At 42.2% G+C, this 57,671-nt stretch carries 47 protein-coding genes and 1 other RNA gene (1 of these 48 running past the window's edge); 15 read left to right on the plus strand and 33 right to left on the minus strand.

What is annotated here, in order from left to right; translation table 11 throughout:
- Nucleotides 1-233: 233 nt before the first annotated feature.
- Together JMX75_RS09030 and msrB are read right to left on the minus strand one after the other, a co-directional pair.
- On the minus strand, nt 234-719 hold the full coding sequence (locus tag JMX75_RS09030; protein ID WP_201532076.1) for a glutathione peroxidase: 486 nt from the start codon (nt 717-719) through the stop codon (nt 234-236).
- A 145-nt stretch (nt 720-864) separates the two neighbouring features.
- Nucleotides 865-1,290: a peptide-methionine (R)-S-oxide reductase MsrB gene (gene msrB / locus JMX75_RS09035; RefSeq protein ID WP_201532077.1), complete on the minus strand. Its 426-nt coding sequence runs from the start codon at nt 1,288-1,290 to the stop codon at nt 865-867.
- 451 nt (nt 1,291-1,741) lie between these two features.
- Here msrB and JMX75_RS09040 point away from each other — a divergent pair, with 451 nt between their 5' ends.
- Complete coding sequence (locus tag JMX75_RS09040; RefSeq protein WP_201532078.1) at nt 1,742-3,379, plus strand: aminotransferase class I/II-fold pyridoxal phosphate-dependent enzyme; 1,638 nt, start codon at nt 1,742-1,744, stop codon at nt 3,377-3,379.
- Nucleotides 3,380-3,488: 109 nt separating this feature from the next.
- Here JMX75_RS09040 and JMX75_RS09045 read toward each other — a convergent pair whose 3' ends face one another.
- Both JMX75_RS09045 and JMX75_RS09050 read right to left on the minus strand, forming a co-directional pair.
- On the minus strand, nt 3,489-5,096 hold the full coding sequence (locus JMX75_RS09045; RefSeq protein WP_011513041.1) for an inorganic phosphate transporter: 1,608 nt from the start codon (nt 5,094-5,096) through the stop codon (nt 3,489-3,491).
- 747 nt (nt 5,097-5,843) lie between these two features.
- Entirely contained in the window at nt 5,844-7,514 is a 1,671-nt protein-coding gene (locus JMX75_RS09050; protein WP_201532079.1) for an ATPase, read from the minus strand.
- A 342-nt stretch (nt 7,515-7,856) separates the two neighbouring features.
- Between JMX75_RS09050 and JMX75_RS09055 the strand changes: the two genes are divergently transcribed.
- From JMX75_RS09055 to JMX75_RS09070, 4 genes are all read left to right on the plus strand, one after another.
- The gene (locus tag JMX75_RS09055; RefSeq protein WP_201532080.1) at nt 7,857-8,567 is read left to right on the plus strand and encodes an FFLEELY motif protein; all 711 of its coding nucleotides are present in this window, start codon (nt 7,857-7,859) and stop codon (nt 8,565-8,567) included.
- 78 nt (nt 8,568-8,645) lie between these two features.
- Nucleotides 8,646-9,725 carry a bifunctional demethylmenaquinone methyltransferase/2-methoxy-6-polyprenyl-1,4-benzoquinol methylase UbiE gene (ubiE, locus tag JMX75_RS09060; protein WP_201532081.1) on the plus strand — a complete coding sequence of 360 codons (1,080 nt, stop codon included), beginning with the start codon at nt 8,646-8,648 and terminating at the stop codon, nt 9,723-9,725.
- A gap of 118 nt (nt 9,726-9,843) precedes the next feature.
- Complete coding sequence (locus JMX75_RS09065) at nt 9,844-10,539, plus strand: SCP2 domain-containing protein (RefSeq protein ID WP_201532082.1); 696 nt, start codon at nt 9,844-9,846, stop codon at nt 10,537-10,539.
- Nucleotides 10,540-10,596: 57 nt separating this feature from the next.
- Nucleotides 10,597-12,258: an ABC1 kinase family protein gene (locus JMX75_RS09070; protein ID WP_201532083.1), complete on the plus strand. Its 1,662-nt coding sequence runs from the start codon at nt 10,597-10,599 to the stop codon at nt 12,256-12,258.
- Nucleotides 12,259-12,442: 184 nt separating this feature from the next.
- On the opposite strand, the gene ruvB is transcribed toward JMX75_RS09070, so the two are convergent.
- The 5 genes from ruvB to JMX75_RS09095 all read right to left on the minus strand — a co-directional run bounded on the left by ruvB (nt 12,443) and on the right by JMX75_RS09095 (nt 17,606).
- A complete protein-coding gene (gene ruvB, locus JMX75_RS09075; protein ID WP_041772439.1) occupies nt 12,443-13,423 on the minus strand; it encodes a Holliday junction branch migration DNA helicase RuvB in 981 nt (326 codons plus the stop codon).
- Nucleotides 13,424-13,610: 187 nt separating this feature from the next.
- Nucleotides 13,611-14,234, minus strand: a complete 624-nt coding sequence (gene ruvA, locus JMX75_RS09080) for a Holliday junction branch migration protein RuvA (RefSeq protein ID WP_201532084.1) — start codon at nt 14,232-14,234, stop codon at nt 13,611-13,613.
- 87 nt (nt 14,235-14,321) lie between these two features.
- Complete coding sequence (gene fba / locus JMX75_RS09085) at nt 14,322-15,356, minus strand: class II fructose-bisphosphate aldolase (RefSeq protein ID WP_020442949.1); 1,035 nt, start codon at nt 15,354-15,356, stop codon at nt 14,322-14,324.
- Between the two features lie 421 nt (nt 15,357-15,777).
- Nucleotides 15,778-16,143: a hypothetical protein gene (locus JMX75_RS09090; RefSeq protein WP_201532085.1), complete on the minus strand. Its 366-nt coding sequence runs from the start codon at nt 16,141-16,143 to the stop codon at nt 15,778-15,780.
- Between the two features lie 260 nt (nt 16,144-16,403).
- On the minus strand, nt 16,404-17,606 hold the full coding sequence (locus JMX75_RS09095) for a phosphoglycerate kinase (protein ID WP_201532086.1): 1,203 nt from the start codon (nt 17,604-17,606) through the stop codon (nt 16,404-16,406).
- 322 nt (nt 17,607-17,928) lie between these two features.
- Between JMX75_RS09095 and JMX75_RS09100 the strand changes: the two genes are divergently transcribed.
- Complete coding sequence (locus JMX75_RS09100; RefSeq protein ID WP_133105227.1) at nt 17,929-18,258, plus strand: TraR/DksA family transcriptional regulator; 330 nt, start codon at nt 17,929-17,931, stop codon at nt 18,256-18,258.
- A gap of 27 nt (nt 18,259-18,285) precedes the next feature.
- Here JMX75_RS09100 and JMX75_RS09105 read toward each other — a convergent pair whose 3' ends face one another.
- Together JMX75_RS09105 and JMX75_RS09110 are read right to left on the minus strand one after the other, a co-directional pair.
- Nucleotides 18,286-18,966: a thiamine phosphate synthase gene (locus JMX75_RS09105; protein WP_133105228.1), complete on the minus strand. Its 681-nt coding sequence runs from the start codon at nt 18,964-18,966 to the stop codon at nt 18,286-18,288.
- Nucleotides 18,967-19,077: 111 nt separating this feature from the next.
- Entirely contained in the window at nt 19,078-20,172 is a 1,095-nt protein-coding gene (locus tag JMX75_RS09110; RefSeq protein ID WP_011513028.1) for a serine hydrolase, read from the minus strand.
- Between the two features lie 406 nt (nt 20,173-20,578).
- Here JMX75_RS09110 and JMX75_RS09115 point away from each other — a divergent pair, with 406 nt between their 5' ends.
- From JMX75_RS09115 to JMX75_RS13090, 3 genes are all read left to right on the plus strand, one after another.
- Nucleotides 20,579-21,214 carry a response regulator gene (locus tag JMX75_RS09115; protein WP_011513027.1) on the plus strand — a complete coding sequence of 212 codons (636 nt, stop codon included), beginning with the start codon at nt 20,579-20,581 and terminating at the stop codon, nt 21,212-21,214.
- Between the two features lie 40 nt (nt 21,215-21,254).
- A complete protein-coding gene (locus tag JMX75_RS09120; RefSeq protein WP_011513026.1) occupies nt 21,255-22,985 on the plus strand; it encodes a sensor histidine kinase in 1,731 nt (576 codons plus the stop codon).
- A gap of 164 nt (nt 22,986-23,149) precedes the next feature.
- Entirely contained in the window at nt 23,150-24,889 is a 1,740-nt protein-coding gene (locus JMX75_RS13090; RefSeq protein WP_201532087.1) for a sigma 54-interacting transcriptional regulator, read from the plus strand.
- Between the two features lie 28 nt (nt 24,890-24,917).
- On the opposite strand, the gene JMX75_RS09130 is transcribed toward JMX75_RS13090, so the two are convergent.
- On the minus strand, nt 24,918-26,480 hold the full coding sequence (locus JMX75_RS09130) for a S41 family peptidase (RefSeq protein WP_201532088.1): 1,563 nt from the start codon (nt 26,478-26,480) through the stop codon (nt 24,918-24,920).
- 266 nt (nt 26,481-26,746) lie between these two features.
- Nucleotides 26,747-28,405, minus strand: a complete 1,659-nt coding sequence (gene gpmI, locus JMX75_RS09135; RefSeq protein WP_201532089.1) for a 2,3-bisphosphoglycerate-independent phosphoglycerate mutase — start codon at nt 28,403-28,405, stop codon at nt 26,747-26,749.
- Nucleotides 28,406-28,642: 237 nt separating this feature from the next.
- On the opposite strand from gpmI, the gene ssrS reads away from it, so the two are divergent.
- Nucleotides 28,643-28,838, plus strand: a non-coding RNA gene (gene ssrS, locus JMX75_RS09140) — 6S RNA.
- Between the two features lie 121 nt (nt 28,839-28,959).
- Here ssrS and JMX75_RS09145 read toward each other — a convergent pair.
- Nucleotides 28,960-29,589 carry an FxsA family protein gene (locus JMX75_RS09145; protein ID WP_020442939.1) on the minus strand — a complete coding sequence of 210 codons (630 nt, stop codon included), beginning with the start codon at nt 29,587-29,589 and terminating at the stop codon, nt 28,960-28,962.
- Between the two features lie 153 nt (nt 29,590-29,742).
- Between JMX75_RS09145 and ruvC the strand changes: the two genes are divergently transcribed.
- Nucleotides 29,743-30,327: a crossover junction endodeoxyribonuclease RuvC gene (gene ruvC / locus JMX75_RS09150; protein ID WP_011513021.1), complete on the plus strand. Its 585-nt coding sequence runs from the start codon at nt 29,743-29,745 to the stop codon at nt 30,325-30,327.
- A 109-nt stretch (nt 30,328-30,436) separates the two neighbouring features.
- Here ruvC and JMX75_RS09155 read toward each other — a convergent pair whose 3' ends face one another.
- The 5 genes from JMX75_RS09155 to JMX75_RS09175 all read right to left on the minus strand — a co-directional run bounded on the left by JMX75_RS09155 (nt 30,437) and on the right by JMX75_RS09175 (nt 36,153).
- Nucleotides 30,437-31,324, minus strand: coding sequence for an META domain-containing protein (locus JMX75_RS09155; protein ID WP_201532090.1), 888 nt, complete (start codon nt 31,322-31,324; stop codon nt 30,437-30,439).
- A 339-nt stretch (nt 31,325-31,663) separates the two neighbouring features.
- Nucleotides 31,664-32,326 (minus strand): glutathione S-transferase family protein, encoded by a 663-nt coding sequence (locus JMX75_RS09160; RefSeq protein WP_201532091.1) that lies wholly within the window; start codon nt 32,324-32,326, stop codon nt 31,664-31,666.
- Nucleotides 32,327-32,614: 288 nt separating this feature from the next.
- Nucleotides 32,615-33,253: a peroxiredoxin gene (locus tag JMX75_RS09165; RefSeq protein WP_011513017.1), complete on the minus strand. Its 639-nt coding sequence runs from the start codon at nt 33,251-33,253 to the stop codon at nt 32,615-32,617.
- A 262-nt stretch (nt 33,254-33,515) separates the two neighbouring features.
- Entirely contained in the window at nt 33,516-34,271 is a 756-nt protein-coding gene (locus JMX75_RS09170; protein ID WP_201532092.1) for a phospholipase D family protein, read from the minus strand.
- 142 nt (nt 34,272-34,413) lie between these two features.
- Nucleotides 34,414-36,153 carry a glutamine--tRNA ligase/YqeY domain fusion protein gene (locus JMX75_RS09175; protein ID WP_201532093.1) on the minus strand — a complete coding sequence of 580 codons (1,740 nt, stop codon included), beginning with the start codon at nt 36,151-36,153 and terminating at the stop codon, nt 34,414-34,416.
- Between the two features lie 371 nt (nt 36,154-36,524).
- Between JMX75_RS09175 and JMX75_RS09180 the strand changes: the two genes are divergently transcribed.
- Both JMX75_RS09180 and JMX75_RS09185 read left to right on the plus strand, forming a co-directional pair.
- Nucleotides 36,525-37,040 carry a peptidylprolyl isomerase gene (locus JMX75_RS09180; RefSeq protein ID WP_020442935.1) on the plus strand — a complete coding sequence of 172 codons (516 nt, stop codon included), beginning with the start codon at nt 36,525-36,527 and terminating at the stop codon, nt 37,038-37,040.
- A gap of 87 nt (nt 37,041-37,127) precedes the next feature.
- Nucleotides 37,128-37,976 carry a UDP-2,3-diacylglucosamine diphosphatase gene (locus JMX75_RS09185; protein ID WP_201532094.1) on the plus strand — a complete coding sequence of 283 codons (849 nt, stop codon included), beginning with the start codon at nt 37,128-37,130 and terminating at the stop codon, nt 37,974-37,976.
- Between the two features lie 146 nt (nt 37,977-38,122).
- Here the strand turns inward: JMX75_RS09185 and JMX75_RS09190 are convergent, their stop codons facing one another.
- The 3 genes from JMX75_RS09190 to surE form a co-directional block, all read right to left on the minus strand.
- Nucleotides 38,123-39,424 carry a lytic murein transglycosylase gene (locus JMX75_RS09190; protein WP_011513012.1) on the minus strand — a complete coding sequence of 434 codons (1,302 nt, stop codon included), beginning with the start codon at nt 39,422-39,424 and terminating at the stop codon, nt 38,123-38,125.
- A gap of 76 nt (nt 39,425-39,500) precedes the next feature.
- On the minus strand, nt 39,501-40,313 hold the full coding sequence (locus JMX75_RS09195; protein ID WP_201532095.1) for a M23 family metallopeptidase: 813 nt from the start codon (nt 40,311-40,313) through the stop codon (nt 39,501-39,503).
- 231 nt (nt 40,314-40,544) lie between these two features.
- Entirely contained in the window at nt 40,545-41,354 is an 810-nt protein-coding gene (gene surE / locus JMX75_RS09200; protein ID WP_133105240.1) for a 5'/3'-nucleotidase SurE, read from the minus strand.
- A gap of 517 nt (nt 41,355-41,871) precedes the next feature.
- Between surE and JMX75_RS09205 the strand changes: the two genes are divergently transcribed.
- Together JMX75_RS09205 and JMX75_RS09210 are read left to right on the plus strand one after the other, a co-directional pair.
- Nucleotides 41,872-42,309 carry an MCR_0457 family protein gene (locus JMX75_RS09205; protein WP_201532096.1) on the plus strand — a complete coding sequence of 146 codons (438 nt, stop codon included), beginning with the start codon at nt 41,872-41,874 and terminating at the stop codon, nt 42,307-42,309.
- A gap of 496 nt (nt 42,310-42,805) precedes the next feature.
- On the plus strand, nt 42,806-43,972 hold the full coding sequence (locus JMX75_RS09210) for a D-alanyl-D-alanine carboxypeptidase family protein (protein WP_201532097.1): 1,167 nt from the start codon (nt 42,806-42,808) through the stop codon (nt 43,970-43,972).
- Nucleotides 43,973-44,084: 112 nt separating this feature from the next.
- Here JMX75_RS09210 and JMX75_RS09215 read toward each other — a convergent pair whose 3' ends face one another.
- The 11 genes from JMX75_RS09215 to JMX75_RS09265 all read right to left on the minus strand — a co-directional run.
- Nucleotides 44,085-45,941, minus strand: coding sequence for a sensor histidine kinase (locus JMX75_RS09215; RefSeq protein WP_201532098.1), 1,857 nt, complete (start codon nt 45,939-45,941; stop codon nt 44,085-44,087).
- A gap of 228 nt (nt 45,942-46,169) precedes the next feature.
- Nucleotides 46,170-47,612 carry a ribosome biogenesis GTPase Der gene (gene der / locus JMX75_RS09220; RefSeq protein WP_011513006.1) on the minus strand — a complete coding sequence of 481 codons (1,443 nt, stop codon included), beginning with the start codon at nt 47,610-47,612 and terminating at the stop codon, nt 46,170-46,172.
- 431 nt (nt 47,613-48,043) lie between these two features.
- On the minus strand, nt 48,044-49,252 hold the full coding sequence (bamB, locus tag JMX75_RS09225) for an outer membrane protein assembly factor BamB (protein ID WP_133105242.1): 1,209 nt from the start codon (nt 49,250-49,252) through the stop codon (nt 48,044-48,046).
- 226 nt (nt 49,253-49,478) lie between these two features.
- The gene (locus JMX75_RS09230) at nt 49,479-50,273 is read right to left on the minus strand and encodes a YfgM family protein (RefSeq protein WP_133105243.1); all 795 of its coding nucleotides are present in this window, start codon (nt 50,271-50,273) and stop codon (nt 49,479-49,481) included.
- A 50-nt stretch (nt 50,274-50,323) separates the two neighbouring features.
- Nucleotides 50,324-51,628: a histidine--tRNA ligase gene (gene hisS, locus JMX75_RS09235; RefSeq protein ID WP_133105244.1), complete on the minus strand. Its 1,305-nt coding sequence runs from the start codon at nt 51,626-51,628 to the stop codon at nt 50,324-50,326.
- A gap of 64 nt (nt 51,629-51,692) precedes the next feature.
- Nucleotides 51,693-52,808 carry a flavodoxin-dependent (E)-4-hydroxy-3-methylbut-2-enyl-diphosphate synthase gene (ispG, locus tag JMX75_RS09240; RefSeq protein ID WP_011279968.1) on the minus strand — a complete coding sequence of 372 codons (1,116 nt, stop codon included), beginning with the start codon at nt 52,806-52,808 and terminating at the stop codon, nt 51,693-51,695.
- A 91-nt stretch (nt 52,809-52,899) separates the two neighbouring features.
- Nucleotides 52,900-53,715, minus strand: coding sequence for a helix-turn-helix domain-containing protein (locus tag JMX75_RS09245; RefSeq protein ID WP_133105245.1), 816 nt, complete (start codon nt 53,713-53,715; stop codon nt 52,900-52,902).
- The gene (gene pilW / locus JMX75_RS09250) at nt 53,712-54,644 is read right to left on the minus strand and encodes a type IV pilus biogenesis/stability protein PilW (protein ID WP_227673154.1); all 933 of its coding nucleotides are present in this window, start codon (nt 54,642-54,644) and stop codon (nt 53,712-53,714) included. The genes JMX75_RS09245 and pilW overlap by 4 nt, the downstream gene beginning before the upstream one ends.
- Before the next feature lie 230 nt (nt 54,645-54,874).
- Nucleotides 54,875-56,116, minus strand: a complete 1,242-nt coding sequence (gene rlmN / locus JMX75_RS09255) for a 23S rRNA (adenine(2503)-C(2))-methyltransferase RlmN (RefSeq protein WP_227673155.1) — start codon at nt 56,114-56,116, stop codon at nt 54,875-54,877.
- A gap of 337 nt (nt 56,117-56,453) precedes the next feature.
- Nucleotides 56,454-56,885, minus strand: a complete 432-nt coding sequence (gene ndk, locus JMX75_RS09260) for a nucleoside-diphosphate kinase (RefSeq protein ID WP_011512998.1) — start codon at nt 56,883-56,885, stop codon at nt 56,454-56,456.
- 299 nt (nt 56,886-57,184) lie between these two features.
- Nucleotides 57,185-57,671, minus strand: partial view of an adenylosuccinate synthase gene (locus tag JMX75_RS09265; RefSeq protein WP_201532099.1) — the 3' end only. Its footprint extends 803 nt past the window's final position; the window shows 487 of its 1,290 coding nt (coding positions 804-1,290); its start codon lies off the right edge, out of view; it ends in the stop codon at nt 57,185-57,187.

Raw genomic sequence — 57,671 nt, forward strand, 5'->3', positions numbered from 1 at the left:
CTAATCACCCTTCGAACAATTGCTAAGCAATTTATTCAACATCAACTGAGCTCTAAGTTTGTCACTAAGCTCTGCTGCTGTGGGTGTGTATTATATAGATTTACACATGGCTGTCAAACACTATTTTGATATTTATCACAGATTTTTGCTTATTTTGGTGATTAAATTTATAAGCATCTGTTTTAATTGATTTTATAATTTCGCAGAATAGTTAATCTTTTTCACTCTAGTACTTACTTTGCCGCCAGCGCTTGTTCTATATCAGCCTTGAGCGCTTCAGGTTTGGTCGTTGGTGCATAACGAGCAATTACCTGCCCTTTACTATCAATTAAAAACTTGGAGAAATTCCATTTGATACTGTCTGTGAGCAGCCCGCCTTTTTGATTTTTTAGCCATTCAAACACACGATGAGCATCACTGCCATTGACGTCGACTTTTGCCATCATTGGAAAGCTCACACCATAGTTCTTTTGGCAAAATGCGCCAATTTCATCATTATTAGCAGGATCTTGATTGGCGAATTGATTACAGGGAAAACCGATAATTACCAAACCTTGATCTTTATATTGCTGATACAGCGCTTCTAAGCCTTCAAACTGCGGCGTAAAGCCACACTTGCTTGCGGTATTAACGATTAGCAACACTTGATCTTTATAGTCAGAGAAATTTTGCGTCGTGCCATCGATACGCTCAGCACTAAAATCATAAATAGTAGTCATTATTCATCCTTAAATGAGTTATTTGTTTGCTATCAAAGGTTAGACACTGTGGTTAATAAGCTTAGTGATATTAATAATAAGTAGGGAGATATCAATACTCCCTACTCTTTTTACTACTACCTCATTAGCTTACACGCCGCTGTCACTATTCTTCAGACTTATCTAAATCGATAGACAACGAGTTGATGCAATAGCGCATGCCAGTGGTCTCACTTGGACCGTCAGGGAATACATGGCCCAAATGCGCGCCGCAATTGCTGCAAGTCACTTCAGTACGGCGCATGCCTAGCGAATCATCGATATGCTCATCGATGGCGCTATTATCGATACCTTGATCAAAGCTTGGCCAACCGCACCCTGCATCAAACTTATTGTCTGATTCAAACAAGTTAGCACCGCAGCCTTTACAGCGATAAATACCCTTATCATTAATATCATTGTAAACGCCCGTAAATGGTCGCTCTGTGCCCTTCTCGCGCAACACATGATACTCCTCAGCACTTAAGCGCTCTTTCCAGTCAGCCTCGGTCAATTGGCTGATTTTTTCTTTGCTCAGTTGATTGTCTTGCATAACGTATCCTTATGGAATGACTGATTGTCTACTCTATTGTGAGTAATGGTTTATCGAGGCTTTATCGCTATTTTTTATAAAAACGATAGGCTTTATCTGTTGGCGAGCGTCTTATTATTCAAGATGTTTATAACAAGAATACTCACTGCATGGAATGGCAGTGCCAGATACTGTAGGCAATTTGATATCGAAAAATCACAAGTTAGATCGTTTATTATTGAGCTGAAGTCTCTTAATGCATTATAAATCTCTGCAATGCAAGATTTTCTTACATTTTAAAAATCTATAATATACAAAGAACTTGCATTTAATTTCTATATGCAATAATATCTTGCATTGACAGTTAATTAAAAGTAGTTCTCTTTTAAAGCATTAGCTTAATACTTATCCAAGAGAGTTGGTTTCGTTACCTGATTAATGACAGATTCATAAAATAAAAAAGGCTTACATAATGACGGCTGATGACAAGACTAAAAGCACACAGGCTGAACGACTGGTACAGCTGCGCCGTGACAAAGGCATGACGGCAGAGCAGCTGGCACAAGCGATGACTGCTGCTGGCGCTAAAGTCAGCCGCGGTGCTATCTCTAATTGGGAGCGTGGGACCAATGGGATTGTCTCATCTAAGCTACCTACCCTTGCACGACTCTTAGGTTGTAGCGAAGGGTATTTGTTGCGCGGTGAGCTTGAAAGTGATAGCAAATCAGATGACGATTCTGACAGTATATCGTCTGATAATGATAAAGCTGTCGATGCAGGTGAGCAACCTCATAGCACTAGTCAAAATACACCAACAACAACTACCTCTTCTACTCCCCACAAAAATTCACCAAATAACCTGATGAGTGGTCACTCTATGAACTCAATAAAAAAATCTGATAAATTACAAAACGTCTGCTACGACATTCGCGGTCCTCTGCTGCAAACTGCCAATAAAATGGAAGCCGAAGGCAAGCGTATCTTAAAGCTAAATATCGGCAACCCTGCTCCTTTTGGTTTAGAAGCACCGCATGAGATTTTGCGTGATGTGGCGATGAATCTGCCGGAAGCGACGGGCTACTCAGACTCGCAAGGGATTTTTTCAGCGCGTAAAGCCGTATTGCAATATTACCAATCAAAGGGACTGCTATCGGCAGTTGATGTTCGTGATGTCTATCTAGGTAATGGCGTCTCTGAGCTGATTGTCATGACCCTGCAAGCGCTGATGAATGATGGCGATGAAGTGCTGGTTCCGATGCCAGACTACCCACTGTGGACGGCAGCTGCCAATCTCGCAGGCGGTACGGCGGTACATTATCGCTGTAATGAAGAAGATAACTGGCATCCTGATATTGAAGACATCAAATCTAAAATCACCAGCAAAACCAAAGGCATCGTAGTTATTAATCCCAATAATCCGACAGGCGCGCTGTACAGTGATGAAGTACTGCTGCAAATCGTCGAGGTCGCAAAAGAGCATGATTTAATCATCATGGCGGATGAGATTTATGACCGTATTCTCTATGATGATATGGAACATACGCCGATGAGCACTTTGACCGATGAAGTATTGGTGTTGTCCTATAATGGTTTATCAAAATCACATCGTATCGCAGGCTTTCGTGCCGGTTGGATGATGGTTTCAGGTCGTAAAGAACATGCGGCTGACTTTATCGAAGGTTTAGATATGCTTGCATCTATGCGTCTGTGTTCTAACGTTCAAGGACAATATGCGATTCAGACAGCGATGGGTGGCTATCAAAGCATGAAGGACCTAACGTCTAAAAAAGGGCGCTTGTACAAGCAGCGCGAGTTGGCAGTGACCCGTCTTAATGCGATAAAAGGTATCTCTTGTACCATGCCACAAGGCGCGTTTTACTGCTTTCCAAAGATGGATCCTGAGATTTACCCTATCAAAGATGATATGCAGTTTATGATGGATTTATTGTTAGAAGAAAACGTCTTGATGGTACAAGGCACAGGATTTAACTGGGATAAAAATGACCATTTCCGCTTGGTGTTTTTACCCAACTTACACGACTTAGAAGACGCTATGGATCGCTTAGACCGCTTTTTTGCTAAGAAGCGTAAGCAGTTTGGTACTGACTAATATATAGATGACACCTATATTTTTCTATAAAAAAACGCTTACCGATATGATATCGATAAGCGTTTTTTATTTGTATTAATCAAAAATTAAATGACTTTGATTTCAACTTTTAAAAGATATTTATCAGCACTATATAACTGATTGCAGACATACTTGCTGCTGCAGGAAGGGTAATAATCCATGCCAAACCAATTGGTTTCATCAGCGCCCAGTTGGTATCTCTATTGACGATACCAATGCCAAGTACAGCACCGACCAAGGTATGCGTGCTCGATACTGGTAGGCCCATCGTCGACGCACCCATCACAACCGCAGCTGCAGCCAACTCAGCTGAGAAACCAGAAGCAGGATGCATTTTTGCCAAATTGGTACCGACAGTCTGAATCACTTCTTTACCGATGAACCAAAGACCGACAATCAATGCCACACCAAAGGTTAACATCACAGCAGGTGGTACTGCTGCTTCTGTTGAGATACTATTGGTACGGATAACATCCATAATCGCTGCAAATGGACCAACAGCGTTGGCAATATCGTTAGAACCATGACTAAAAGCAAACGCTGATGCAGTAAAGACTTGCATCCAGCTAAACATAATAAACGTGGCTTTGGTCAAATCTTCTTTGTGCTTACCGCGGATACTCTTAGTATAAATATAAGTCGCAAGCCATACTAATGCTGCGATCATCCCCATAATTAAAAAGCCTTGCAACGTCGTCATACCATTATTGACGTTTTTTAAACCTTTGAAGATGACCAAAGAGGCCATGACTGCGCCGCCTGCAGCCGCAATAATAGGCACCCATTGCTTGAGTGCTTTTAAGGTATCGAGGTTGCTGCGCTCGTTTTCAATCTCATAAAGTTCTTTGTAATAGTTCGTCTCTAAATCTTCAACGACGCAATCATCATCTTTATAGATTTCTTGGTCACGCAACATCGCTGACGTATAAGACAACTGCTCAGACTCGGTTAAACCATCCAAGTACTCTTTGTGCGTCAGCTTTAACGTCTTTTTACTGTCTTTCAGAGTAGCAATATGCGCCTCTGTTTTATCATTATATTCAATGATGTTTTTCTTAATCTGTCCATATAGCAGATAAGACAAAACGCCGCCTAGTAGCGGTGACAAAACCCAAGAGATGGCGATCGTGCCAATCTTGCCCCAATTCACTGTCGACAATGCCATTTCAGTACCACCTAAGGTGATACCCAATACAATAGAGCTACCAACTACGCCGCCAATAATCGCGTGTGTAGTCGAAACCGGCAGGCCTTTTTTGGTGGCAAACAACAGCCAAAATGCAGCAGCAATGAGCGCTGAAAGCATGACATAAATGAACTGGTTGGGCGTTACTGAAAGACCATCTAAATCGACAATGCCGCTTCGAATCGTATCGGTCACTTCACCGCCTGCCAGCACGGCGCCTGATACTTCAAATATCGCCGCGATACCTAGCGCTTGCGGGATGGTTAAGGTCCCTGCACCGACTGAGGTACCAAAAGAGTTGGCGACATCATTACCGCCGATATTGAATGCCATAAAAACACCAAAAGCAGTAGCGACAATAAATAGCGTCGTCTGCTGGTGCATGGTGTAATCTAGACCCCACCACAAAAAGTAGGCGGTCATTCCAATCATTAAAATGGCAAAAAATAGATTGATTCTCATAGAGCCGACTGATTTTGTTGGTTCTGTAGAGCTGCTGCTAATACCCATACGTTGATACGTCCTGCGTAAGCTGATTGAAATTATTGACAAATGATGACATTACGCGGCTATTAATGATGTGATTATTACTACCCAAAAATACAATAACATGCGCGCAACGTGGTTATTTGAAATACAATTTTAGAATACTGTGTTGAGACAGCTGCCTCAATGCTTTGACACCCTCCTTATTATCTTATCTTAGCGGTTATAGCCATTTGCAAATAAGCAATTGAGCTTAACGACAATCAGAAACTAAGATAAAACGCCTAAGTAAAATGTCATAAAGCCGCAAGTGGTATTGCCAAATCGTCTGATTAAAGCATCTTGCGGCTTACGTTTTTATGATAATAGCGTTCTTCTATACAAGCTATTTATCGTGAATAATACATTGATATTAAAGACAAATAAACAGAAGACCAAGCTATTTTAATAGATAGCAACGCTCATTACGCGCCTATTATATTAAATATAGACGCATAATGCATGATGATATTACAAGATTTGTAACTGTGAATATAAGATTTAAGAAATATACACTTTAGATCAGACGTTATAGGGTTATTTTTAGCCAACACACACTTGAATTGCCATAGTCAATTCAAGTGATAACAGCGGAAATTAATAGCTATAAATGAATAGGTAGCTGCTTAAGAATAGGCTTAAAAGTGCTTCTATAAGATAAATAATTTCCGCTTAGCATTTGCTACGCATTCCAAGGCTTTAAGAAAACTTATCTATGTAGCACTTTATGACTTAGCTGGCAGCAAGCAACGCGGATAGCTGCTCGATAGCGTGGTCTAACACCTCTAAACGCGCTTGGCGCTTGTCATTATTAGCGATCACACACCAAGGGGCGTTCTTAGTATCCGTACGTGCCAGCATATCAGCCGCCGATTGTACATAATCTGACCATTTATCACGGTTACGCCAATCGTCGTCGGTCAATTTAAATTGTTTGTATGCAGTTTCTTCACGTTCCTCAAAACGCTTAAGCTGCTCTTTTTTATCGATTGCCAGCCAGTACTTGATGACCAGAGTACCTGACGCTGCCAAGGCAGCTTCAAAGCGATTGATTTCATCATAAGCGCGCTGCCACTCATCATCCGTCGCAAAGACTTCAATACGTTCTACCAAGACACGCCCATACCAAGTACGATCAAAAATACCAATACGGCTGATGCGGTCTGTCTGCTCGTTCGGAAGCTTTTGCCAAAAACGCCACAAATAAGGATGCTGTAGCTCATATAACATGGGCGCGCCAATATTATAAATTTGATATTCACGTGGATCAAGTGGCGCCACCAGTCTTTTAATAGCGCCGCCCTTTCCTGCTGCATCCATACCTTCAAAGGCAAACACCACATGTTGACCTTGACGCGCACGTAACAGTTCTGCCAAGCGTGCCTGCTTCTTAGCCAATGCGTCATTGTAGTCAGATTTATCAATATCTGAATCTTCGATATCAGTAAGTACCTTAGGTATTTTTACTCGCTCAAACTTTATTGACTGATACTCTATTTGATTATTATGAGTACCCTTTGAATCTTGTGCTTGATCTGATTCTGCACTGTTTTCTCCTCGGCTGCTAAACAACGCTTTTTGCATCGCATGTAAGACTTCATGACAAAAATGTATGGCTGCTTGCGATTTATCTGTGCCATCGATGATAATCCAATCGCCTTGCTGGCGTAATAATTCGGCAGCAACTTCATTGAACTTAGCCACTATCGTCATATCATGCCAATCAATTTGGTATAGAAATTTCGGATCTGGCTCGTCATCATTAAGCCTCGCCTGCAAAGTCTCGATATCGACATGAAACCAGCACTTTAGTAGCTGCGTTTGATTTGCCACAAGGTCTTGCTCAAAAGCTTGCAATTCCGTTAGCTGCTGGCGTAAATAGTCTTGCCATTGACCAATTGGTAACGCTTCAATATCCCTATTCTTCTTATTTTTTTCTGACTTTTCGCTCTCTGTGCTTGCCATGCGCATCACGTTATAAAGTAAATCTGCATACCAGTTGCCAAAATATACCATCACATCACCGTGGCGCGGCATGGCTTTGGTATGCGTCTGCCAAATCGGTTGGTGTGCTAAAGGACAATAACCAATGGTTGCTTCGACCTTAAGCAGGCGCGGATCGACCCACTGGCGCAATTGCGTTACCGCCGTCCCCTTACCTGCCTGCTCCATACCATTGACTAATACTAATAACCCAATGGCTTTATCAGTACTCGGTGATTCTGGCTGGCGCGTCGCACGCAGAGCGAACTGGGCTGTAACCAATGCCAATCGCAGCGCATCTTCATCCATTGAAAACTTGCTCAAAGGATTGGGCATAAGACGCTGCTCAACGACTTGCTCGTTAAATGGCGCGCTCACATCTTCTGCTGACTTGTCTGTTTTATTCTTTTTTTTGCTCATGTTTATGCTCGCTATAGTCTTATCAAATAATTGGTTTAAAATAATCGTCTAAAATAGCTAAGTTGTTTTATCATAGCACTACGCTCTTTTAGTAAATAACGTGGCTATGTAATTTGTGTTATAAAGTCTTATAAATTGACTATCTGAAAGCGCTGAGCAATCTTTATATGTAACAGTTTGGCATTTGTATTCTGTCTTATTTTCTTTTAAGGTGAACAACATCTTAAGAGCATGGTTTAATAGCTGCCTATAAGTAGAAAACTTAGCGCTAACCAGCCCCCTTATTATCCAGCTTTTATTATCAACTTGATGACTATTATTATTTTTATAGGATGACCTGCCATGTCTGCTTTAGCCAACTTACAACAGCACCTTGACCGCTTTTGGGCGCTGCCACATCATGAAGACGCTGCATTGAATAAGAAGCTTAATGAAGTGCAATCATGGCAACAAGCCCGTATCAAGCGTACGCATAGCACGCTGTTTGAGCAACCGAAAAACCAGCTAATGGCAGATTATTTTTTAACGCAGCTGTATGGTGGTGATGAATTTAAAGTACTGGCAGAACAATTAGGACGCATTCTCCCTAAAGCCAAGAAACTTGAGCGTCTTGCCAAAGAGTCATCTTTAGAAGCTGGCAGTATGGGCATTCAAGCGTCTATATTGGCGATTGAGCTCGACTTGCATTTGGCGCAGTGGCTACTCGAACAAGAGCTAACGGTCAATGAAGAAAATATGCTGCTCGCTTACCGTACGGTCGATGAAGCTGATGAGCGCCGCGTACAGATCAATAATTTAAAAGACGTTTGCTATCGTACCGATAAAGACCTGAATTCATTTATGCTCAAAAAAGCCTTTGCGATGGCTAAAGGTGCCGCCTATCGCTATAACTTCCAGCCGCTTTACGACTTTATCGACTCAGGCTTTAAAGCCATGAAACCCTTAAAAAGTGTGAGCAGCTTTATTGAACCGTTTTGCGCGCGCGAGCTTGAAGTTATTGATGAAGTGCATGCCACGGATAAGGGCGGTAAGCCCGCTACGTTTGGTGTATGATAAGAGCCATTGTCTCAACAACTCTTAGTATTTTATCTGACAAAAAACAAGCATAAAAATAAATCATAGGACACCGCGATGACTGATCATGTAAATAATAAAACGACGACTAATGGCCATATACAAGATAAATTGGTTCAAGACAGTATCACTCATAACCAAAATATTACCGCTCAAGTAAAAGCACGTCAAAATACCGCTACAAGTGTTATTAACAATGACTTTACTCATGTTGAAGATTTACCCATAGGAACGCCACAAGGGCAACAAACCACTATGCCAAATGCCAATACTGAAAACCACGCCCAAAATAGCACTGTAAATGACGCTGCACAGACAAATACTCAAGCCACTAAGCAAACGCTTTTTAACCAGCGTGACGATATCAATAATCCACATACGTCTGATACTGATGGTCATGAAGAAACCCATTTTGGCTATAAGACCGTTAATAAAGCAGAAAAACAAGCACGTGTGGCTGACGTATTTACCTCTGTCGCCAAAAAATACGACATCATGAATGACTTGATGTCATTTGGTATTCATCGCTTGTGGAAGCGTTATGCCATCAGCTTATCTGGCGTGCGTGCTGGTCAACATGTATTAGATATCGCTGGCGGTACGGGTGATTTAGCCAAAGTCTTTAGCCGTGAAGTCGGTCGCAACGGTAAAGTCGTGTTGTCTGATATCAATGCGGCAATGCTAGAAGTTGGTCGTGAGCGCTTGATTAATGCTGGCTGTAATAATGTCGATTTTGTTTTGGCGAACGCTGAAACCCTAGCGCCATTTGATGATAATAGCTTTGATCTGCTGACCATCAGCTTTGGTCTACGTAACGTCACAGATAAAGATGCTGCGTTAAAATCGATGTACCGTGTGCTTAAGCCAGGTGGTCGCTTATTAATACTAGAATTCTCAAAACCTATCTTTGAGCCATTATCAAAAGCCTATGATTTATATTCATTCACAGCGCTACCGATGATGGGTAAGCTGGTTGCTAACGATTCAGAAAGCTATAAATACTTAGCTGAATCGATTCGTATGCACCCTGATCAGCAGACACTAAAGCAGATGATGGAGCAAGCAGGCTTTGAAAATTGTGATTATCATAATCTGACAGCTGGTATCGTCGCGGTACATCGCGGCTTTAAAGCATAAGATTAAGTTTTAAATTACAATACATAGCGATAAAAGTGCCATTATGTAAAATGATGGCAACTTATATTTATAAATAATGCGCTCTTTTAAGGCGCTCAACTGACTATGCGAGAGCCTTATGCTGACTGTTCTACTTTTGGCCGGTGCTGAAAAGCTAATTAATATGGCTATTGCCAGTGATGAAATTACCAAAGCGGGTTTAGCGCCACTTGCTGGCAAAGTACTGCGTCTCAACATGGGCACGCCTGAGGTGAATTTAGATGTGCTATTCACCCAAGAGCGCTTGCGTTTTGAGCCAGTGACGACTGAAAGTGTGTTTGAGCAAAGTGGCGCTATGAATGAGCGTCAAAAAGCCAGTATGGATCGTGCGCGTCTTGGTCATAGCCGCCCAGATTGTATTATTACCGTTGATAATCCTGCCCAGCTACTGAATCTCATGCGCGGTACAGAAGGCAACTTGCCTATTGAGGGCGATTACAAAGTACTTATGCAACTCAATCAATTGGTTGCAGGCTTTGATCCTGATGTTGCGGGACAACTTGAACCATTTATTGGTAAATCGATGGCGAGCCAGTTGCACCTCCTGATATCGCAGCTCAAAGGCAGCTGGCGTCATAGTGCCAAGCGTGCTTTTAACGATGTTAGCGATTGGGCAAACGATGTTGCAGGTAATAGTGCACCTGACCCAATAGATGTAACTGAAGTAAATGCGCTTAAGCAGCAACTACTGAAACTGCGCGCCGATGTTGAACGTGAAGAAGCCAAACTAGCCGCTATTAAAGATGAGCAAGCACGTTTAACTCATAGTAGATAATTGTCTTTTCTACAACGCCTACCTTATTTTTGACTTTATCTAGAGTATTTATATCTCATGCTATTATCCCATCGCGCCCGTTTACTTGAGCTATGGCGCATTGCCGCCACCTATCGTATTGACACTCATTTTTCTGTCGAAGAGGCGCCGCAACTACAGCCTTTGGTGCGTTTAATCCGTATGCATCCAGCTGCGTGGGGTAAAAAGCATCAGCCTAATGCGATTAAATACGCGCTTGAAGATATGGGCACACTGTTTTTAAAGCTTGGACAATTACTCTCGACCCGCCGTGACCTCGTGCCACCTGAGATTATTGCGCAACTTATTCAACTGCAAGATAAAGTTAAATCTTTCGATTCTGATATTGCGATTGCGCAAATCCAAGACCCTAGACACGGTCTCGGTCAATCTATTGGCTCTTTATTTGCGCGTTTTGACGTCAAGCCTCTAGCAGCTGCTTCTATTGCCCAAGTACATACCGCTGCGCTGCATGATGGGCGTGAAGTGGTGGTCAAAGTGGTTCGTCCTGATATTCGCACGACCATTATTGCAGATTTTGAATTGCTACGAGAACTCGCTAATTGGGCATCGGCGCGTATCGAAGCAGCTCGTGCCATACACATCATCGATATTGTTGAAGACTACCGTCAAGTCATGCTCAACGAGTTAGACTTGACATTAGAGGCAGACAATACAACGCAGATGCGCAACAACTTTTTGGGCTCGGCCTTGATGTATGTGCCAGAAGTCTATGATGCTAATAAAAATGTCATGGTCATGGAGCGTATACAAGGCGTTCCAATCTCACAAATTGAGGTATTTGATCAATTAGGCTATGACCGTGCAGCATTGGCAGAAAAAGGCTTAACGATATTTTTTACCCAAGTATTCCGTGATAACTTCTTCCATGCCGACATGCACCCCGGCAATGTTTTTGTCGAGACGCCGCCAGTCAATACCTTGACTGCAAATATGGCCGCCGTGGACTTAGGACATGAGCCGCGTTATATTGGGCTTGATTGCGCCATCATGGGCACCTTATCAAAGGACGATCAGCTTATCGTCGCGCGAATGTTATTGTCCGTGATGAATAACAACTTTACAGCGATGGTTGATATCGTCAGTCGAGCTGGCTGGATACCGCCAAGTGCTGATAAGCATGCATTGATGCGTGATATGAAACGCACTGTCGGTCCGATGTTACAAAAATCCATTAACGATATCGACTTTGCCGGTGTATTAATGCAAATATTAGATATCGCCCGCCGCCATCATATGAGTATTCCACCGCAGTTGATGCTACTGCTCAAAACTTTAGTGCATGTCGAAGGACTTGGTCGCGACTTGTATCCTAATCTTGATATCTGGTCGCTTGCCAAGCCAATCTTAAGCAGCTGGATTAAGGAGCAGCTTGATCCGATGCGTAATTTACAACAGCTACGTCAGCAGTTGCCTGAGATTTTATTATCGACCACTGATATCCCAAGACTGCTAGATCAAGGGTTACAGAGCCTTGCTTCACAAGGATCACGTCAAGACAGTCAACTGCGTGAGATTCAACAAATCCGTGCCGATATGCTAAACGACCGTCGCCGAGATTGGTTGGCGCTGGCGGGCTTTGCTATTTTCATAGCCATTGCAACACAAGTTATCGGTTGGCTATCACCTATTTTTTACCTCTTAGCGATTTTGGCAGTCGTGTGGCGTATCTTAGCCTAAACCGTTAGTAGCTTTGACTAAAAGACTTCTGACAATAACAAGTACTTATTAAAAATAGATAGGCATAAGCGTTTGGCTTGAGCCTTCATCCACTATTTAATAGATACTATAAAAAATAAAACAAAAAAAATGTGCCTACATTTAATATTCTAATTAAGTGTAGGCACATTTTTTTAGACTAACTTTATAGCATCTGATCGATCGCCATCTGCGTTAATACTCGACCACGTGCAGTCCGAAGTACATAGCCTTGTTGGATAAGGTATGGCTCAATCACATCCTCTAACGTACCGCGGTCTTCAGCCATCGCTGCTGCCACCGCTTCAACGCCAGCAGGTCCACCGTCAAAACGCTCGTGCAATATCTCAATATAACGTCTATCCAAATGATCGAGACCACGTCTATCGACTGCGAGCATATCGAGCGCACTACCAGCAATTGCGCCATTAATACTGCCATCGCCTCTGACCTGAGCATAATCACGTACACGTCGTAATAGACGGTTGGCAATCCTTGGCGTACCACGTGCACGGCGCGCAATTTCAACGGCCCCATCCTCACTCATTGGCACGCGCATCAACCGCGCTGCACGACTGACAATGGTGGTTAAATCAGCAATATTATAAAACTCTAGTCGCTGCACGATACCAAAGCGATCTCTCAGTGGTGACGTTAATAATCCGGCTCGGGTGGTTGCTGCAACTAACGTAAATGGCGGCAAATCAAGCTTAATAGAGCGTGCTGCTGGTCCTTCACCAATCATGATATCCAGCTGAAAATCCTCCATCGCTGGATAAAGAATTTCTTCAATTACCGGACTTAAGCGGTGAATCTCATCAATAAATAGGACATCACCAGCTTCCAAATTGGTCAGCATCGCTGCCAAATCGCCAGCGCGCTCAAGGACAGGCCCTGAAGTAGAACGTAGATTGCCACCCATCTCGCGAGCAATAATATTGGCAAGGGTCGTTTTTCCTAAGCCTGGTGGTCCAAAGATGAGCGTATGATCCAACGCTTCATCACGCGCCCGTGCCGCTTGAATAAAGACTTCCATCTGCTCGCGTACGACGGGCTGACCGATATATTCCGCCAATAATGCTGGTCGAATATTGGCATCAGGGGCATCTGACGCCCCTTCTAGCGGATTAATCAAACGATCTTGCATCATAGTTTTTGCCATTATGCTTAAAGCATTATTTTTAAAAGATTAGGTAATAAATAGCATAACCAAACGCTGCTCATAAGTCATGCAAAACATGATAAAGCAGGTGCTAAAACGAAAATAAGCGACATCTAATGTCGCTTATTTTCAATCGCTGTTTTTTTAATTAATGTTGTGTTGAAAGATACTCTTATTTAAAACTTTGAAATTGCTGCAAGGTAGCTTTTAACAAACTCTGTGTATCTGCAAATGTCTCACCATTACTTTTTGCCGCCTTAATAGCTTGCTGAGCTTCTTTTTCTTTGTAGCCCAAGCTAATCAACGCGCCTTCAACTTCAGCAATGATACTTCCTTCAGCAGATATTGGTACCGGCTGCATAGCAAATTCTAAATGACTGCTGTCGACTTCGATATTTTTCAGCTTATCTTTTAGCTCAATCAATAAACGCTGCGCTGTCTTTTTGCCGATACCTGGGATACGTGTCAATGCCGCTTCTGAATCTTGCTCGACATGCATTTTTAGCTCAGCAGCTGACATTGCAGATAGCATTGCTAATGCCATTTTTGCCCCAACACCGTTGATTTTAATCAGCTGGCGAAAGACATCACGCTCTTTACGGTCAATAAAACCATAGAGCAGCTGCGCATCTTCGCGCACATGGAAATGCGTCCAAATGCTCGCCTGCTCGTTAAGACGCAATTGGCAAAATGACGGCAATGGTAGCTCAATATCATAGCCAACACCAGAGGTGGTCATGATACAGGCAGTCGGTGCCATTAAGTATTGCACCTGTCCATTAATCAATCCAATCATAATCCACGATCTCTTATATAGACTATTATAAAAATGAGCTAAACCATCATCTAACTATCAATCAATCTCTTTTACCATGTCAGCTTACTAGTAAAAATTAACCATACCTTCAAGACTGATTGGACGAATCTTATGCGCTTGACCCGCTGAACCAAAGGCTTCAAAACGATTGGTACAGATATCTGACATCGCAACCATAGAGGCTTTGAAGTATTTACGTGGATCAAATTCGCTAGGATTTTCTGCAAGGAATTTACGAATCGCGCCTGTTGATGCCAAACGTAAATCGGTATCGATATTTACTTTACGCACACCATGCTTAATCGCTTCAACGATTTGCTCGACAGGCACACCATAAGTCTCACCGATGTTGCCACCATTTTCATTGATGACTTTTAGCCATTCTTGTGGTACTGATGATGAACCATGCATAACTAGGTGAGTGTTAGGAATACGGGCATGAATTTCTTTGACGCGCTCAATCGATAAGATATCGCCTGTCGGTGGACGCGTAAACTTATAAGCACCATGACTGGTACCGATAGCAATCGCTAACGCATCGACGTTAGTGTCTTTAACGAACTGCTCTGCTTCATCAGCACTGGTCAATAGCTGCTCGTGATCCAATACGCCTTCTGCGCCAGAGCCATCTTCTTCGCCTGCCATGCCAGTTTCAAGACTACCTAAGCAACCAATCTCGCCTTCGACTGAAACACCGCAAGCATGAGCCATTTTGACTACTTCGCGAGTCACGCTGGCGTTATAGTCATAATCCATCGGCGTTTTACCGTCTGTACCAAGCGAGCCGTCCATCATCACTGATGAGAAGCCAAGCTGAATTGAGCGTTGGCAAATAGCAGGTGACATACCGTGGTCTTGATGCATAACGACTGGAATATGTGGCCACTCTTCGATAGCAGCAATAATCAGATGACGCAAAAATGCAGAGCCTGCATAACTACGGGCACCGGCACTGGCTTGTACAATCACAGGAGAGTCACAGGCGTCAGCCGCCATCATAATGGCACGCATCTGCTCTAAATTATTAACATTGTAAGCAGGAACACCATAGCCGTGTTCAGCAGCATGATCCAAAAGTTGACGTAACGATATTAAGGCCATAAAACGCTCTCTGGTTATATTCTAAAAATAGTATTTTGAAAATGATATTAAAACATCATTTTTAACAATAAGACGTTGCCACATTTGCACTGCGACCTAGCTTTGCAATGGGTATTCCATTATAAGCCAACAAAAACCACTGCTTTCTGCTCGTCATTATTACGCCGTGATTATAGCAAAAATTACCAGCGCTTCGTAGCGCTTAACTGACTATTTGTTTGTCTGTTTGGTTTTTATACCTTATTTGCACAGCTAGATAGACGATTTCGTCTATAAAAAATTCATGACTTGCTTTTTATGGATCAAATTGATTATTTTTATCCATAAAAAAAGCCTTGGCAATTACCAAAGCTTTTATATATTTTATAGGCTTATAAAACAATTGATGTGTATCACTAATACTTAAAATCAAAACTGCTGATTAGTACTGCTGCTCTGCTTCTACTGCATTTTCACTAGCTTTATCTTCAACAGCAGCTGCGCCATCGGCAACCACACCAGCAGTAGCGGACACGGCTTCATTTGCGCCTACCACAACCGCTTCGCCAGTATTTGCTAGTGCATCAGTCGCAGCAGCGCCAGCAACTTCAGCATTTTCTGCAGCTTCAGCGCCCGCTTCTTGGGCAGCTACTTCAGCTTCAGCAGCAGCGGCTTCTGTATTCGCAGCAGCATCTTCGCCAGCTGATTCAGCAGCAGCATCGGTTTTATCTTGTGTTTCTTGGCTACATGCAGTGATTGCAAAAGTACCGGCAAGAACACTAGCAAGTAATAAATGACGTTTTAACATAATAAATCCCTCATAAATAAAGCATGTCAAATACATGGTTTGCGCTATTTTATAGAGTGCAAATTGGACATGCAATAACAATTTTCAGTATAGAAACAAATAATTACCACTTAATAATAATCGATGACGATTCGAACTTATTGCCTTGAAAACAATAAGATATGAATAGTAGCCAAAATATTATCCGTACAGCGTACCTTAGATACTGCGGCTAAGTTGTACGGCTAATGTTACTCATCTGCTGAAGTATCGTTAAGAGGTTATGCATTAATTTGTAAAGCAGCAACCGCTGGCAAGATTTTACCTTCTACAAACTCTAAGAACGCACCGCCACCCGTTGACATGTAGCTGACGCCATCAGCCACTTGATATTTATCAATCGCAGCAAGTGTATCACCGCCACCTGCAATCGAGAAACCTTGGCTGTTTTTGACCGCTTCTGCCACTATCTGAGTACCCTGACCAAACGCATCCACTTCAAAAACACCGACTGGACCATTCCATAAGATGGTTTTAGCATCGTTGATCGCCTCTGCCAATTTCATGGCACTCTCTGGTGCGATATCTAATATCATGTCATTATCGCCAATCGCATCAACAGACTTGATGCTAGCAACTGCCTTTTGAAGCGAGCCTGTGAAATCTGCAAAATCAATCTCATTTTTATCAGCAACGACGACATATTCAGGCAATAAAATCTCAGTTTTACCCATGATTTCACGAGCTGTATCGAGCAGATCTGCTTCATAAAGTGACGCACCAACACTATGACCTTGCGCGGCTAAGAAGGTATTTGCAATCCCGCCACCAACGATAATCTGTGAGCAAAGCTCAGCCAAACTATGTAAAACCTCTAATTTGGTAGAAACTTTTGAGCCACCAACGATAGCGAGCATAGGTTGTGCTGGCGTTTCAAGTGCTAGGCTTAAAGCATCAAGCTCTGCTGCCAATAAAGGTCCAGCACAGGCGGTCTTACCAGCTTTATACATCGCTTGGGTCACGCCTTCTGTTGATGCTTGGGCACGATGTGCTGTGCCAAAAGCGTCCATCACAAATATATCGCACAAATCAGCATATTTTTGTGCAAGCGCTGCATCATTCTTCTTTTCGCCTTCATTAAAACGTACGTTCTCTAGCAGTGCGACTTCACCTGCTTCGATAGCGACGCCTTGAGTAAGGTAATCACTATTCAGCGTAACAGGCGCGGATAGTTTATCGCTTAAATAGTCAGCAACGGGTGCTAACGAATAAATGGCTTCAGGATTGCCTTCTGTCGGGCGTCCTAAATGCGAGCAGACTATCACTGCTGCACCCTTTTCTAGCGCCATCTTAATCGTCGGCAAACTTGCTTGCAGGCGTGCATCACTAGCCACTTTACCCGCTTTAATAGGGACATTAAGGTCTTCACGAATCAACACTACTTTATCGGTCAAACTCAGCTCGCTCATACGCAAAAAATTCATTACCTGCTCCTATATATCATCTGTTATCAATCTGTATGACGGTTCGCCAACGGTTTATTGGATATTCTTTAGCAAATTTATTTCATCAAATCCTATTGCTGGCAGTTTTAGAAAACTGTCCTAACAAGTATTTAAGGCGGTGTATTCTAACAGTTTTATAGTCTGTACTTATATGTCACCTAAGATAAATTTAGCGATAAGCAAATTTATCTTCTCAAACTAATAACACTCTCATTAACATTTTGTGGTGGTACTGAGTCGTTTAGCTATCTATGATCAATAGCGTACTTGTGCCATAACAATAAACCATTCGGAGAAATCAATGAGTATCGACTTTGAAGCTGCCAAACAAAATCTATTACAACTAAAACAAGAGTACCAAACTCGGATTGCTGACATTGAGGACCATATCCAAAATCCGCAAGATGATCTCAATGAACATTGGGAAGATCAAGCGATTGCTTATCGTCAGAATGACATGCGCAAGAACTTAATGGTTGAGGCACAGCAAAGCTTAGGTTTTGTAGACCACGCTTTAAGCCGTATCGACAGTGGCAGCTATGGAGAATGTGAGGTATGCGCTGAGCCTATCGAAGCACAGCGCTTGCAAGCATTGCCTTATGCAACTTTATGTATGCAGCACGCTGAATAAATTCGTGCTTATATTTTAAAATAGTATTTATTCAGCAGGCACATTCCACTTATTAAGTACTTGATGCCACTGTTGACAACGCATCGCGATTTGATGGACAGGTAAATCCATGATATCGCCAACGATTGCTATATAAGCAATAGGTAACCCTGCCAGCTCTGAGATGTTTTCTGCCGTTAAACCGCCTATCACGCATATTTTTATATCTTGCTGGCAGCCTTCTATCAGTTGCTGGCGTAAGATAGTGGCAGCATTGGGCTTGGTTGTTGAAACAAAGATTGCACCCATGGCGGCATAGCTTGCGCCTTCATTTTTCGCAGCTTTGACTAGTGTTATATCGCCATGACAAGTGCGACCAATGATTTGTTTCGGGGCTAAAGATTGTGCTGCCTCACTAAGATCACCATCTTGCTGTCCCAAATGCACGCCGATACCAAGTTTTTCGGCCAAAGCAATATTGTCATTTATCGATACTGGCACATTGTAGGTTTTAGCCAAATTAACGATTTGTAGCGCTTCTTTATAAAGAACAGACTCACCGTCAGGCAATGCCAATATCTGCTTACGGCGTATTTGTAAAAGAGCAATCAATCCTGTTGCTAAAGCGGCTTCTAACTTTTGATATAAAAGGCTAAACTCATCATCATTAGTCAGCAAATATAGCTTAGGTATAGTATGAGAAACCGTAGAGACTGATGGCTGAATCATGTAATGCTCCTTAATATCAATACGTTTTTGACATAATAAAAAGGCTGTTATATCGCATAACAGCCTTTTATTATAAATGTCTTTTGATACTGCTCATTTAACGCTGTAATTTTATACCGTGCGGCGTGTTGCCAAGCTATTTAAGATATTTTTGGCGTCACCCCAGCGCGTTGCTGAGCTATTGGCACCCAAAATTACGATAATAGCAGGACGATTATTGACGCGCGTCTCCATGACAACACAACGCCCTGCTTCATTGATAAAACCTGTCTTTGAGATGCCGATAGGATAGCTGCCATCACGAACTAAGCTGCTGGTGTTATTGGCTTTGTAAGTACGGTTACCACTTGAGAAGTTAGAGACAAAAAAATCATAGCTCTTAGTGGTTGAGAAACGACGAATCACGTCATAGTTACCAGCAGCACGAACCATTTTAACCAAGTCATTTGAGGAAGCTACGTTGCGCTTATCCAGACCAGTTGGGTCACCAAAGAAAGCGGTACTCATACCAAGCTCTTGTGCTTTACGGTTCATCGCACGTATAAAGGCGCTATAGCCACCCGGATAATTACGGGCAAGACTTTTTGCTGCAGGATTTTCTGATTTCATTAATGCCATTAATAGCATCTCAGCACGATTGAGACGATCGCCTGACTTTAGGTTAGAGCTGGCACGCTTTGGACCAACGAAATCTTCTGGATCAAGTGTTAGCTCTTCACGCATATCTAAGCCGGCATCAAGTACCACGATAGCCGTCATTACCTTGGTAATACTGGCCATTGGACGCGCGATATCCGCATCTTTTTGATAAATTGACTCACCGGTTTCTGCATCAATAACCGCGACACTGCGCGAATCAGTGCTGATCGGAATCATATTACTGTTGCCAAAACTACCGCGATACGTGGTGTTGTAGCTATTGGCATTATTATAACTGTTGTTATTACTACTACCAAAACTGGTCGTATTGGTAATACTGGTTGTACCAGAACCGTTATCTATTTTTTTAATCGTAGAGCTGTTGCCAGACCTAGACATGATACTGCGCGCTTCAGACAAGCTATCGGCACCGCCCCAGCTCAAGCGAGCACTAGACTCAGCGCTGGCGCTACCATTAATTGTAAGTGCGGCTTGTGCGACACTGCCCAAACTCAATGAAATCATAGCAGCGATTAATTGCTGTTTGGTTAATGGTAGTTGCTTCATTCTGCCTCCTGCTTACGTGCTGTCATCAGTGACATACTGACTGACGCCAACTACGTACGTAGCGTTTATAGGTGTGTTTGTAGATACTCACATAGAGTTTTTGTATTTTTAGTGTATCATGGTTTACATTTAAGTTTAATGTACTAAATCAATTAGATGGCATTTCAGTGCCACATTCAAATTTTACTACACTTACTTGATGTTACAGCAATATTAGTTAACATTAGCGCAATATAGCATTACATTAACGCTGGTAGACACCTTATTACGTCTCTACTGTCCAAATAAAGCAATTAATATTGGCTTTTTTATGCGTAAATGAGTGTTATTGGTCAAATAGATTGATTAAGATGACTTAAATTTAGCAGTGCACCCTTTATTCTGATAGATAGAAAAGAGTATAACAATGATTCGAGTATTAGTAGTAGATGATCATGATTTGGTGCGGATGGGTATTAGCCGTATGCTGGCAGATAGTGCAGATATCGAAGTCGTCGGTGAGGCAGACAGCGGTGATATGGCGATAAAGATGGCAAAACAGCTGCGTCCTGATGTGATATTACTGGATGTCAATATGCCCAATATCGGCGGTCTGGAAGCAACCAAACGCTTGATTCAGCTGGATATGGGTATCAAAATTTTGGCAGTTAGTAGTATGTCAGCTCAACCTTATCCCTCAATGTTGATTAAAGCAGGCGTCAATGGCTATATTACTAAAGGCACACCGCTTGATGAGATGATACGAGCGGTCAAAAAAATCTATCAAGGTGGACGCTACTTTAGCCAAGACGTCGCTGAACAATTAGCTGACGTACTATTATCTGATAATGCCAATTCCCCTTTTGATTTGCTCAGTGATCGTGAGAAGCAAGTAGCAATGATGGTGGTCAACTGTCAAAGCCCTCAACAAATTGCAGACCAGTTATTTGTCAGTGTGAAGACCATCAATACCTATCGTTATCGTATTTATGAAAAAGTAAATGTCGATAGTGATGTGAAATTGACGCATTTGGCGATTCGCCATGGTCTTATTCAACCCTAATTATCAAGTCCCTCTCATTAAGCACATTAGTTATTAATCCATGAATCCTGCCAAATCTGCCTCCAAGCTTATCGCTGTTATTACTGACTATCTAGAGCAAGATGATATTTTGCCTGTGCCGCAGTTACGCAAACTGGGGATGATTTATAGCAGTTATCGCTTTATCGTCAGCTTGTTTTTTATGCTGATGGTATATATTACGGTTCGCACGGATGGCAGCCCATCATTGCCAAGTTTCTTGCAGCAAACCGTGCTCAGTTTTTACGTTTTGCTGAGTTTAATCTTGCTAGGATTATTTTATACCGTTGGTAAGCATATGCGCCGACAGCTGGCTTTTGGGTTGGCGCTAGATGTCATTATCCTAAGCTTACTGCTCTATACCGCTGGCGCACCTGATTTGCAGCTGACCATGCTATACATGGTGGTGGTAGCAGCAAGCTTTATGTTATTACATGGCTCACAAGCATTAATTATTACTTTGCTTGCCATTATTTTTGTGATTTATCAGCAGTTTTTTTATGCCATTGCCAATAGTATGAGTTTGGCAAATTTAGGCAGTGCCCTACTCATGTCAGCCAGCTTTTTGGCAGTAGGCGGTCTAAGCTGGTCGATATCGCAGCGCTTGGTACAGCTTGAAAAAGTGGCGGTTCGCCATGCCAAAGAAGTCGAGCGTTTAAATAGTATCAATCAAGAAGTCATCTCTCAAATGGTCAATGGTGTCATCGTCATTGATGACAAACAAGTGGTCTTAGCCAACCTTGCGGCTTATCAGCTACTTAGCATCCCAAGCCGTCATGACAATCAGTCAAAACCAGTAGCCGCTTTTGAGCAGCAACTTGGCCAACAACATCTGCAATTGTTTAATGCTTGCTTATCGGTAGCCGCAGGACTAACGCGTACTTTTATTTATGAGCTGCCTGCTGTTGCCAACTCTTCTATCATTGGCAAGCTACGTGTCGATATTATTCCGTTAAAAGACGACAGTAAACTCATTATATTAGAGGATTTACGCCGTGAACAAGCCAGTGCGCAACAATTAAAGCTCGCCTCACTTGGACAGTTGACCGCCAGTATCGCTCATGAAATCAGAAACCCTTTGGCAGCTATTTCGCAAGCTAGCCAGTTGCTAATAGAAGATGTTATAGAAAGCGAGATGGACAATGACAATGCCCTAAGTCCTTTCGCTAATAATGATATAAATAGCCAGATGACTGGCAACCATGAGCTTTATAAAATGATATTTTCGCAAACAAAACGCGTTAATCGCATTATCGAAGACGTATTAAAACTGTCGCGCCAGCAAACGGCCAATCAACAAACCATTATCCTTGCTGATTGGATGCCTGTATTTTTAGACAATTACTTTAAAGGACATGATGTCTTTCTACATGTTCTTACCCAGCCTACCATCTCTTTTGATATTCATCAGTTAGAGCAGGTACTCATCAATTTAATCAATAATGGTTTACGCTATAGTAGTTACGCCCACCCTCATGCCTTTGTGGAAATCGAAATTTATTGTGCCGATAACGATGTTATAATCGATGTTTTGGATGGCGGTACTGGTGTTAATGCAGATGATTTAAGCGCTTTATTTAATCCGTTTTTTACCACCGAACAATCAGGCACAGGGCTTGGGCTATATTTATCACAAGCCTTTTGTGAAGCCAATCAGGCACGCTTACTGTATGTGCCTGAGCATCAAAAAACCTGCTTTAGGCTAATTTTTCCTGCTGTTCATAATGACATCGTTAGTCCAACTTTTATCTAAAGAAAAAAATTACTTCTCAAAAAAAATTGAAAGAAAATGTAAAACAAAAGGCTTTATATTGTTCATTAAAAAATACCTGTAACCAATGCAGTTATTAAGACTGATAAACCCTTAGAGCGTTATTTTATATACTTTTGTAGCACTTGAAAACAATGAGATGATGTATGACAACCACCGCGCTAGTCGTTGATGACGAAGTAGATTTATGCCGTTTGATGCAAATCACCCTGACCAAAATGGGTATCAAAAGTGATGTTGCCTATACATTGTCGCAAGCGAAATCGTACTGGCAAGACAATGACTATGATTTTTGTCTAACCGATTTAAAACTCCCTGATGGTTCAGGATTAGAGTTGGTCAAACATATCAGTGCCAGCTCCAGTAAGCCCATTGCGGTGATTACAGCGCATGGTAGTATGGATTTAGCGATTGAAGCACTAAAGCTTGGAGCTTTTGATTTTGTCAATAAACCGCTTGAGCTACCACGCTTACGGCAATTGGTTGAAAACGCGCTAAAGGTAATACAACAAGATTTGACTGCCAAGTCCACGCCGCAACGTTCACCTGAACAGCAGATGCTTGATGAGCGCCTTATTGGTGATTCGGCGGTAATGCATCCTTTAAAAAACACTATTTTAAAATTGGCTCGCTCACAAGCGCCGGTATTTTTGTCAGGGGCTTCAGGTACAGGTAAAGAAGTCGTTGCGCGGCTCATTCATGACTTAAGCCCCCGGCGTGACGGCAGTTTTGTGCCGGTAAATTGCGGGGCGATACCATCAGAGCTGATGGAATCAGAGTTTTTTGGTCATAAAAAAGGCAGCTTTACAGGTGCCGTTGCGGACAAGCAAGGTCTATTTCAGCAAGCCAATGGCGGTACTTTATTTTTAGATGAAGTGGCAGACTTGCCTTTGGCGATGCAAGTGAAGTTGCTACGGGCCATTCAAGAGAAAACCGTACGCGCGATTGGTGATACCAAAGAAGTACCTGTCGATATTCGTATCTTGTCAGCCACGCATAAAGATTTAAACCAGCTGGTACAGACAGGGTTGTTCCGTCAGGATTTATATTACCGCATTAACGTGATTGAGCTTAAATTACCAACATTGAATGCACGGCGCGATGATATACCAGTGTTAGCCACGCATTTTTTAGCGCTGATTGCTGAAGAGTGGCAGTTGGAGTCGAAGCCTTTATTAACGACAGAGGCTTGCCTGCGTCTACAGCAGCATGATTTTGCGGGTAACGTCCGTGAGCTGCGTAATGTACTTGAACGTGCCGTTACTTTGGCTGAAACCTCAACTATTGATATAAGCCATCTCGGCTTATCTGACTTAGATGCCCATCAACAGGCGCGTATGCCTCAAAAAATCAATGAAAATAACGCATCTGATTCAATAGAAAATATAGATAAAGACGGTAGAGAACCATCATCTATCAAAAGTGTCTCGACGCAGCAAGCAACGGCTAATTTGCACCCTTATCGTACGATGACTCATCACTATGCTGCAGTGAAGCAGCCTTCGATATCCGGTACGATATCTGACTCATCGTCTTCCGCAATAGGAATAGAGCAGCAATCAGTGACAGCAATGGCGGAGAGCGCTGAATCAGTAAACAAGGATACAAATAGTGATAAGACCGATTCTGTAGCCAATCTCGACAGTAGTATTGATGGCAATAATGATATGTTAAACAGTATCGCGATAAAAAGCAGCGTCAGTGGTCAGCTACCAGCACAAGGGTTAGAGCACTATCTCCAAGAGCAAGAAAGACAACTTATTATCACTGCACTTAAGCAAACTGGCTGGAATAAAACCCAAGCCGCTGAACTATTAGGAACCACTTTTCGATCTTTACGCTATCGTATGACCAAACTTGAGATTGCAGAAGATCAAGCTGAATAAAGGGCTTTGATATAGAATTGTGACTAGATTAGAGCTTTACCTTAGATGTTGGTTTTTCAATAACATTCTTTATAACTGTATTGTTTTTAATAATACTGTTTTTAGGATCTGGCTTTTTCTCAGAACGTACAAATCGAATACCTGAAGTAAGCGCTTTCTTTCGTAATAAATCAAGCGCTTGCTGCTCCCACGTGCTTTCACTGCCCGATAGAGCGATATCAGGCTCTACCCCAATACCATCTATCTTTTTACCTGAAGCAGTCATATAGTTGGCAACCGTGAGCTTGACCGCTTGCTCATCGTTAAGCGGTATCACCGATTGTACAGAGCCTTTGCCGTAACTGACCTCACCTAAGACAGTGCCACGCTTTTGCGCTTGCAAGCTACTGGTCAACACTTCTGCCGCTGACGCCGAATAGCGATTTTGCAATACCACTACTGGTAACGCCTCAAGCAATGCTGCACCTCTAGTCGACAATGTACGGGAATCTGCTTGGCGACTCTTTATCTGTACCACATCCGTATCTGTCATAAATAGGCTAGCAACGCTCACAGCGGATGCCAATACGCCACCTGGATTATCACGTAAATCTAGTAGTATTCCTGTGACAGGCTTATCTAAATCGATCAAACTTTGTAGCAGTTTTTCACGGCTATTATTTTGAAATGCTGGTAACCTAACAATGGCCATACCATCTACAAAACGAGTTTCAATAATTTGAGGATGGCTATTATTACGTTGTAAAGTGGTGACATGTTTACGGCGTCCTGCCTTGGACGTCACCACATCTACTTGCGTACCGGCAATGCCTGTCAAAAGCTGCTCGATATCGTTACTTTCTTCATCTTCGCCAAGCTTAAACTCATCGACTTGGTGTAGATAATCGCCAACTGCGATACCCTTTTTATCGGCAGGTGAATCATCAAGTACCTCAGTGATGACCCAATAGCCCAAGGCTGATTGATACTCAACTTTGATGCCAATATCCCCTACATCGCCTTCCGTAAAAGCACGCAGATTCTCATAAGCTTCGGCGTCCAAAAATTCAGCATGGCTATCAAGCTTGGTTAACATACCGCTCATAGCATTATTAAACAGTTCTTCATCATTAACCGTATCGACATATTCACGACGCACCAAATCAATCAAAGCAACAAAGGTCTTCAGCGTTTCAGGAGAAATAGCATTTAATGACACTTGAGCCACTTCTGCAGGAATGTCGGTATTAATAATAGGCGATTCATTGTTAAGCACAGTTTCATCCGCCACACTATCAATTAAATCGTCAGCTTGATCAGCAGATTCAAGCATATCAGCTATATCTGATAGATCATCTGCGCCGTTATCTAATGGTACATTATCAGCATTTAAACTGATGAGTTGTAAGCTTGCCGTACGACTCGCGTTGCGCCCTGCCGCAGTATCTTTGACAGCCGCTTGCGCTGGTATAGCAATCATACTTAAGCCCAGAAAACCCACGATAAGCGTCGGCTTTAAGACATTAGTGTAGCTAGATATCGTACTCATTGACTGCTCGAGTCTTTTAGAGGTCAATGGAAATGTACGACTGATAGGATTGTTAAAATGCATAAAAATCACCTGAAAATTTGTCCAAAGTTAAGCCATCATTATTATAGGATTGTTATATGGTTATTATTGAATAATAGCCCATAAGATAGCATCAAGCACCCTTATAAGAATAGGAGAGTATTGCAAGTAACTTAGGTGAAATGTTAGACAAAATGTAGCAACAAAAAAGGGAGAGCTGATCAATAGCTCTCCCTTTTAATATCAATTTACTTTGAAAGTAATGTAACGCTACTAGTATAAATTTCTAGCGCCTTACTATAATTGGATTATTGAGCGGCAACCAACAGACTTTCGCCTGTCATCTCTTTCGGCGCTTCGATATCCATTAAGGCCAGAATAGTAGGTGCAACATCACTAAGCTTACCGCCGCTACGGACTTGTACTTTTTTCTCACCGACATAAATCAGTGGCACGTGTTCAGTAGTATGCTGAGTATGGACTTGACCACTCTCATAGTCTTGCATCTGCTCACAGTTGCCATGATCTGCTGTAATCAGCATATCGCCGCCTGCCGCACGTACTGCTTCTGCCACGCGCCCAACGCAGATATCTAACGCTTCTACTGCTTGCACCGCAGCATCAAAGATACCAGTATGACCGACCATATCACCATTGGCATAATTGACAACTAGCACGTCATATTTACCAGATTCTATCGCTTCCACCAATCTATCAGTCACTTCAGGCGCGCTCATCTCAGGCTGCAAGTCATAAGTAGCAACATCCGGCGATGGCACTAAGATACGTGTCTCACCTTTATATTCATCTTCACGCCCACCACTAAAGAAGAATGTCACATGCGCATATTTTTCAGTTTCAGCAATACGTAACTGGGTTTTGCCTTTATCTTGCAAATACTCGCCCAGAGTATTGGTCAATGAAGTTGGATAATAAGCGATGCTGGTTTTAGGATTATCTGCTAACACATCAGAATACTTGGTCAACATCACAAATGCCGCAAGTTTTGGCTGCTTATTGCGGGCAAATCCTGAGAACTCATGGTCCGGTAATACGAAAGCTTGCGCAAGCTCACGAGCACGGTCAGCACGGAAATTCATAAAAATAAGGGCATCATTGTCATCAACGGTATAAGGCACTTCGTCACGTCCAATCACGACCGTTGGATTAATGAACTCGTCGGTTTCACGTGCTTTGTAAGCAGCTTGCACTGCACCATCAGCACGAGTTGCTAAACGATCCGCTTTACCTTCAGTGATCAGCTCATAAGCTTTTTGCACGCGATCCCAGCGATTGTCACGATCCATCGCATAGTAACGCCCGATAATACTGGCAATCTGTACACGACCACTCTCATAATGCGCATTCAGCTTTGCGATATGATCACGAAGACGATTGATGTATTTATCAGCAGACTTAGGCGGCGTGTCACGTCCATCTAAAAAGCAATGCACAAAGACGTTTTTGGCACCATGTACCAATGCGGAATGACACATTGCTTCAATATGGTCTTGATGAGAATGGACGCCACCATCTGACAGCAAGCCCATAATATGCACATTGCCGCCCAATGTATTGGCGGCTTTTACTGCATTGACCAAGGCTTCGTTTTTATAAAAATCACGACTGGCAACTTCACTTGAGATACGAGTTGAATCTTGATAAAGCACGCGCCCAGCGCCCAAATTCATATGCCCAACTTCTGAATTACCAAACTGACCATCTGGCAAACCAACATCTTCTCCTGACGCTGATATCAATCCATGCGGATATTGCTCATAAATATTATCTAAATTTGGCATATTAGCGGCAGCAATGGCATTATCTTTATCGTCTTCACGATGCCCAAACCCATCTAATATCATTAATACATGCGGCACTTTCTTATTATTATCACTATCTTGCTGCTTGCTTAATTGTGCCTGATTATCGTCGATAGATTCTGATTGTTGCTGGGTATTGGTCATGGATTACCGCTCCTCAAGTGAATGAACGCCTATAATGCTGTATTAGGATGTCTAAAGTTGTCTATATTAGCACACATCTTGAAATAGCTGAAAAGTGAGCTTCTAAGTCAACAATTGATTACTATATAAATAGATTAGGATTTAATAATAATCTTATGGTAATCATGCTAATTATCAAACTCACGTAGCAATCTGTAAATCGTACTTGCAATCGTTCAAACCATTGGTTAAGATAATTATATTCTGAAGTGTTGGCTAGCAGATGTTTATTCCCTGAGCCGATAATGCTTTACCAGGATGTGGTACCTATTGCTTCATTGTGTATGCCTGCACCGCTTGCGGTGTATCAGGAAACCTGCCGAGGCAGTGACGCATCCGCCCTGAACTTCACGGTTCATGGGTCACCATCTTGCGGCGGCACTTCGGTTGTTATATTCGGTTAGTAGTTTTTTTATTTATAAGCACTATATTTATAAACAATGAATTACAGCTACTAAAAAGCCCCTTTTGTCATTGACGAAAGGGGCTTTTTCTATGCTTTTCTATTAATTCAACTATTCGTCATTAGCAGATTTAGTGATTTTTTTCACATCTTTAGGAATGGTTTTTGCTGTCCCATCAATCGTTGTATGCTGCTTAAACACATCACCAAACGGGTTTTGCTGTTGACCAAACGGGTTCTGATTATTCATACCACCTGCGCCGCCAAACGGGTTTTGACCACCCATGCCGCCAGCACCACCGAATGGGTTTTGTCCGCCGCCCATTTGTCCACCCATCTGCTTGGCCATCATCTCCATCATTTTTTGTTGATTGTTCATGACGTAATTATTGGCAAAGTCTTTAAGCTTTTTCTGCACGGGTGGCAAGATAACCAGCAAGGCTAGCAAGTCACTAAGCACACCGGGAATGAGTAGCAAAATACCAGCCGCTGCCATAGCCACACTTTTGATCATGGTTGACTCTTGCGGACGCATCGACGGATTCATCATACCGCCTGCTTTCATCTGCTGGGCCATTGGGTTGAGAGCTGCCATGCCTTTACGCAGGAGCGAAATACCGATGACGGCGGCGATAATAAACCAAATAAACACCAACCAGCCACTCGTAAATTGAGCAAGCAAATACCAAAGCAGCATCTCGATAATAAACCATACGATGGCAATACCAACTATCTGACCCATAAAGTGTCGTCCTATAAAATAAAAACCAATAAATTGAGCGCCATGCAAATTAAAATGGCTAACATATGATGTATATGGGGATTGATTGCTATACTATCAAACTTACGGCTAATTTTTAAGCCATAAAACAAAATGTAAGTAAGACGGAACACTATGGCAATTATTATTGGGATTGATCCAGGTTCACGCATGACTGGCTATGGCATCCTTCAACAAACGGGCGATAAGCTCACCTATATTGATTCAGGCACCATTCGTACAGATACTAAAGAGATGCCTGAACGCCTAAAACGTATTTTTAATGGCTTGACGCGTATTACTCAGCATCATCTAAAATATGCAGATGAGCCTATTTATACGGCAATTGAACAAGTATTTATGGCAGAAAACCCTGATTCAGCGCTTAAGCTTGGGCAAGCACGTGGCGCAGCCATTGCAGCGATGGTAGCCCTGGATTTGGAAGTTTCAGAATATACTGCACGCCAAATCAAACAAGCCGTTTGCGGCTATGGCGCAGCAGCAAAAGAGCAAGTACAAGAAATGGTGTGCCGGATACTGACTCTGGATTTTGTACCACAACAAGATGCGGCAGACGGTCTTGCCTGCGCCATCTGTCATGCGCACTCAAGCCATTCAATGAACAAATTGATATTAAATAGTGCCATGCGCGGGCGCGGTGCGTCTAAGAAAAAGGGACGCTGGCGTTTAACTGAAGAAGATTTAGGCAATTTGCGTTAAAAAGCTCATTAAATAAGGACAAAAAACACGCACCTTTTCGGACGCGTGTTTTTTATGACTTATCTAATACCACTATTGAACATCGGTAGTTAATTATAACCAATCAGCCTTACTCTACTACTGAGCTTTCAATAACAGCGTCCAATACATAGGCATACTCTTCACCTTCTGATACCTTATCGCTGTCTAATTGGTAACGTTGTAGGCGTAGCACTTCATCATGCTTACCATCATGCTCATAGCCGTCAATCTCACCATTAAATGCAGACCACTTGCCTTCACTGACTTTAATACCTTGATCATTATAATTGACTGGTTTTACTTGCAAACACATCTCTAAGCTATTATTAGAGCACACTGTTTCATTAGCATTTACGGCCCAAAATACAGTCTCACCTTTACTATTGTACTTGGCTTGTGACGTCAACCTACCTTTCCAAGTCAAAGTGACCGCATTGCTGGTCACTTGCGTTAGGACTGGGTTATCACCCTCAGTGACACTGAGCTCACTAGTACCCTGCATCAAGGTATCTAAACGATTTTCTGCCTTGTTTAGATTTTCGCATAGCATTTTAGTACTCATACTGTCTTCTGTCGTTAACGTATGACCTTGCAACTCATAACCTGCACTCATAGTGTTACAGCCTACACCATAATTCAGGGTGTTATGACCTTGGTTTTGTTTAAACGACAGCATTACTTGGTTCTTAATATCTACAAGCGTCGTTATGACAGGTCCACCACTTTTATCATCGATATCAAGTAATGTCCAACGATAACGCGCAAGATTTTCAATCATTTGTTCTTCAGCACTCATCTCGCTTGCCTTAGCTAACGTGGCATTATTATTCACTATATCAGCATCTGCAGTGCTAACATTGGTATAAGCTGACTCGATATTTGCATCCGTTGGAACAGAAGCATCTTGGCAGGCACTTAATGCCAGACTTATCGCTAGCATACTTGGCAATAGGGCGGATTTAAAAGATAGTGTCATGAAGATCATACCTTGCAGTTATACTTTTTAATTCAACTTTTTGACCCATTTAATCTACAAAATCTGACTGTCACAATTATAAGATGGATATCAGTCAAATTATTCAAAGGGCTTTTAAAAAGATGCTTATAAAAGGGTGATAATCTGACCACTATAGCGCTCATAAGTGATATGGGTGTAACGAAGTGTTTAATTTTATAGATTCATAGTAAATTTCACATATATGCTGATCCTATTTTTAATGTTAACCATAGCAAAACAGCCCTGCGTCGTTAGGAATTATCCTCGTTACGCAAAGCTGTTGCTGCTTATCATTACATTTTTAAAAAATTTACTACTTTAATTTTCTTCATGAACAGGTTTGGCTTTTGCCATATTTTTGATGCTAAAACGCTCGTTCATCATTTGGTAAAAACGGGCAAGATTGTCGCCTTGTTCATTGGGATTGACTTGAAGGACTTTGCCAAAATCTAAACCCAAATACAGCACAATATCAGCAAAGCTCAGCTGGTCACCGACCAGATACTCATGACCCTCCAACAGGGTTTCAAAATATGCTAATGCTTTGACAGCACGTGCGATAGATGGCGCGACAAACTCTGGTACTTGCTCAACACGCTGGGCTTTTGATGGGTGGCTATGCTGAAAGGCGAGCATAAAGTTGTATAGCACCTCAAATTCGGCGATACGGCGCATAGAGCATACTTGCGCACGCTGTACCACATCATTGCCCATCACCGAGCGCTCACCATAAACACGGTCGAGATATTCGCACACTGCCTGCGAGTCATTGAGTACAGTACCATCATCTAATGTCAAAACAGGTACGGTTTGCATAGGATTTATTTTGGTAAATGCCTCTGACATTTGCTCGTTGGCAGCAAAATCGATATCAATCACATCGAGGTCATCCATATCATCAATATCGATACCTTTTGATGCTAGCAAAATAAGTGCTTTCCGTGGATTAGGTGCTGTACGGGTGACATATAATTTTTTCATAAAAACTCCTTGTAAGGTGGGCTTAAAAGCGACTTAGCGCTGCTATACTTTATTATGATTGTTATGTCATCAAGTATCAAATGCACTACTAACTCAAGTATTAACGATAACGATTCATCTCTAAATCATGCATACTTGATTTAATAGTTATAGCGTACTCTGTTCATCATAGCAAAGCCTTATTTAGCTGATGTTTCTGATGTTAAGCTGAATAACAGAAAGCCCCACAATTTTGCATTATGGGGCTTTTTAAATCATCTCTTCATCAAGCTCACATGCTCCAACTTATTATTTATTAGGTGCAGGAGTAGTACGTAAATACGGCTTGATTTCTGTGTGACCTTTTGGATATTTGGCAGCGATATCTTCGTTTTTAACACTTGGCGGAATGATAACGTCATCACCATCTTTCCAGTCTACTGGCGTTGCGATATTGTACTCATCAGACAATTGCAGTGCGTCAATCACGCGAAGGATCTCGTCAAAGTTACGACCACAGCTAGCAGGATAAGTCAGTGTTAGTCGAATCTTTTTGCTTGGGTCAATAATAAAGACGCTACGTACGGTATGCGTACTGTCTGCATTTGGATGCATCATGTCATACAGCTCAGCCACTTCTTTATTAGGATCAGCGATGATTGGGAAGTTCAGTTCAGTACCTTGAGTTTCACCGATATCTTTTGCCCAGGCATGATGGTCATCGATACCGTCAACAGAGATACAAATTGGCTTCACGCCGCGCTTTTGAAATTCGCCATTTAGCGCAGCAGCACGACCAAGCTCAGTGGTACATACTGGGGTGAAATCGGCTGGATGTGAGAAGAAAACCACCCAGTTATCGCCCGCCCACTCATGAAAATTGATATCACCTTCAGTAGTGGTTGCATCAAAATTTGGTGCGGTATCGCCTAAACGTAAATGTGCCATGCTTGATTCCTTATTTATGATTGTGACGAGCGCTATTATCGAATGCTATCTACGCGCGCTCTTATTATCAACGACATACTCAGCGGTTAAAATATCTACCAAGCATCTCAACAAAAAAACTGACTTTATCTTAACAAACTGGTTATGAATGTCTTGTGACGGATTGTAATGCGGTTATTCCTTTTATTACTAATACGAATGTAGCAAAATTATTCTTTGAAAACAAAGTAATGAGCTAAAAAGTGAGAAGTTAAGTTGACTTTTATATCACCATCCCTGAATCCCACAGACAAAACTCACCAAACTTTCCACGCTTACTTGTACCACCTGCGGCACGCCCAGCATCTGTTAATAACAACTCTCCTTCTTGCTCTTGTAAATATCCTGCTGTCAGTAATTTATCGTTTAACTCTTGAGTTTTAAAGCCCAGCTCTTTGGCAAGCTTTGCCGTCGTTAATTTAGAGTAATTAGGCGTTGCTACTTCTGTAGGTTTAGCAGAATTAGTTTCAGTAGGGACTTGAGAAGCACTCTCAGAACTAAGGTTGTTATCAACACTATTACTAGGCTCAATTATTTTTTCAAGTGACATTCTGACTTCATCACTGATACGAATGATGCGCTGGGCTTCTTCATAAGTATCGGCATAGAGTTTCGCATCTTCATTACGGTAAATCAGCACGCCCATTTCATTATTATTTACTTGGCTGAATTCATAAAGGTTTAAGCTCGTAATAATGCACTCATTTTCGTTCAGGTAACACTTTGCATGCAAGTTTTTACAAAAGCTGGTGCGAATAAAAGTCAGATTTTTGAGCCAGTTTATTTCTTCAGGGTGCAAATCATTTTTACCATAAACGATACGGATATCAATTTTGAGACGATTACGATCTTCTAACAGCTCTTTAATACGCTCATTCAGCTTTAGATAGGGGCTAATAATAATCAATCTATCAGACGCATTTTTAATCAACTCTTCTAAATGATAAGTTGTACCACTGCTGTTTAAAAATTTTGCCATTTCAATACCCTCACCATCTATGATTAAAATTTATACTTATTCACAAAAAAGCCCATCCCTAGCGTACTAGAAATGGGCAACATTGCAAACCACTATTGTTCAGTATTTTCTTACAATAAATATGAACTGCGCTAATGATAAATTAAGCGGGTTTATAACTATCACGTAAGCTGACGATTTGGTTAAAGACAGGCTTATCACTGCTATGATCTTCGCTATCAGAGATAAAATACCCTTCACGCTCAAACTGGAAGCGCGTGCCAGCGTCTGCATTGACCAATGATGGCTCAACTACAGCATTTAGCTCAGTCAATGAGTTAGGATTCAAGGCTTGATGGACGTCAGCGACGCCACTTGGGTCTTCAACACTAAATAGCTGCTCATACATGCGCACCGTTGCTGGAACGCCTTGGCTAGCCGATACCCAATGAATCACACCTTTAACCTTACGACCTTCAGGATTGTTGCCCAAAGTCACCGGATCAATCGTTGCTTTAAGCTCAATCACGTTACCGCTATCATCTAAAATATGCTCCGTCACGGCCAATACATAGGTATTACGCAGACGAATCTCATTCTTCTCTGGTGATAAACGCTTATAACCTGCTGGCGGCTCAATTTCATAATCGCCTTGGTCAATATAAATGGTCTCAGTAAATGGAATTTCACGTTCACCCATATCGACATTGGGATGATTGGGCTGAGTTAGCCATAAAGTCTGCGAGTCATCGTCAAAACGAGCTTGAACGGTGTCAGCCTTTTGCAACTCCCAACTGCTAACAGCATCGCTAAAGTTGGTAATGGTCACTTTTAATGGTTTAAGCACTGCCATGCCACGTGCAGTCGTCGTCTCTAGTGACTGACGAATACTAAATTCTAATAAGCGAAAGTCTACAACACTGTCTACTTTGGTCACGCCAACACGCTCACAGAAATCGCGCAAACCTTGTGGTGTATACCCACGGCGACGCATGCCAGCAATCGTCGGCATACGTGGATCATCCCAACCGCTAACGATATTTTCATCAACCAGCTGCTTTAATTTGCGTTTACTGGTTAATGTATGGTCGACATTTAGACGAGAGAACTCATACTGATGCGGCGGTTGCTCAAAGCCAACTTTTTCTATTGCCCAGTCATAAAATGGACGATGGTCTTCAAACTCTAACGTACATAATGAATGGGTAATGCCTTCGAGCGCATCAGATAATGGATGAGCAAAGTCATACATCGGATAAATGCACCATTTATCCCCCGTTTGGTGATGTGCTTGATGCATAATTCGATAGATAACAGGATCACGCATATTCATATTAGGGCTTGCCATATCAATCTTGGCACGTAGCACTGCTGTACCTTCAGCATATTTGCCCTCTTTCATATCATCAAAGAGTTGCAAATTTTCTTCAACACTGGCATTACGATGTGGGGACGCCGTCCCTGCTTCATTAAATGAGCCACGATTTTCTTTAATTTGCTCAGGCGATTGCAAATCTACATAAGCATCGCCTTGCTTGATCAGCTGAATCGCCCAAGCATGAAGTTGGTCGAAATATCCTGAAGCATGGTACGCCTCTCCTGCCCACTCAAAGCCCAACCATTTTACATCATTCTCGATGTTATCAATGAAGTCTTGCTTTTCTGCGGTTGGGTTGGTGTCATCAAAGCGCAGGTTGCAGATACCGCCAAACTCCTCAGCCACACCAAAGTTTAGACAGATGGACTTTACGTGTCCCAAGTGCAAGTAACCATTTGGCTCAGGTGGGAAACGAGTGACGATTTTCTGGTATTTTTGCGCATTAACATCATCACGAATAATATTACGAATAAAGTCGTTTTTGTGTTCGTCTTTTTGTGCATTATTGCTTGAGTGCTCACTCATCGGGCATTGCTCCTAACGCAAATGGTCAATTCATGCGACGTGCCATCACGCCTCATGGAAAATTCAAAATATTTGATAAAGTAAAACGATATCGTAAAACAAGCCTCAGCCATTAAATTTAAGCCAATTTACAAAAATTTGGGTTATAAAAACAGTGTGTTATAAACACCAAGCTATGATGACTTTTTGTCAAAATCGTTTAGAAATGGGTAAAGTTGCGTTATTCTATCAGCTTTTGCAAACGCATTAACAGCCTGATACATGACACGGGATAAAAAAGCCGTTAGACTAGCCATAACTTTTTATCCACCAAATTTTCATCCACCACTTAACAGCGTCATTTTAGGCGCTGCAATAAAGAGGAATATCCTATGGTAGACATGCCACCAGTAGTAGAACTTGACACCAGTATGGGTGCGATCGTTATCGAACTCAATGAAGAAAAAGCACCAAAAACCGTTGAAAACTTTTTAAACTATGTAAAATCTGGTCATTATGATGGCACGATTTTCCATCGCATTATTGACGGCTTTATGATTCAAGGCGGTGGAATGGACGCTGACATGAATGAAAAAGCCACCAACAAGCCAGTAGAAAACGAAGCAGACAACGGTCTAAAGAACGACGCTGGCACGATTGCTATGGCGCGTACTCAAGATCCACATTCAGCGACTAGCCAATTTTTTGTCAACGTAAAAGACAACGATTTTTTAAATCATTCTGGCAAAAACATGCAAGGTTGGGGTTATACCGTATTTGGTAAAGTAACAAGCGGTATGGACGTCATCGAAAAAATGCGCGGCGTCCCAACTGGTCGTTTCGGTATGCATGCTGATGTACCAAAAGAGCCAGTGGTTATCAATTCAGCCACCATCATCACTCAGTAATCATTCTTCAATAGTTATTACTTAGTAGCGATGAATCAGTGAAAGCTTATGAGTCGTTACTGTTTAAAGTTATGAGGATAAGGATAAATGCAAAGTTTCAGCCATCTAATTACCACCCGCCCTCATGAGGTGCGACAAGTATTGATTAGCGATTTGCATTTATCGCCTGAAGAGCCTGCCTTAGTGCAGGTTTTTTTGGCGCTGCTTGATGATTGCCTTGCCTTACCTGCCCTTAAACGTCTATTTATATTAGGTGACTGGTTTGAAGTCTGGCTTGGGGATGATTTTTATTTGTCTTTATCCGAAGAGGAACGACAAAAACATTGGCTCACACCACTTATCATTAAGTTAAAAAAACTGCGCATAGCTGGCTGCGAGATTTTGGTCATGCATGGCAACCGCGATTTTTTGTTAGGGCAGCCTTTTTGTAATGTATTCGGTGGCGAGCTTATTTATGAGCCGTATACCTTAACCGTTGGACAGCAAAACTATCGCTTAGAACATGGCGATGCACTATGCGTTGATGATAAAAAGTATCAGTTTTTTCGTAAAGTAATGCGTAATAGTTTGACGCAGTGGTATTTGCTCAATAAATCGTTAGAGAAACGCTTGGCAATCGCCGATAATATGCGGCAAAAAAGTCAGCAAAATAATGCCAATAAAGCGGCGCATATCATGGATGTTAATGAAGCAGCAGTGAATAAAGCTATTTATCGCTTTGACGCCCTACTACATGGCCATACCCATCGTCCTGAAATCCACCAAAGTAATGAGGGCAAAACTCGCTATGTACTTGGTGATTGGCGACTGTTAAATAAGGACAAGCGCCAGCAAAAAGTGAGTGCCGTGATTGGTGCAATTACAGCAAGCGTAGATGAAGGTATTATTGCTGAGAGTGCAGAGTTTAACTTATATGAATTTAACATTACTATTTAAATACCTAAACATCAAAACTGCTGCTGTTATCCTTATACAATGAAAAACTCCGTTATAAAACGGAGTTTTTTTTATTTATTAACATCGTTATTTTTAAACAACCTTTGAAAACAACGATTATCCAAAAATAGTGATTTCAACCTATCTCACCACCCCGCCAATGAAGACGCGCTACGCTGAGTAATAAAACCATCTGGCGTTTGACCATTGGCTGCTTGCCAGCGCTGGAACGCATTGCGAGTATTGGTACCTACGATACCATCAGAGCCTTTTGTATCGTAGCCTGAGCTTGTCAAACGCTGTTGTAAATTGCGTACTTGCGACGTTGATAACGGACGCTCATAACGTGGCCATGACTTTTGTAAACCACCTTGTCCAATCAGCGCTTTACCCAATAAGCTAACACCAAGGGCATAGCTTGATGAATTGTTATAGACTTTTATGACATCAAAATTTGGACTGAGTAGCAGTACTGGACCGTCTTTACCCGCTGGCAGCCACAACTCCATTTGAGTGTTACCATCTAAGGACACATCGGCTATGGTATCGACGCCCATTGACGCCCATCTAGCAGCAGGCTGCTTAGTACCAACCAGTGTGTAATCAAATGATGACGGAATGGTTGCTTCATAGAACGGTGCCAAACCACGTACCCAACCTGAATTGCTCAGATAATTAGCAGTAGACGCCAAGGCGTCGCCCGTCGACCATGGATTGCGATGTCCATTACCATCACCGTCAACCCCATGCTTAAGCCACGTATCAGGGATAAACTGCGTCTGCCCCATACCGCCTGCCCAAGAGCCATCGAGCTGTGACCAAGACACATCGCCGCGCTGTAATAGTGTTGCTAGTGATAATAGCTGAGTTTCGGCAAATTCTTGACGGCGCCCATCATAAGCAAGGCTAGCTAGCGAGCTTGGAATACTACTATTGCCCGTTACTACGCCGTATGACGACTCCATGCCCCAAATCGCTGCAATGATTTCTGCATTGACGCCATACTGCGACTGTAACTGCGATAAATACGTGCGTTGCTCAGCGAACTTACGCTTACCAGTACTGACGCGACCATCTGATACCGCAGAATCGACATACTCCCATGGCATTTTTGAAAACTCTGGCTGTCCTGAATCAAGCGAGATGACTTGTTGATTTAAGTAAGCAGAATCGAGCAGACGACGAACCGTAGCAGCATCATGACCTGATGAAATGGCACGCATAGAAAAATCAGACTTCCAATCAGAAAAACTATTGTAGCTTGGCTTTGCGGGTGTTGGTTTAATGACCGGTGCTGGAGTCGGCTTCACTTGAATGGTTTGAGTCTGGGTAATTTGCACATTACCTTGACGAACTGGCTTATTAGGTTGCTGCATCGCCTGCTGACTGGTACAGCCAACCATCACTAAGGCAGGGAAAAAGGCAAGGTAGTGTTTATTTAATCGCATAAGAAGTCTCAAGTATCCGTAAGTAAGGTGCAATGTGGCTTAGATAATTCCATTTAATCGCCAAACAATAAGAAATTTAACGCCCTAGTACCGCTCGTGGATCAATAGGGTTGCCATTTAAGCGTACTTGAAATTCCAAACCCACTTGATTGGTCTGACCACTATTACCCATATTTGCGATACGTTGACCGCGTTGGACGCTATCGCCTTCTTTAACCAATAGCTGACTGTTATGGGCATAAGCAGTGATATAGTTGTCACTATGACGAATCATAATCAAGTTGCCATACTCTGGCAGACCGTTGCCCGAATAAAGAACCGTACCTGATTGACTTGCTTGCACTGGATCACCTACGTTACCAGCAAACCACATGCCCATCGTGCTAGATGCTGCATCGAAATTACGGGTTATTTGATTGCGAGTCGGATACTCATAGCCTGACGTTGCATTGGCAGTCACTTCATAGACGGGCGGTTGTGAATAGTTAGGCGTGCTGGTCACAGGCGGTGTATAGGTTGGCTGTGTAGGTGTAGAGTTATTGTTCGAAGCATTGTAGCGATTACTATTATTAGCGCTTGCTGGCTCACCTTGCCACAGTTTGAGCCACTGACCACTATAAATGGTGTATTTACTGTCTAGGCCATTCAGTGAACCAATTTGACGGTAATTGAGATTATAGCGCGCCGCCACTTGACTGACCGTATCGCCGCGCTGCACCCGATGATAGTTAGGAACCCCTTGATTATTGGTAATAATCTTCGGTCCCGCTTGGTTGGCTGATTGGTAAGTGGGTTTGGTAGCACAGCCTACCATCGTTACTGTGGCAGCAGCCATCGTGCCCAGCAATGCCACTGTGATAAATCGCGATCCAGCAATAAGCTTCTTCATACAAGATTTCCTATTCTTTATGTTACGTACAAACTCCTTGTGTGACTCACAAGCATTTTGCTAACTGTTATACCGTTTAATGTCTCAGATATCATCATTAATCATTGGATAATAAATGAGTTTTCTAATGTCTTGCTACTTATCATAGCGCTCATCATCAAATTAACACTTTATAAGACCAGCATTTATAAGACTGCTATTTAAAAAATAAGCAATAATAACTCACTCAATTTATAAGACCAACGCTGATAGCATATCGAGTGTGGCGGCTGGCGTATGGTGCAAACGTACAGGCGATAGACTGATGTAACCTGCGGCAACCGCTTGATCATCAGTCATAGTAGTACCTGACGAATCATGATCAGTATTATCTGCCAATGTATCCTGACGCTTGCGTAGTGATAACCAATATGCATCTCGCCCGCGTGGATCTACTACATGATGGACAGGACACGCTATTTTCCTATGCCCCAAAGCTGTCATTTTGCGACCGTTAATCTCATTAGCATTACTCACATCAGGAATATTAACGTTTAATACGTGATAGGGCAAATTTTTGCAAATATCCAATATTGGCGTATCACTCAATAATTTCACAATCTCACTTGCTGCCATTTGATAATGACGCTCACATTCCTGCTCACTGCTTTTTGCCCCACCGCCTACTAATGAGGTCGCAATAGCGGGTATACTAAATAACTGAGCGGTTAATGCCGCCCCAAAAGTGCCTGAAAACAAAACGTCTTGACCAAGATTGGCACCTGAATTGATCCCCGTAATCACACAATCAAAATCTGTGTCAGAATATATTTCGTTTAATGCTAGATAAATACAGTCAGATGGTGTGCTATTGACAGCAATAAAACCAGAAGGCAATTGATGCGTATATAAGGGTGTGGTGATACTTAAGGCACTGGCGCAGCCACTTTGCTCGCTAGCTGGCGCAACCACCATGACCTCGGCAATAGTAGATAATGCCTCATATAGTGCCAGCAAACCTGGTGCATAAACCCCATCGTCATTGCTCATTAAAATCTTCATATTTACTCAATCTATTTATGAATGACCGTTCATCCACTTATCTACGTTATTCACGTAAAGTTGCTATAATCACCGCTATTGGCACTAAGGTCATTCTACTTAAAAGCATAATAATCAAAGCTATATCAGTTGTTTATACTGCTCGTCTATGTTTGTTCGTATAGTAAATAGCTATGATTATTTCGGGCGATTATACCCTAATAGTCTATTGAGACGAACCCACTCTTTATACATAATTTGCATAATAACGTAGTTTATTGAATGATTTTCCCAGAGCAAAATCCCTATTTTTCATCATTAAAAACCTGCGCTGAGGTTACAGTAGGCTACAACCCACAACATTTACAACTTATACTTTTATGTTGAGGTAACTTACCGGTTTATAATACGGCTATGTTGCTGGAGACCTGATTTAGCTCACAATATCTCTACACATAAATCAATATTTTATGTGACATTTGTTTTTTTACCCATTAACATAGCACCATTAAATAAAGATAAGCGAGTGTGATACTGAATGAAAAATCAATCGATATTATCTATGACTTCTGTATTGGCAAGAAGTGCCTCAAAAGTCGGGCTAGCAGCATTGATAACATCTATTGCGATGCTGTCTCAAGCCACAAATGCTGCATCCAACTCTGCGACGACCATACCTTTAGATTTATCTGGTATCAATATCACAAAACATGAAATTGCGGTTATGCAAGTGCTGTCAGAGATATGCCCGCCGATGCTAAATGGCAAGCAAAAGCAACGTTTTTATAAGTCTTATAACGTGCAGCTTCATGAGTTGATGCCGTCATTAGAAGACCCAAAAGCAGCTATCCAGTACTTATCTACTCAGCAAGATTATCGTCAAATTCTGCAAGGCATTCGTAGCTGGACGATGGGATTTGCTAAGCAAGACAATAAAGCATTGTGTGAAGATTTAGCGAATGCTGAATATCAGTAGTAGACCTTTATTGATACCCTATGCTATCGAAATACGTTTTAAGCAATATTAAGAGGTTAAAGAGGTAAAGATCGCCATAATTAACGATAACAATCTACTTTCTTATCTCTTTAATATCTGTATAAAGTGGTCAAATAAGTATTATATAAGCCAGTTCTAAGTGCTTATTTATTTAGATGACTCGCTACAAAAAGCTTGCTGCCATCCCTATTATTTAATAAGGATAGCAGCAAGCTTTTTTATGAGTGAAGTTTATAAAATTATTCACTCTATTTTTAATAACGTCTTATTTTATTGTATTTATCGTTTCCCCATCGGGCGGCATTTTGCTAAGATAAGGCGTTAATTTTATGTCCGTTGCTTTAGTCTCCTCTACTCTCAAAAAATCCATGGTTTAACCTGAGATTTGACATAGTCTGCCAAAGATTGTGTAAAGGTAGTGGTGTTGGGGACAAGCGACAGATACATTTGGTTTTATGATGCGGTGTAACAATCTATGACAGTAAAGCGTGTGAAAAAACAGCTGGTGCAGCTGGTAGTGGGTGTCAGTATTTCTATGGGTGCAGTGATGGCAAGTGCAGCCATACAGCCGCCTGAGATGGCAAATACTGCGTATGTATTAATGGACTATAACACGGGTGAAATTTTGGCACAGAAAAATGCCAATCAAGCCTTGCCGCCAGCATCTTTGACCAAAATGATGACCAGTTACATCATTGAACAGCGCTTAGCTTCAGGCGACCTAAAAGAAACCGATCAGGTATTGATGAGTCCAAATGCTTGGTGCCGTGGCAGTAGTAGCCAATCGTGCATGTATGTACCGGTGAATAAGAGCGCAAGTGTCATCGATATGCTACGCGGTATTATTATCCAATCAGGTAATGACGCCTCAAAAGCAATGGCTGAGCATATTGCTGGTAGCGAAGCATCGTTTGCTATCTTGATGAATGAGCAAGCGCAAAAGATTGGTATGAAGAATACCCATTTCGTCAACTCTACTGGTATGCCTGATGAGGGTCACCAAGCGTCTGCTCTAGATTTGGCCAAGCTATCACGCGCCATTATCAAAAACAGCGGCGATTACTACAGCATTTATTCAGAAAAAGAGTTTACCTATAACGGTATTACTCAAGGTAATCGTAATGCCCTACTCGCTACCGACCCTACTGTTGATGGTCTAAAAACAGGACATACGGATGCAGCTGGGTATTGCTTAGCAGCCTCGAGCAACCGTGAAGGTATGCGCCTAATCTCTGTCATTATGGGCACTGAAAGTCAGCAAGCACGTGCTGATCAGTCGCGTGAATTGCTCAATTGGGGTTTTGGTCACTTCACAACGGTTACTCAAGCACCTGCTGGTCAGTTTGTCAGCAAAGTTCCTGTCTGGTTTGGTGAAGCAAAAGAGATAGAAGTAGCGACTGGTGATAATTTGCAGATTTTGACCACTAAAACTCAAAAGAATAAAATCACTACTGTGGTCGATATTCCTGAAAGCTTAGAAGCACCTATTAAAAAGGGTCAAGAAATCGGTAAAATGATGGCTGTGATAGATGGCAAAGCAGTGGCCTCTGTGCCTGTGATTGCGACAAGCGATATTGAGCAATCAGGCTTTATGAGTCGTATCTGGCAACGTTTTTCTCGTTGGACCCAGAACTTATTTTAAGCACAATGATAGCGTTTTGAAATAATGCTTTTATCATAAAGTTCAACATAAAAAAGACGTCTCATATCGAGGCGTCTTTTTTATGTCTAAAATTTTATATTTCTCGCTATTTTTATGACCATGTCAGCCAGCTTTTTAGTAAATCACTTAACGCTTTGTCTTCGTATTTGGCAACTTCGCAGTAGTCTATACCTGCAGCCTTTAGACCAAACTCAAAATCGGCTAAATATTTTGCTTGCTGCTGTGGATACCAAAATACCAGTAACGTTCGATACTCTGTCTCAGCCGCACGAATATGACTCGCTAATGAGGCTGCTTTTCTGGGGAACACATCTTCTGCAAACATCAGCATGTCAAATTGCTTCGCATGTACCTCATCGATAACCAGTTGCTCATGTTGATAGCAGGCCACATCAGCACCCAAATGCTGTAATTGATCTACCAACAACCCTTTTTCATGATAGTAGTAATAAATAATTTTTAAGCCACGCAGATGTTGCTGTTGTTGAGAATGGTGTTGATTAGACATAGGAATAGTAACTGTAAAATTCGTACCAACACCTAAAATGCTATCCACTTCAATGCTAGCCCCCATCAGCTGAGCCATTTGCTTAACCACTGGCAGACCAATTCCCGACCCTTCGTATTGACGGGTTTGCGATGAATCTACCTGAAAAAATGGATTAAAAATATCTTCAATAAAACTGCTATCAATCCCGATACCACTGTCCTTTACGCTAATCTGCCAGCGATTGCTGTTATCAAAATGGGTCAGTTGCGACGTAATGGTGATTTGACCTGCTGGTGTGAACTTCATGGCGTTACTGACCAGTATCGCTAAAATTTGCTGTATTCTTTCAGCATCGCCTTCGAGGATATAATCGTTATGATGGATATGACTGATTAACGTTAAGCCCTTTTTCTTAATAGCTGGCTCAAACTCTGCCAATAAGTCAGCGATTAGTTGCAATGGATTAAATTCGTGCACATGTAGGCTGATTTGACCTTTCTGGATTTGATTTAACTGAATAATTTGATCTAAGGTTAAGACCAGCTTTTCACTACCCTCTCGAATAATATCAACCGCGTCTCTTTGCTCGTGATTTAACTTTTCATCATCTAGTAGCTGTAAGCCGCCAACGATCGCATTTAGTGAAGTTTTTAGCTCATGGGTAATCATACTTTGAAAATTATGTAGCTGCACATCAAGCGACACATCTTTATGATGCAGTTGTTGCTCGAAAGCCGCAAGTGCCTCATAATCTTGCTTTGCGATTTGTAGGCGATCAAATAGGGTAATAAAAGCCTGTTTAATCTGTACCAACTCCTGAAACTCAAAACGCTGCTGAATCAGAGGTAACTGCTCAATATCTGGATTTTTTATAACTATATCGCAAGCTGCCGTCAGATTGGCGATATCTTTTGACGGCCAATTCAGCTTACGCAGGATAAACAACGCCCAAATAATCGCCAATAGCGTTGTCATAAGCCATAGCAGTAGGTTCTTTTTAATCCAATTTTCACGCAGCGTCGCCACATCTAAAGTGATATTCAGATAACCAACCAAAGCATCTTCTTTAGGTGAAATAATTTTATTAGTAGGATCGCCAACGACTGGATAGTTAAAGCTAACTGTATTAGCAAATAATGCATTTTTCCAATCATCTCTTAATTGATTGGCTTCAACAATAGGCTGAGAGGTGGTATAAAATAAAATACTCTCAATGCCTTGTTCTTTTTCTAATAAAAAACGTATTTGTTCATCGACGATATCGGTGGAATCTGCTATCGATGCGCTGATGGTCAGTAATGTCGCTAAATCCTGAATATGCTGGCGCGTATCTTTGTAATAGTGAACAAAGCCATAAATAAAAGACACTAATAGACCTGCTAAAACAGCCAAAACCATGGTCTGCATGATAGAGTGCCAGATAAGCGTAGGAAGTGTTTGATGCGGGCGGTTGTTCATATCACTCAACTGAGTTAGACAACTTTTGATTATAGTACAGGTATTTTATAGCGGTTATAAGTGAAAATTGATATTTTAAGGCAATTAATAAATAGTGCCCTAAATTGCAAAATGCCATGACAACTGATGCAGCCGTCATGACGAAGCACATTTAAAAAGCCTGATAGATAGTATCAAAGGATTTTTATCGGCTAGCTACTACTCGCCAAAAGCGCAAATATGATTGCATTAACGCTTTTTATCTTTGTTGGTAAATCTCGGCTTATCTTTGGTGGTAAATTTCTGCGCACGATTACGTTCACGTTGACGTAACTGTTGGGTTTTGGCTTTGGTTGGCGTATCGCTTTTATTAGCATACGGGTTTTCATTCAGTTTAAAGACCACGTTTAGTGGCGTGCCTTCTAACTTAAATACCTGACGGAATTGATTTTCAAGATAGCGCTGATAGCTCTTAGGTAACGAACCAGTTTGATTGCCATGAATGACGATAACGGGCGGATTGTGTCCACCGATATGCGCATAACGCAACTTAATACGGCGACCAGCGACCGTTGGCGGTGGATTGGCAGTAACAGCATCTTGCAAAATCTGCGTCAAACGGTTGGTTGATACCTCAAACATTGACGATTGATAAGCACGCAAAATAGACGGATATAAATTACCCACGCCTGTACCATGCAATGCTGAGATTTGATGAACTTTTACGTAAGGGATAAAGTTAAAACGGCGATCCATCTCAATCTTGATATAGTTCTTTTGATCAGCAGTCAGACCATCCCACTTATTAATTGCAACCACTAGCGCACGACCTGCATCCAACGCATAGCCAATCATATGCAAATCTTGATCGACAATACCTTCATGAGCATCAATAACAATAACGGTTACGTTAGAGTCTTCAATCGCTTGTAAGGTTTTGATAACTGAGAATTTCTCAACTTTTTCATCGATTTTACCACGGCGACGAACACCAGCCGTATCAATCAATACATAATCTTTACCTTCACGCGTATATGGGATATAGATACTATCACGAGTGGTACCCGGCATATCAAAGACGACAACGCGGTCTTCACCAAGCAAACGGTTGACTAGCGTCGATTTACCAACGTTTGGACGACCGATAATAGCAAGTTTCAAACCTCTTGGCTCAACCACATTTTCTTGACTAGGCATATCAGCGGTTAATACTTCGAGCAGATTGCCGACCCCGCGACCGTGACTTGCCGCCATTGGATATGGTTCGCCTAGACCTAATGCATAAAATTCAGCAGGCGCCGAATCATGCACACCATCGACTTTGTTGGCAACGACATATACAGGCTTGCCAAGGGTGTGTAAAAACTTACCAATCTCGGCATCGGCACCAATCATCCCTGCGCGTGCATCAACCACAAATACAATGATATCGGCTTCATGAATGGCAGTATACGACTGCTCAGACATATAATCATCAATATCTCCTCTGCCATCGTCCGCTTCACCAATACCACCGGTATCAACGACAATAAAAGCTTTGTCTTCGTAGGTCGCATCACCGTATTGACGGTCACGAGTCAATCCTGACAAATCAGCAACCAATGCCTGCCGACTTTTAGTGAACTGATTAAATAAGGTGGATTTACCGACGTTTGGACGACCAATTAAGGCGACCACAGGCTTGATACTCATGGGTTACTCTCAGTGAAAGGCACAATGACGGACAGTGCAACTACTTAGATACAATCTCTTTTACAACGTAAATTTAACGTTATAAAAAAGCAAAAAGTAGCAGCCGTTGACCGCAAATTTAAATGAATGATAAGATAAAACGATAGTCAGAAAATAGTTCTTGGCTATCTTACAATGAATAAATGATATTCAGAGGAATGCATCATATATAGACATTATCTGTCGCTATTATATATAGATAACGCCGATAATGCACCGGTCGCATAGCGTACGCGAAAGCCGATATGTAAACAAGCAATTTTACAAGGCATTAAACGCTGACTATGCAGCGTTTTCTGTTCACTTTACTATTAGATGACTTACTATTAGATCACCTATTTAATGAGCAATATAGAAAAATGCTCATTAAATAGGACTGCAAGTGACTAAGATTAGCGTGCCAACTGCCAAATCGCTACTTGACCTGAGGTGCTTTGGGTCATTAAGCGGCTGCCTTGCACTTGCAAATTGGTCAATGCGCCTTTGGTCTGTACACGGCTGACAATCTTACCCGTGGCTGGGTCAAATAAATGCACAACCCCATCAAAATCACCAACTGCGATATAGTTACCAATCATCACAGGATTGGTCAAATGGCGATAGGCCAATTCTTCACTTTCCCAGAGAACAGCACCATTACTGCGGTTGTAAGCAACCACTTTACCGTCTAAGCTTGTCGCAACCACTTGCTGATTGTTGACTGCAAGCGCTTTTAAACTGGCAAGCTCATTAACAAACATCACTTGGCGCGATGCCAAATCAATACCGAGTAACTGACCACTATAGCTAATGGCAAATAACTGATTGTTATCTACAATTGGCATACCATCAACATCGCTCATGCGTTCAACTTCGCTGCTGCCTGTACCCACACCAACGCGTCTTGACCATAGCGGCAAACCATTATCTACCGTGACAGCATGTAAGCGTCCATCGGCAGTCGCTAGCAACGCTGTCTTAGCATCTAATAACGTTGGTGCAGCGCTACCGCGTACACTAATCGCTGGAACTTGGGTAGCAAACTGCCAAACTGACTGACCAGTCTGCAGCGATAAGCCATGTAGAAAACCATCATTGGCTGACAAGATAACGCGGTTATTGCTAATGAGCGCTGGCGTTAATACTGAACCAGTAAGCTGTTGCTGCCAGCGTTTTGCACCTGTTACACTATCGAATGCCATAACCAGACCGCCACGAGTACTAATAATAGCAGTTTGGCTTAGCTCGTCTATCGCAACACCACCTGTAATCTGGTCGCCAACATTTACTGACCATAAACGCTGACCAGCTTTGTCAAAACCCACCAAATCACCACCGCGCGAGGCAGTAACGATTTGCGAATTGGCATAGCCGACTTGCAAAGTAAGCGGATCTTTTTTACTGACGTTTTTATTACCAAGGTCGGTACTAAAAACCGGCTGCAATACGCTAACAGGTTGCACGATTTGTACCAATTTTACAGGGTCGTTGACGACTGGCTTGATACCTCGATTACACCCAATGACCGCAGTTGCCATCACTGCAATTACGGCTACATGCATGGCCGTTGAGCGCATGGTCTTGGCTTTGATGGTTTTGTTAAAGCGAATAGCTTGAGTCATTATAGGTCTCACTACAAATAAATTAATCATTAATAAATTAGCATTTAATCAGTGATAAAAAACGATAATAACTTAGTACAAATAAGTATTAGTTACCACCATATTACTTCCGACTGATTAGGCTACTTCCTTTGTAGAACGGTTTGAGGTATTACCATGTCTATCGAAATTAGTACTCAAATTTTTGATACTAAGTCTTTATTGCCGAATATTTAGCACTACTATTTTATGCACCAGCACCGGTATTGGCTGCTACTGAATCTTCGCTTACTGGTGCTTGCGATGTTGCCGTAGACTCTTGAATAAGGCTGGTCTGCTCAGCGATAGGCTCAGGGACGATACCCAAACTTTCCATTTTCAATGCCAATACTGCGCGAGTTTCTTGACGCTCACGTAATAAGCTCCAAGCATTATTATAGGATTTAATCGCTGAATCTGAATTGTCTTGTGCCAAATAAATATCACCCAATAATTCTTGCTGACTGGCTTCAAATGAGCTTGGCATATCACGACTGGCTTCTGTCAATGCTGCTTTTGCATCGCCTGCTGCCAAAAGCGTGGTCGCATAGCGCAAACGGGTAATTGCCTCTAGACCTGCATCACCCAAATCTATCGCCAATGCCTTTTTAAAGGTCTCGCCTGCTGCTTTAAAATCATCATTGTCAACTTGCTGACGCGCTTTAATCATTAAAGCCTGCCAAGCATAGACCGATTCTCCATGAGTGCCAACTAAAGTATCAATGTTCTTATCTAGCTGAGTACGACTCTTCTCTAACGATGCTTTTGCCTCCGCTCCTAGATCTGGATTTTGCGATGCCAAGCTCACTTCTTCATTAAGACGTTGAATATCCGCATATTGATCGGCTGCAACGGTATCGACACGTGCATGATTATCCTGCCAATAAGTCCAGCCAAAATAAGCGGCTAACGCCAATAAAATCGCGGTGACAATATAGCTGCCATACTGCTTTAACGCTTGCATTGAGTTGTCTGCATTCGGCGAATTAGGGGTCAGAGCCATATACTTTTACCTGATCAATTTATATTAAAGTGCTAATGCTACGCTCACTACTATTTATGGCGAGAAAAGTTATCTTTATCCGACAGCCAATCTTGCGCTGCTGTTTTTTGTTCGCCAGTTTGCATATCTTTGATGCTAATGGTTTTATCATCCAGCTCTTGCTGGGCGATAATAACGGTCAATGCAGCACCTGACTTATCCGCTTTTTTCATTTGTGCTTTTAAGCTGGTGGCACTTGCCATTTTGACGCGCAAATCTGGACGGCTATAACGCAGGTTTTGCGCATAACTAATACCCGCACTATAAACCTCAGGATGGGCGACCACAAATACATCACAAGCAGGCATATCAGCAATAGGTGCGACAACTTCCATAAGAAGTAATAAACGCTCAAGTCCCATGGCAAAACCAACTGCAGGTTCAGATTTAACCGGTTTATTATCACCTTTACCATCACGGTTATCAGCAGATTTTAGCTGTCCAACCAAACCATCATAGCGACCGCCGGCACAGACAGTTGCTTGGCTACCAAGTTTGTCAGTCACCCACTCAAAAACAGTTTTATTATAGTAATCAAGACCACGCACCAGATGCGGGTTGATTTCAAAGTTGATACCAAGCTCCGTTAAATAAGCTTGTACTTGCTTAAAATGCGCCACGCTTTCTTCACCTAAAAAGTCAGCAAGCTTAGGCGCGTCTACCAATAGGGCTTGGGTGCTGGCTTCTTTGCTGTCTAAAATACGTAGCGGATTGGTCGTCAGGCGGCGCTTACTATCCTCATCTAACTGCTCTTGCTTATCGGTCAGATAGGTGACCAACGCTTCACGATAAGCATGACGCTCATCAATTTCGCCCAGACTATTTAGTTGCAAACGCATCTCATCTTTTAGACCCAGCTCTTGCCACATCAAATGAGTCATCGCAATCAGCTCGGCATCAGCGTCTGGTAAGGCACTACCAAAGCTTTCAACACCTATTTGATGAAATTGACGATAGCGACCCTTTTGTGGGCGTTCATAGCGGAACATTGGACCAATATACCAAAGCTTAGGCGTATCACCGCGTAGTAGATTGTGCTCATTCACCGCTCGTACTGCCCCTGCCGTACCTTCAGGACGCAAGGTAAGCGGCGTTGGTGGATCAGATTTATCGGTAAAGCTATACATCTCTTTTTCAACGATATCCGTAGCACCGCCGATCGCGCGAGCAAACAAATCGGTTTGCTCAACGATAGGCAAGCGAATATGCTCATAACCGTATCTGCCTAGCACATTAGCCAATATAGACTCTAGATACAGCCATTTTGCAGACTGTGCAGGCAAAATATCATTAAACCCTTTAATCGCTTTAATCATGGTACAGTTATGTCCTTTAAGTTTTAACAAACAGCTCTATAATTTTTATTAATAAAACGCTTTATTATCTAACACGTATAATCTCGTTTTCGCGTTTTTTTGCTAATTCTTCTGCATGGGCGCGTACCATACCTTCTATCTCATCAACCAGATTATCTGTATCAATCAGATGACTTTTTTCGCCCATACGATAAACCAATGATTTTGGTGCGGCGCCAACAATACCGATATCAGCTTCCTTCGCTTCACCTGGACCATTTACCTTACAGCCAATCACTGATAAGTTCATTGGTTCACGAATATCCTCTAAACGCGACTCTAACGCGGTCATCACTCTAATCACGTCGAACTCTTGACGTGAGCAGCTTGGGCAAGCAATGAAATTGACACCATTAGAGCGAATATTGAGCGATTTTAAGATATCAAAGCCAATCTTAATTTCTTCTTCTGGCTCTGCAGCTAAGGAGATACGAATCGTATCACCAATACCGTCTAATAATAAACCACCCAGCGCGATAGCAGATTTGACCGAACCAGTACGGTAAACACCAGCTTCAGTCACACCTAAATGCAGAGGATTATCAATTTGTGCTGAAATCAGACGATAGGCATCCATGGTCAAAAATACGTTGCTGGCTTTAACCGATACTTTATATTGATCAAAATTAAGACGTTCTAATATATCAATATGACGCATTGCCGATTCGAGCATCGCTGCGCCATTTGGCTCTTTATACTTACGCTGAATGTCTTTTTCTAAAGAGCCAGCATTGACGCCGATACGAATAGGAATATTGTAATGCTTGGCACAGGCGACTACTTCGCGTACTTTAGCGTCACTACCGATATTGCCCGGGTTAATACGTAAACAATCTGCGCCCGCTGCCGCAACGGCTAAAGCAATTTTGTGGTCAAAATGCACATCTGCTATCAAGGGTACGCTGACCAACTTGCGAATTTCACCAAACGCTTTAACGGTATCCATCGTGGGAGTAGAAACTCGCATCAAATCAGCGCCTGCTTCAACACAGCGCTCAATTTGGGCAACAGTCGCTGCCACATCGCAGGTATCGGTATTGGTCATACTTTGCACACTAATCGGCGCATCACCACCAATCGCGACATCACCGACATATATTTTCTTCGTAAGACGACGGTTAATAGGTGCTGACGTTGACATAGACAAACCCTTTCATGAAAGCAGTAAAAACGAGAATAACAATAAAAACAAGGTAATACTATTTACTTTAAAAACTGAACCAATTGATAAATTAAGGTGCCAATTCAAAACTGGCTTGGCTACCATTTGCATAGCTGTTTAAAGCGACAGATTGCTGATTAAGCATCAAGCGCACGTTATTGATATCATCGATCTGTACATTAAAAGGTGGCATACCTGATAACTGATAATCACCCGCATTCTGCGAGCCCGCTATCAAGCTGCTACCAGTAGCATCTGTAATAGTGACGACAGCAGCATCCGTCAGCTTAACATCCAAAGTGGCAGGAGCAACGTCGCCACCGCCCAAGTTTAGTGCTGAACCTGAAGCGCTAACACCTGTAACATCGGTATTAATAGCTGCGCCTTGTGCTTGTTCTACTGCTGAGATATCTTCAGAGCTAGATATAGGCTGCTCGGTATTTTCCTTGCTGGCATTACTAACCATACGGAATAGGAAAATCGCTAAAATAATGACACCGATCACTGCGATAATTAGTAGCGGATTAAAGCGAATACGATTGTGTGTATCACGCTGTAGCGTACCCATAGGCTGCAGTGGCGACTGAGTATTATTAGCCGAACGCGATTTCAGCTCATTTGGGTAAGCGGCATCAAAGCTACTGGCTATTCTGACTGGGTCGAGACCCAAATATTTGGCATAGTTGATCGCAAAACCGCGCGCAAACGCCACTTGCGGTAAATCTGCAAAATCTTCATTTTCTAACGCTTGCAGGTGACGTTTTAAAATAAACAATTCATTTGCCGCGTCGTCCAAGCTTACTTGCTTAGCTTTGCGAGCTTGCTGCAACATGGCACCAAATGATCCCTGAGCGTTAAAGTTTGTGTTTGATGATGGGGTGGTCATTTCCATGGTGCCTCTGGATTGTTAAGCCAAGTCTTTAGTTGTTTTGCTTCATCACTTAATGGATAAGCAGATAAAAGTTGCTGTGCCAATTGTTGGCGTGTCTTGATGTTTTTTTGCGCTGCCGCCAATTTGATGCCTTGTAGGAGCAAGCGTGGACTAGCACCCTGCCCTTGTACCAATATCAAGGTCTCATCATAGAGCCTTTGTGCCTGCTCAATACGCTGCTGCTCAAGTAATAAATCAACCAGTTCAATATGCGCAATAACGCTATTTCGATTGCCATCTAAAGCCCGTAAAAAAGCCTTTGCCGCTGCAGGATGGTCATTGAGCTGAAGGTAGGTACGACCTAAGTTCTCTAACGCCCCAATACGACCTTCGTAACCAAGGGCAGCACCTGCGGTTTCAAACTGCTCAGCTGCCTCTTTATAACGCTTCATCTGAGATAAATACACGCCATAATTATTGTGAGCTTGATCAAAATCTTTATCGAGCGCAATGGCTTTTTTAAAGTATTGATCCGCTTTTTCAAGATTAAGACGGCTGCCTTCTTGCTGCAACAAAACGCCCATCATATCATAGGCGGGCGCATGACGGCTATCGGCAGCAAAGGCTTTTTCGAGCTGTCTTTGGGCAGCATCAAGCTCGTTTTTGCGGATATATTGTGCAGCAAGTGTCGTTCGAACGCGAGCAATTTCTTGCTGATCCAATTTACGGTTGTCATTGGGTTGCGTTGAGGTTTGATAAGGCGTGCCCGTTATTAGATCGTTGGTTGGCGTGCTTTGACAACCAGAAATCAATAAAGCGCTTAGCGTGCCAGCAAGCAATACACGATGAGCGCTTTTTCTAACAAAAACTGTAGCGCCCAACTGTCTCGCTGCATGAGAAAGAGATGTTTGATACTTGAACTGACAAGAATTTTTAGAAGTCATTATAGCCGCCATCATAAAACTGTGATTCAATGCGCTGAATTAATGCGTTCGATCATAGAGGAATCAGTTTAATAGATTTAGCCTCCATAAGTACAATTTAGTTGTCATTAATTGTCTTGTTCCCTTAGCGTCAGCATTGGCGACTACATTTTATTACCGTTGTGATGCAAAAAAGACAGCTCAACATCTATATTCCAGAAAAAAATTGCGCAGTCAGTCTCACTATGTCATCAGATATTCTCGCGATCCTTGATGCTTTGCTGCCATGCGGCTGAACGACGCGTTCTGTCAGCAACTTGCCCAACCAATTGACCACAAGCGGCGTCAATATCATCGCCGCGCGTTTGGCGAATGGTACAAACAAAACCTGCTTCACTTAATATATTACTAAAAGCATGAATACGATTATTACTCGACTTATCATAATTTGCATGTGGGAACGGGTTAAACGGTATCAGGTTAATCTTACTTGGTAAATCACCCAATAATGCGACCAATTGCTCAGCATGCTCATTACTATCATTGACACCATCTAGCATCACATATTCAATAGTCACGTGTTTTTTATGGCGCGGATTTACTTCAAAAACGTAATTTCTCGCCGCTGCCATGAGCTGCTCTAATGGATATTTTTTATTAATCGGCACTAATTCATTACGCAGCTCGTCATTTGGCGCATGTAATGAAATCGCTAAAGCCACGTCAAGCTCCTGTGCCAACTCGTACATTTTTGGCACCACACCTGAAGTCGACAAAGTAACACGGCGCTTTGATAAACCATAAGCATGGTCACTGAGCATCAATTCCATCGAGCTGACAACAGGACGGTAGTTTAGTAACGGCTCACCCATACCCATCATGACGACGTTGGTGACGTTGTTTTCCCACAAGCTATGGTCAACATTTTCTAAACTATCATTTTCATCAGTCATATAAGAGGCATTTGCCACCCATAATTGTCCAAGAATCTCAGCCGCCGTCAAATCGCGCTCAAAGCCCTGCTTACCCGTACTACAAAAACTACAGTCAAGTGCACAGCCCACTTGCGAAGAGACACACAAGGTTTTACGACCGTTTAATTTGCTATCATCTGCGGGAATCAATACGGTCTCAACCAATGAACCGCCAGTGACTTCAAATACCCATTTACGCGTGCCGTCATCACTATATTGACGATGAATCACTTTTGGCGGAATGACACAGGCATTGGCTGATAATTTATCACGCAAAGATTTACTCAGATTGGTCATTTGCTCAAAATCAGTGACACCCTGCTGATATATCCACTTGATGACTTGCGTCGAGCGAAACGGCTTTTCGCCAATACTCTTAAAGTAATCCGCCAGTTGCGCTTGTGTCATACCTAGTAGATTGGTTTTCGCCTGCGCTTCATCTACCAGTTTTATACTCTTAGTAGTTTTAGCAGGTACATGTTGGACGTCAGTTTGAATAGGGCTTTGAGCAGTTGACATAATAAATAACCTTTTTGCATCTACTGGTATGAGCGATGCAATTGTTGAGATGGGTGTTGCTAGACGTACTCAATATATGAGTGCATGAGCAATCCGTTATGAGCGCATTTTTTACCAAAAACTGAAAGCAATATGCTGATAAAGGATTGATAACGCTATATAAAACTAATAATGAGGGAGAAAAGTTAAAATTTCAATATATAGTCAGACTATTATAATAGCTAAAACGGCTTATACCAAAAGATATAAGCCGTTTCGCTACACTAATTATTAATTAGCACTGTTATTATGCATAACAGCTATTATGCATAAAAGCGGCTATCAATAAAAACTGCTATTAACGCGTACGTGCACACACTTCTTCTTCATTGAAAAAGTAGCTGATTTCACGTGCTGCTGATTCAGCTGAATCTGAACCATGAACCGCATTTTCATCGATACTGCTAGCGAAATCAGCACGGATAGTGCCTTCAGCTGCGTCTTTTGGGTTAGTCGCGCCCATGATATCACGATGCGTAGCGATCGCATTTTCGCCTTCTAATACTGATACCAGTACTGGACCTGACGTCATAAATGATACTAGGTCGTTGTAGAATGGACGCTCAGCGTGCTCAGCGTAAAAACCGCCCGCTTTTTTATCATCAAGTTGCATCATTTTAGCAGCAACAATTTTTAGACCTGATTTTTCAAAACGATCGTAGATAGCGCCAATGTTGTTGCCAGCGACTGCGTCAGGTTTGATGATAGATAGAGTACGTTCGTTAGCCATGAAAAGCTCCTAATAAATAAGTGAGAAGTTAAATAATTTACATTGTCTGTGATCATTGCGCTGAGCGAATTCATTTATGAATGTCCAATGCGGATACGCAATACGATGCTCAGCGAATGATTGCTGCCTATTATAATGATTAAGACTGTAAATGATAGGATTAATTTACGGTTGTAACTTGCACAAAAGTAAATTGGATAAGCTTTTACTGCTCATCAATCTTTGATTTATCAAAAACAAAACCCCAATGTTTAGCATTAGGGTTTTGTGAATTAAACATATAATAGCGTTATAACCAATTAAGCATCATACGGGTCACGTAATACAATCGTCTCTTCACGATCAGGACCGGTTGAGATGATATCAACTGGGCAACCAATCAATGCTTCAATACGTTTGATATATATTTTGGCATTTTCAGGCAGCTCATCGTAGTTAGTGATACCAACCGTTGATTCGCTCCAGCCTTGTAAGGTTTCGTACTTAGGCGTAACTGACTCATAGAATTCAGCATCATGTGCGCCTGCACACTCCGTCTCAGGTAAGTTATAACCGACACCGATTAGCAGTTCTTCTAGACCGTCTAATACGTCAAGCTTGGTTAGACAGATACCTGACATAGAGTTTAGTACCACGGCACGGCGTAATGATTCAGCATCAAACCAACCACAGCGACGCGCGCGGCCGGTGGTTGCACCAAACTCATGACCGACTTTGGCCAAATGCGCACCAACATCATCAAACAATTCAGTTGGGAACGGGCCACTACCAACACGCGTGGTGTAC

Origin of the sequence: Psychrobacter sp. LFX-11D (genome assembly GCF_904846475.1) — a bacterium.
GTDB classification, from domain to species: Bacteria; Pseudomonadota; Gammaproteobacteria; order Pseudomonadales; family Moraxellaceae; genus Psychrobacter; species Psychrobacter cryohalolentis.

Bases quoted from the DNA above. Each gene is read 5' to 3' on its own strand.
- JMX75_RS09030 (WP_201532076.1), bottom strand. From the start codon at position 719: ATGACTACTATTTATGATTTTAGTGCTGAGCGTATCGATGGCACGACG.
- msrB (WP_201532077.1), bottom strand. From the start codon at position 1,290: ATGCAAGACAATCAACTGAGCAAAGAAAAAATCAGCCAATTGACCGAG.
- JMX75_RS09040 (WP_201532078.1), top strand. From the start codon at position 1,742: ATGACGGCTGATGACAAGACTAAAAGCACACAGGCTGAACGACTGGTA.
- JMX75_RS09045 (WP_011513041.1), bottom strand. From the start codon at position 5,096: ATGGGTATTAGCAGCAGCTCTACAGAACCAACAAAATCAGTCGGCTCT.
- JMX75_RS09050 (WP_201532079.1), bottom strand. From the start codon at position 7,514: ATGAGCAAAAAAAAGAATAAAACAGACAAGTCAGCAGAAGATGTGAGC.
- JMX75_RS09055 (WP_201532080.1), top strand. From the start codon at position 7,857: ATGTCTGCTTTAGCCAACTTACAACAGCACCTTGACCGCTTTTGGGCG.
- ubiE (WP_201532081.1), top strand. From the start codon at position 8,646: ATGACTGATCATGTAAATAATAAAACGACGACTAATGGCCATATACAA.
- JMX75_RS09065 (WP_201532082.1), top strand. From the start codon at position 9,844: ATGCTGACTGTTCTACTTTTGGCCGGTGCTGAAAAGCTAATTAATATG.
- JMX75_RS09070 (WP_201532083.1), top strand. From the start codon at position 10,597: ATGCTATTATCCCATCGCGCCCGTTTACTTGAGCTATGGCGCATTGCC.
- ruvB (WP_041772439.1), bottom strand. From the start codon at position 13,423: ATGCAAGATCGTTTGATTAATCCGCTAGAAGGGGCGTCAGATGCCCCT.
- ruvA (WP_201532084.1), bottom strand. From the start codon at position 14,234: ATGATTGGATTGATTAATGGACAGGTGCAATACTTAATGGCACCGACT.
- fba (WP_020442949.1), bottom strand. From the start codon at position 15,356: ATGGCCTTAATATCGTTACGTCAACTTTTGGATCATGCTGCTGAACAC.
- JMX75_RS09090 (WP_201532085.1), bottom strand. From the start codon at position 16,143: ATGTTAAAACGTCATTTATTACTTGCTAGTGTTCTTGCCGGTACTTTT.
- JMX75_RS09095 (WP_201532086.1), bottom strand. From the start codon at position 17,606: ATGAATTTTTTGCGTATGAGCGAGCTGAGTTTGACCGATAAAGTAGTG.
- JMX75_RS09100 (WP_133105227.1), top strand. From the start codon at position 17,929: ATGAGTATCGACTTTGAAGCTGCCAAACAAAATCTATTACAACTAAAA.
- JMX75_RS09105 (WP_133105228.1), bottom strand. From the start codon at position 18,966: ATGATTCAGCCATCAGTCTCTACGGTTTCTCATACTATACCTAAGCTA.
- JMX75_RS09110 (WP_011513028.1), bottom strand. From the start codon at position 20,172: ATGAAGCAACTACCATTAACCAAACAGCAATTAATCGCTGCTATGATT.
- JMX75_RS09115 (WP_011513027.1), top strand. From the start codon at position 20,579: ATGATTCGAGTATTAGTAGTAGATGATCATGATTTGGTGCGGATGGGT.
- JMX75_RS09120 (WP_011513026.1), top strand. From the start codon at position 21,255: ATGAATCCTGCCAAATCTGCCTCCAAGCTTATCGCTGTTATTACTGAC.
- JMX75_RS13090 (WP_201532087.1), top strand. From the start codon at position 23,150: ATGACAACCACCGCGCTAGTCGTTGATGACGAAGTAGATTTATGCCGT.
- JMX75_RS09130 (WP_201532088.1), bottom strand. From the start codon at position 26,480: ATGCATTTTAACAATCCTATCAGTCGTACATTTCCATTGACCTCTAAA.
- gpmI (WP_201532089.1), bottom strand. From the start codon at position 28,405: ATGACCAATACCCAGCAACAATCAGAATCTATCGACGATAATCAGGCA.
- JMX75_RS09145 (WP_020442939.1), bottom strand. From the start codon at position 29,589: ATGGGTCAGATAGTTGGTATTGCCATCGTATGGTTTATTATCGAGATG.
- ruvC (WP_011513021.1), top strand. From the start codon at position 29,743: ATGGCAATTATTATTGGGATTGATCCAGGTTCACGCATGACTGGCTAT.
- JMX75_RS09155 (WP_201532090.1), bottom strand. From the start codon at position 31,324: ATGACACTATCTTTTAAATCCGCCCTATTGCCAAGTATGCTAGCGATA.
- JMX75_RS09160 (WP_201532091.1), bottom strand. From the start codon at position 32,326: ATGAAAAAATTATATGTCACCCGTACAGCACCTAATCCACGGAAAGCA.
- JMX75_RS09165 (WP_011513017.1), bottom strand. From the start codon at position 33,253: ATGGCACATTTACGTTTAGGCGATACCGCACCAAATTTTGATGCAACC.
- JMX75_RS09170 (WP_201532092.1), bottom strand. From the start codon at position 34,271: ATGGCAAAATTTTTAAACAGCAGTGGTACAACTTATCATTTAGAAGAG.
- JMX75_RS09175 (WP_201532093.1), bottom strand. From the start codon at position 36,153: ATGAGTGAGCACTCAAGCAATAATGCACAAAAAGACGAACACAAAAAC.
- JMX75_RS09180 (WP_020442935.1), top strand. From the start codon at position 36,525: ATGGTAGACATGCCACCAGTAGTAGAACTTGACACCAGTATGGGTGCG.
- JMX75_RS09185 (WP_201532094.1), top strand. From the start codon at position 37,128: ATGCAAAGTTTCAGCCATCTAATTACCACCCGCCCTCATGAGGTGCGA.
- JMX75_RS09190 (WP_011513012.1), bottom strand. From the start codon at position 39,424: ATGCGATTAAATAAACACTACCTTGCCTTTTTCCCTGCCTTAGTGATG.
- JMX75_RS09195 (WP_201532095.1), bottom strand. From the start codon at position 40,313: ATGAAGAAGCTTATTGCTGGATCGCGATTTATCACAGTGGCATTGCTG.
- surE (WP_133105240.1), bottom strand. From the start codon at position 41,354: ATGAAGATTTTAATGAGCAATGACGATGGGGTTTATGCACCAGGTTTG.
- JMX75_RS09205 (WP_201532096.1), top strand. From the start codon at position 41,872: ATGAAAAATCAATCGATATTATCTATGACTTCTGTATTGGCAAGAAGT.
- JMX75_RS09210 (WP_201532097.1), top strand. From the start codon at position 42,806: ATGACAGTAAAGCGTGTGAAAAAACAGCTGGTGCAGCTGGTAGTGGGT.
- JMX75_RS09215 (WP_201532098.1), bottom strand. From the start codon at position 45,941: ATGAACAACCGCCCGCATCAAACACTTCCTACGCTTATCTGGCACTCT.
- der (WP_011513006.1), bottom strand. From the start codon at position 47,612: ATGAGTATCAAGCCTGTGGTCGCCTTAATTGGTCGTCCAAACGTCGGT.
- bamB (WP_133105242.1), bottom strand. From the start codon at position 49,252: ATGACTCAAGCTATTCGCTTTAACAAAACCATCAAAGCCAAGACCATG.
- JMX75_RS09230 (WP_133105243.1), bottom strand. From the start codon at position 50,273: ATGGCTCTGACCCCTAATTCGCCGAATGCAGACAACTCAATGCAAGCG.
- hisS (WP_133105244.1), bottom strand. From the start codon at position 51,628: ATGATTAAAGCGATTAAAGGGTTTAATGATATTTTGCCTGCACAGTCT.
- ispG (WP_011279968.1), bottom strand. From the start codon at position 52,808: ATGTCAACGTCAGCACCTATTAACCGTCGTCTTACGAAGAAAATATAT.
- JMX75_RS09245 (WP_133105245.1), bottom strand. From the start codon at position 53,715: ATGACCACCCCATCATCAAACACAAACTTTAACGCTCAGGGATCATTT.
- pilW (WP_227673154.1), bottom strand. From the start codon at position 54,644: ATGACTTCTAAAAATTCTTGTCAGTTCAAGTATCAAACATCTCTTTCT.
- rlmN (WP_227673155.1), bottom strand. From the start codon at position 56,116: ATGTCAACTGCTCAAAGCCCTATTCAAACTGACGTCCAACATGTACCT.
- ndk (WP_011512998.1), bottom strand. From the start codon at position 56,885: ATGGCTAACGAACGTACTCTATCTATCATCAAACCTGACGCAGTCGCT.